Here is a 57,671-nt window from a genome sequence, read left to right as displayed (position 1 = left end):
CTGTTCACGCTGGCGGGGCTGTATTCAGCCGGCACCTACGCTCAGGACGCCGCCCAGGAATCCGAAGACCCTTTCGGTTACCGGGAGCGGTCTACCATGGACACGATTCCGTTCCAGTCACTGGAAGAGGAGTCGCTGGCCAACACCATCATTGAGGGCGGACTGGAGGCTCCGGCGGCCGGTGTGCCGGTGGCGGAAACCGAAGAGGATTTCTATCTGGACCCGCTGGCGCTGCAGCCATCGGACAATCGGACCGATCTGGGGCGTTCGGAGATTCCGGTGGAGATTCGCTTCAGCAACCCGCGGGTGATTCCCGGGCAGGTGAATGGCAATACCTACTCCATCCAGCCATCCCCTGGTCGTACCTACAACACCTACGGCGCCAACGTTACCGCCCGCTGAAGGGCGGTCTGAGCTGGCGGCAGCCCTGACGACAGGAGCGTCGCCGGGCTGAGAGCGTTCAGGCGGCGGCCGTGGCGTCGTCCCGCTTGCCGAGTACGTCCTCGTAGAAGAACGTCAGGGCCTGCTTGGCCTGGTTCAGCCGTGCGCGGGACACTTCGATACGTTCGCCGAGATAGCTCAGGAACTGCTGGCGGTCATCCGCCTCCAGGGCTTCGATGTCTTTGAGGTCGTGAAACAGCACAAAGCGGGTAATCCAGTGCAGGTAGTTCTGCTCAGTCCGCTGGTTGAGCTGGTGCTGGCGGATCGCCAGGGATACGCGACTGAGCAGGCCCGGCTGGGCATGCTCCAACGCTTCGATCAGTTGCATGGTTCGTCTTCCACAAACATTGTTGTTGTTATGATCTCCGCATCGTATGACAAACGTTTGAAGGTGGCAAAAAACCTTCAAACGTTGTCGGGCTGTAGTGGTGGTCGCCCTTTGCTACAGTTTAGCCCTGGTTCTTGAGTGCTTCCAGGCGATCGATATAGCGCTGCATGGCGTCGTCGGCTGACGTGCCCTTGAGCTTGGCCCAGGCGTCGTACTTGGCGCGGCCAACCACATCCAGCATGCCCGGGCGCTTGCCGCTGGCGTCGCCCTCGGTGGCCTGCTTGTAGAGGGCGTAGAAGTCCAGTTTCATTTCGTTGGACGGCTTGAAATCGCCTTCGGCGGTCTGGATGTAGTTGACCGCCTCGTCAAACTTGGCTTTCAGGTCGCTCATATTGGTTTCCTTGTGAGTAGGGAGGTTGTGGGTCTCAGGCTACGCGGCGTCGCGTTTCTTTCCTTCGACGAATGGGTTATTGTCCAGCGCTGAATTATAAGATAGCTGAACCCAAATATGGAGGGAACGCCATGGCGGCCGTCAACCGTCTTGCCTCAATTGTTAACCGGATCAACTCTTTGCCGGCCATCGCCCGTCCCCGGGCGCTGTCCCTGTTCTTTGGCAAGGCGGTGCCTTTCACGGGTACCACGGGCATCCGCATCCTCAGTCTCGACGCCAACCGCTGCGTCATCACTCTGGCCAACAAGCGTCGGGTACAGAACCACATCGGCGGTGTTCATGCTGTGGCCTCGCTGTTGCTGGCGGAGTCGGCCACCGGTTTTCTGGTGGGCATGAACGTGCCGGACGACAAAATACCGGTAATCAAGACGGTCCACGCCGAGTATACCAAGCGAGCGAAAGGCGACATGACCGTAGAGGCCTTTCTGACCGAAGAACAGAAGCAGCGTATCCGCGATGAGGACAAGGGCGAGACCGCCGTTGCTGTGCGTATCCACGACGCTGAGGCCAAGGAGCCGATCGAGGTCGAGATGATCTGGGCCTGGACGCCCAAGCGCCGTTAACGCCCTGGCGGGGTAACAGACAACGCAATCGACACAGGGAGGTGTCATGAACAATCGCAACCCGATCTGGTGGCTGTTGCTGTGGCTGCCGGTCTCGCTTTGGGCCCAGACGCCGCCACCGCTGCAACTAGCGGAGACCTACCAGGCCGGCGCATCGCTGTCGGGCTACTGGGTCAGTGAGAAACTCGACGGTGTTCGCGCCTACTGGGACGGCGAGCGGCTCTGGTCACGCCAGGGCCACCAATACCCGGCGCCGGCCTGGTTTGTGGAGGACTTTCCCGACGTGCCCCTGGACGGTGAGCTGTGGCTGGGCCGGGGCCGCTTCAGTGAGCTGTCCGCCGCCGTCCGGCGTTTCCAGCCGCGGCGACAGGAATGGCAGCGCATCCGCTATATGGTGTTTGACCTGCCGGCCAGCCGGCTCCCCTTCGGTCAGCGCCTGCAACGTTTACGGGCGCTGCTGACGCCTTCTCCCTCGCCCCATGTGGCATTGATCGACCAGCGCCCGGCCACCGACCACGTTGCCCTGATGACCCGTCTCGATGAGGTGATTGCCGCCGGCGGTGAAGGGCTGATGCTGCATCACCGGGACAGTCGCTACCGGGCAGGGCGCAGCCAGGCGTTGCTGAAGGTGAAGCGCCACCGGGATGCCGAGGCGGTAGTGGTGGCGCACCTGCCAGGGCAGGGCAAGTACCAGGGAATGCTGGGTGCCTTGCTGGTGGAGCGCTCGGACGGTCGTCGGTTCCGCCTTGGTACCGGCTTCAGCGATGCCGAGCGGGCAGATCCTCCGGCCATCGGTGCGCTGGTGACCTACAAGTACTTCGGTCTGACGGCCACGGGGTTGCCCCGATTTGCCAGTTATCTGCGGGTGCGTCAGCCGGCGCCAACCGGGGCATCGGGACACTAGTCACGGCAGCTGGGTCAGGGCGTCTTCCAGCGCCAGGCGGATATCGCGGATTTCGTCCGGGTCCTGTCGTTCCAGTACCGCGTCGAACTGGTTCAGCCAGTGCATAATCTGGTCCCGGGTCTCACCCAGGGCCTGGGCATAGGCGCTCTCGAGCCGGGCCCGCAGGGTGCGGTTGGGCATGGTCTGACGGGGATGGATCTTGATCGCCTGGAGCCGTTCATGGGAGCGCGCCCGGTCGGCGTCGCTCAGCCCGTTGGGGCTGCGGTCGATCAGCTTGCTGGTCTGCGCACCGGTGGACTGCACGGTGACATCCACTTCCAGCAGGCCATCAATGTCGTAGCTGAAGCGCACGGTCACTGCCTCCTCACCCGCCGGTGCCTTTGGCACGCTGACCTCCAGCTCACCAATCCGGATATTGTCCGCCACCCGCGGCCGCTCGCCCTGGTAGATATCTATACGGATCTTCGACTGGTTGTCGTGGAGGGTGCGATAGCTGCTTTCCCGGGATGCGGGAATGGTGGTGTTACGCTCGATGATCGGGGACATCAGGCCGCCAAGGTATTGATCATCCACCGACATGGTGGTGCTGATGCCGAGGGTGTAGGGGCAGACATCGGTGAGGATGACCTCCCGCACCGCCGCATCCTGCAGGCGACAGGCGGCCTGGGCAGCGGCACCGAGGGCCACCACGGTGTCCGGGTCAAGGTGGCGGAGCGGCAGCTTGCCGAACAGCTGGGTCACCAGTTGCTGGATTTCCTTGAGCCGGGTGGCGCCGCCCACCAGCACCACGTGGTCGAGGGCGCCCGGGTCCAGTTTGGAGTCCCGCAGGGCCTGCTCAATCGGTTGCCGCAGCCGCTGCAGCAGTGGCGTCCAGGGGCCCTCGCGCTCCGGGAGCTGCCAGCGGTAGTCGCGATCCCGCCAGTGCCAGCGCAGTTCCCCGCGCTGCCCTGGCGGCTGGCACTTCAACTGTTCGGCCTGGGCGGTCAGCCGCGCCAATGCGGCCGGTTCAAGCTCGCTGTCTTTCAGTTCCCAGGTGGCCAGGCAGGCGTCGACGATGGCGCGGGTGAAGTCCTCGCCCCCAAGGTAGTTGTCGCCGGTGGAGGCGCACACTTCGATGATCGGGCCGTCGTACTCCAGCAGGGTGACGTCGAAGGTGCCACCGCCCAGGTCGAAGATCAGTGACAGCCGCTCTTCCTGGTCATGCAGGCCATAGGCCATGGCGGCGGCTGTGGGCTCGTTGATCAGTCGCACCGCCTTGAGTCCGGCAAGCTCGGCGGCGAATGCGGTGTGTTTGCGTTGTTCGTCGCTGAAATAGGCGGGTACCGAGATCACCACCTCCTCGATGGTGTGCCCCAGGTGCTGTTCCGCATCCGCCTTCAGGCTCTTGAGGACCATTGCCGACAGTTCAGTGGGGGAATAGCGGTGGCCGTCTCCCAGCTCGTGCTGGTGGTCACTGCCGAGCAGGCGCTTGAACGCCACGGCGGTGCGATGGGGGTGGGAGATCCGACGGGCGGCCGCGGCCTCGCCGACCAGTAGCGTACCGTCGTCGTCCAGACTCACCGCCGAGGGGGTGGTGGTCTTGCCCAGACTGTTGGGGATCAGTTCGGCCTGACCGTCTTTCCAGACGGCAATCAGGCTGTTGGTGGTGCCCAGGTCGATGCCGATGGCCACGTCCGGGCGGACGGAGGGCTGCTCGCTCATAGTGTCAGGATTCCTGATAGAGGTGGTCCATTTGGGTCAGCCAGGGCTGCTCGTCGCGGGCCAGGGAATGCTTGGGCACGGCCGATCCCTTGAACAGCAGGATGATGATGGCAACCGGCGGTACGGCCACCAGCAGTACCAGATACACTGGCACCGCGAACCCAAGCCGGCGACCGTGTAGGCCGATGTCCCGCAGGCGTCGCGTCATGCCGCTGAGAAACGCAACAAAGCCAGCCATCATAAGCAGTGAGATCAGTGTGGCGTTTGCGTCGGGGTACAGGGCCTGCAGGCCAAGACCCGGCGCCATCACCGTGAGGGTATGCAGGAAAAAGTCCAGCCGGCTCAGTCGGCCGCGAAAGCTGAACGGCCGCCGCCAGGGCTCTGAAGACCAGTCACCGGGCTGCTGCTTCAGGGTGGTCAGGTGGTGTTCCAGCTGACCCAGGATCAGCCCGCACAGCAATCGCACCCGCACCGGCACGGAGTCCTCGGTCTCACCGCGATAGGTCTGTAGCAGAGTGGCGGCATCGTCCTTGTGGGGCCATTGGCTGGGGTGGCTGGAGCTCAGGGCCGCCAGGGTGTTGAGGGCGGCTCCGGTATAGGCGAGCTCGTCCGCCTGCCAGATTTTCAGCGCCTTGAGTTCGGCAATCGGCATGTTCAGGGCATCGCTGAGCAGGGCCTGGCCCCGCAGGTTGACGTTGTCCAGCGCCAGGGTGTGCTGCTTGACCTGCGCTGTCAGGGCTGGCGGTGCCTGGGCCGGTCTCAGTGTCAGCAGGGCGTGGTAATACAGCGGGTCGATGCCATTGGCGGGCTCGGTGCCCAGCAAGGCCGTCATTACCGGGGCCCAGGACGCGTCCGGCAGGCCCGGTTCCAGGTACAGCCCGTTCATCAGGTGTGTGATCATCCTGGGGGTGTTCAGCAGTCGCGCGAAGGCGTCGCGCAAGCCGGCGTCCGTCAGCGGCAGCACCAGTTGTCGGCACAGCTCCTTGACCGCGTCGGCGTTGGGCTCCTGTTGCTGGAACGCCAGCAGTGTGCGGGCCAGCAGTCTGAAAACCGAGTCCTCGGGCTGCTCGGCCACGGTCTGCAGCAGTGGCTGACTGAAAGGCTCCAGCAACCAGGCCGGCTCCATGTCCAGCACCAGCCCGAGTCGCTGGCACGCCATTGCGGCTTCCGGGTCCGTTGGCAGGCTGGCGCGACTGCACCAGTGACGGTCACCGGCGTGGAGACGGCGGCGAATCCAGTCCAGCCGGTCCTCATAGGCTTGTCCCTGCTGATCGTCGTCCACCTCGAGGTTAAGTTCGGCCGCTTCCGCCAGGCGCTGCAGTTCCGGCAGCGGTCGCGTCAGGTCCCGGGCCAGTATCCGTTGCCGTACGCTGACCGGCCGGGTCTGCAGTTCGTGAGCCAGCTCGGGTTGATCGAGCCCTTCCTGCAGCACCCTCTGTGCCGACAGTAACTGCTGGTGCTCGTGCAGCAGCGCCAGGGCCAGGCGGGTTGCCGGGTAGTCGTCCGGCAACTGCGCCTGCAGGCCGCAGAGGTCCAGTTTCGAGGCATCGAACGGTGTATCAAAAGGCGTAACGCCCTGTTGCAGCTGCATCAGCCAGCCATAGAGATGGCTGAGGGTGACCGGGTCGTCGTGCCGGCGGTCGACACTGGGGGGCAGGCCATAACGAAACCCGCTGCACAGGCCGTCTCGAATGCAAAGCCGGGCCATCAGTGCGTCGCTGTCCTCCCGCTCCAGCAGTTGGCGCTGGGCGGCCAGCAATTGCAGCGCATCGCCGGCGTCCACCGGGTCGTTCAGGTCCGGGCGCAGCAGCAGAGTCCACAGTGGCAGCCATTCCGGCTGCTGGTGCTGGAACAGCTGGAACAGCCAGCTGCGCAGATCCGGTGCCGCGCCGGCACTCAGGTGCGGGGTCATGACCGCCAGGGCGGCCCCGGTCTGGCCGCTGTGGGCGAGCAGCGAGGCCAGCAGCCAGTCCCGGTCCAGTTCGGTGGCCAGGTCTGCGCACTGGTGCAGGGTTCTGGCGGTGGCCAGCCAGGCGTCGGGGACCGGCAGCTGGCAGGCCTGATAGCACCGTAGCAACAGCCACAGCGCCCGTGGACAGGGAGGTAGCGGATGCACGGCTGGCAGATAGAGCAACTGGCGCAGGCTGTTGACGTCGCCGTGCCGCAGGCCGTGGGCGAGGGCGGCAAACAACCGGATGGCGCCTTCCTGGGCGTGGCTGGGCCAGGCCGACAGCACCTCCAGATTGAACGGGTCGTCCTGGTCCAGGGCGGTGAGGAAACGGTCTACCTCGAGGGCTTCCTGGGGCTCGTAACGATTGACCAGCTGTGGCCACTGGAAGCGGTCCCGTAGTGCCCGCAATACCGCCTTGGGCAGATAGCCCCGCTGGCTGGCCCAATCCAGGGTCGGCGCTGGTAACAGGGTAATGGCCGCCAGCGGCAGTTCGTCCAGTTGTGCCAGATGGGTCTGGTAGCTGGTAATGTGGAAACGGCTCTCCGCCGCCGCGGACAGGGTGTTGAGGTGGTCGAACCAGGCCTGTGCGGCCTGCAGTGCCTCATCGGCTGCGTCCTGAGCCGGTGCTTCGTCGGTGGCGGTTTCCGATTCGGCTTCAGTCTCAGGCTCGGGTTGGGGCTCAGTGGCGAGCGCGAGGGCCTCCTCATAAGCCTGGCGCAGTCGCTTGAACCCTTCCGGATCTGTCTCTGGCGGGTGCTCCGGCAGACGCTGACGGTAGGCCCGGCGGATTGTCCGAGTATCGTTTGTGGGCTCGAGCCCCAGCTGGCTCCAGGGGCTGTCGCTCATGTCAGCATCTCCGGCAGGCTGTCGGGACGTTCGCTGTGGGGCAGCTCCAGGTCCCAGGGCAGGCTGTTGGCAGGGTTGGTAAAGGCGGTGTTCAGCTCCCGGAACAGTGGCTCGAGCCACTCCTGGGCGGCATTACCGAGCAACAGCTCCGCGACCTCGTCGGCGCTGTCGCAGTTCAGGGTCCGCCACAGCAGCCGGCCGCAGAGAAAGCCTGCAAGGTATTGATCCCAGGACTGGTACCAGTAGCGGGCGCGAAGGGCCAGCTGCAGATGCAGGTGCAGCATTTCCGCTTCATCAAGGTAGCTGAGGAAGTAACCGCTGCGCAGCAGGAAGCCCATGCGGGCCAGATCCCAGGCGCGGATGCCGCCCTGACCGGTCAGCACCGCGGTACGGTCAACGAATGTCTCCAGCAGGTGCTGCGGTTCCGGGTCGGGACAGGCCCGCGCCTGGGCGCGTTCGGAGGGAGTCTGCTGGGGCCAGCGCCAGTAGTCCGTGGGAATGCTGGTGGCGTGGCCGTCGTCGGTCATTTGCGCCACGGTGCTGAGCAGGTCGTCACGGTTGCTGATGCCCCAGGAATCCTCCAGGGCGAGGAACTCCGGGGTCTTGTGGTCGGGCCACATGGCCGGCTCGAGGTAGCTGGCCTCGGCATCGACATTGATGGCCACCATGGGGCTGCTCAGTCCGAACAGCCACTGGCGTTGCTCTTCGGTCAGCGCGAAGTCTGTCATGACGGGCTTTCTTCCTTGAATGCGAGTCACCAACGGGCAACTCCAAAAGCCCCCAAGTCTAAAAAATTGTCGCGCTATTTAACAGATGTATCGGCGTCCGGATCGGTCAGGAAGCGACTGGCAAAGGCGCTGAGCTCGTCGGCGACGCACTGGCGAATGGCCGCCCGGTCGCTGGCGGGCAGGCCGTAGCGTTCGGCGAGCTGGACGAAGTCGTCATCGTGCAGGGTGACGGTGAGCCGTGGTCGGATACGTTTCTTGCGGTAGGGCAGCTGCAGCACCTTGCGCACCATCGCCGAGGTGTTGAGGTCCTGCATGGCCGACGCAACGCGGAAGGCGCGCTGGATGTCGCTGGACAGGTCAAACGCCAGTTGCGTGGCCTGTATGGCCCGGGTTTCCTCTGGCCAGTCCTTGGGTTTGTTCATGCTCTCTCCAACAGGCAACAGCCCGGTGACGGCGAACCGTGACCGGGCTGTGACAGGCCTGTATCAATTACGGGGTATTGCCGCTGCTGCTCGCCTTCAGGCGTGCCAGGACGTCGTTGACGGAGTCCTGTTCGCCATCAATGCCGGCGGCCTTGAGCCTTTCGTCCAGATCGGCGCCACTAAGTTCCTTCTCCAGTGTGACGGAGGCGTTCTGGCGGTCTTCCTCCCGGGCCTGGCGTTCGCGGATGCGTTCCAGGGTGGCCTTGGCGGTGCTCAGGGAAGACTGGTTGCTGTTGATGTTGGTATCGATCTGGGCGGTGGTGCGCAGTACCCGCTCATTGGTCTTCACGACTTGCAGTTCGCGGCGGAACTCGGCCAGCTGCTTCTCGGACTGCTGCATCCGCTCCTTGAGATCGCTGATGCGAACCAGCAGGGTTTCCCGGGCAGCGGTCAGTTCCGCGCGCCGGCCTTCATGGCCGACAATCCGCTCTGCAACCTCGTGGGCCAGGGTTTCCTCGCCGGCACCCAGGGCCTTGCGGGCGTCCTGTTCGCGACGTTCGATGGCGCTGGTTTCCTCGCCGATCTGGCGGGCTAGGGAGGCGGCTTCCGCCATCAGAGCGGCCAGTTCCTTCTTGGCCTCGGCCAGTTCGTGCTCCGAGTCCCGCAGCTCCTGTTCCAGAATCCGGCTGCCCTGGTTGTCGATGATGGCTTCGCCAAGCTCATTGGCGCTTCCGCGCATGGCGGTCAGCAATTTCTTCAACACGGCTTTCATGTCATCGTCCCCTGATCATTCCAGAAAGTCTTCAAACGTCTGTAACAGGTCGATCGCATTATCGGCGAGGGTGACCAGTTCCTGCATGACCTCGGTAAGGCTGGAGGTCGGGCTGAGGGCGCCGTACACCACATAATGGTTGTCGACCTTGCCCAGGGCGCTCAGCGGCATGGGCACGCTGATGCGCAGCATGCTCTCATGAAGGTCCGCCAGGGCCGACGGACGGATCTCGTTCTGCTCAAACAGATACACCAGACACAGAATCTGGGTATCGGTGATCGTAAGGTACACCGGTGTCTCCTCGGCGCCGGAGACCACGATCTGCAGCACCGGGTCGTCGCCCGTCACCGGCATGACATTAAATGTCCGGCCAGCGTGGGTGGCGTCTCCCAGGGAAAGAATGAGGGATTGTGTGTCCACAGTAAGCTCCTTTTCGAGTGGCTCGTCCCGTGGCCCGGCGTCGGCAAAGGCGCTACTCCGTGCAGAACCGTCGGTTACGAGTGACATGTTATGTCATCCGGAATCAGTCTATAACGGACAATAAAGAATTTGCAATAAATCGAAAGGGTGCGGTATAAGTTGACCACCGCGTGACAGAATATGTCGCATACTACCCAGCAGCCAGTCGCGCTGCCCAGTATAGTCCAGGCCAGGGAGAGTGGAGTTCATGGAAGCCTTCATTGCCGTCACATTCTCGTTTCCCACCGTGCTGTTCACGGTGCTGTTGGCCGTGGCGGTGATCTACTGGCTGATTTCCCTGGTGGGTCTGGTGGATCTGGATGGCGGCGACGCCGACGTGGATCTCGATGCTTCCTCTGACATGGGCGGGCTGATGGTGACCCTGGGTCTGCAGGGGGTGCCGTTACCACTGGTGCTGACGCTGTTGTTTCTCGGTGCCTGGCTCACCGCCTATTTCGCAGATCTCATGCTGGGATCCCTGTTCGGTGCCGGCTGGGGCCATATCCTCTTTGGCCTTGTGGTGATTCCACTGGCCCTGGTGGCCGGTCTGCTGGCCACTGCGGTGCTGGTGCGGCCACTGCGGCCACTGTTCCGTCGTGCCTACAAGCGCCCCCTGGAAAAGCAGATCATCGGCGCCGGTTGCGTCGTGCTGTCGTTCAATGCCAGTAAGGGACAGGGGCGGGCGGAAGTCCACCGGGACGGCGCCCACCTGATCCTGAAGATTCGCAGTGATGCCTCCCTGGCCCGGCGCGACCGCGCGGTGCTGGTGGAGTATCTGCCGGAGCACCAGGCGTACTGGGTGGTGACCGAGGCAGAGTTCCTGGCCGGAAGCTCCGGCTAGCCCCGTAAACCCGTTTCCCGATTTATCCCTCAACCAACGCAGGAGAGACAATAAATGGACTTGTCGTGGATTATGCCGGTCCTCGTCACCATCGGTGTACTGGTGGTGTCGATCCTGGCCATTCTGACGCTGTTCAAGGCGTTCTATCGCAAGATCGACCAGGGTCAGGCGCTGATCGTCAATGACATGTCGGCGACGCCGAAGGTCTACTTCACCGGGGCCATGGTGCTGCCGGTGATCCATCGCGCCGAAACCATGAAGATTTCGGTCATTACCCTGGAGCTGAACCGCACAGGGAAGGATGGTTTGATCTGTAAGGACAACCTGCGTGCGGACATCACCGTGGCGTTCTACCTGCGGGTGAACGAAACCGCAGAGGATGTGCTGCGGGTGGCGAAGTCGGTTGGTGTGGGCCGGGCCTCGGACCGGGAAGCGGTCAATCAGCTGTTCAACGCCAAGTTCAGTGAAGCCCTCAAGACCGTGGGCAAGAAGCTGGAGTTCATGCAGCTGTTTGAGGAGCGTCAGCGCTTTCGCGATGCCATCGTCGAAACCATCGGTGAGGACCTGAACGGCTACATCCTCGAAGACGTGGCGATTGACTACCTGGAGCAGACCCCGAAGAGCTCCCTCGATCCCCACAACATCCTCGATTCCGAGGGTATTCGCCGGATCACCGAGATCACCGCTCTCCACAACGTTGAAACCAACCGGCTGGAACGGGACCAGGAGCTGGAAATCCAGCGCAAGAACGTGTCCGCGCGGGAAGCTGCGCTGGAACTGGAGCGCACCCAGGCCGATGCCGAAGCCCGTCAGCAGCGTGAGATCGAAACCCTGCAGGCCCGTGAAACGTCGGAAACCGAGCAGGTTCGCCAGCAGGAGCGTGCCAAGGCCGAGTCGGCCCGGATCAAGACCGACGAGGAAGTCCAGATCGCCGAGGAGAACAAGCAGCGGCAGGTGGAAATGGCCACCAAGGCCCGCGAGCGTGCGGTCCAGATTGAGGACGTCCGCATCCAGCAGGCCCGGGAGCTGGAGGATGTAAACCGTCAGCGCGCGGTGGAAGTGGAGCGCATCGGCATGGAGAAGGCGCTGGAAGAGGAACGCAAGGAGATTGCGGTCATTACCAGCGAGCGCATCGCCGTGGAGCGCGGTGTGGCGGAAGAGGAAGAAAACATCAAGGACGTCCGCAACCGCTCCGAGGCGGAGCGGCTGAAAGTCCAGACCGTGGTCGCGGCCGAAGCGGAAGCGGAAGAGAGCAAGGTCAAGGAGCTGAAATCCGCCGAGGCGGCGTTCGAGCGCTCCAAGCTGGAAGCCGAGGAAGTGGTGGTCCGCTCCCAGGCGGATCTGGATGCGGCCGAGAAGAAATCGGCGGCGGAAGAGAAACTGGCCCGTGGTCGTCAGGCTCAGGCTGCTGCCGACGGTCTGGCCAAGGCCCAGGTGCAGGAAGCCCAGGCCAACGCCCAGCGCGCCGAAGGCTTGGTGGCGGCGGAAGTGCGCACCGCCCAGGCCAAGGCCGACGAGGATGCCGGTCTGGCGGAAGTGCGGGTGCTCGAGCAGCGGCTTGAAACCGAGGCCGAAGGCGAAGAGAAGCTGGGTCTGGCCAAGGCTAAGTCCCGCGAAGCCATGGCCAAGGCAGAAGCCAATGGTCTGGTGGAGAAACTCAAGGCCTACGACAACATGTCCGAAGAGGCCCGTCACTTCGAGCAGTTCCGCATGAACCTGGAAGTGCACGAGAAAGAAACCATGGCCACCATCGAAGCCCAGCGCATCGGCATGCTGGAGAATGGCAAGGTGATGTCGGCCGCGCTGAAAGATGCCAAGTTCGAGATGATCGGCGGCGATGGCGATATTTTCGAGAAGTTCGCTACCGGTTTGGGCTATGGCAAGACCGTCCAGGGTGTTCTGGACAAATCCCCCGCGTTGCAGGCCGCCCTGGCCGGCATCAGCGAGCGGGCACTGAAGAAGCCGTCGGCGGACTCCACCGAGAACGCCTGATGGCACCTGGGGCCGGCTGCCAGTGCGCGCCGGCCCCACAGCCCCTGCCCATTTCCCGATTTCGCTAGCCAGGAAGATCGCCATGTCGACGGATCGCAGTCAACTTGAGGACATCGTCCGGGAAGGCTCTGCCTTCGAAACCATCCAGCGGCGCCTGAAAGACCAGGGCCAGCAACTCCGGGCCGATGTCGAGGCCCTCAACGCCGCCCGTGCCGAGGTGTTCGGCAGTGCCGGCATGAGCGTGCTGGGCCGGGGGCGGGTACGCACCGAGAGCAACTCGGTGGCCCGGGATGTGGTCCGCATCGGTGATCGCCTGCTGTTCGGTTTCAACGTTCAGCTGGGTCTGCGCAAGGCGCTGGCACTGGAGGATGTGTTCAGCCTCTACCATCTGCAGGACTCGGACGACGGCTTTGAGGTCACCGAAGCCTCGGTGGCAGACAGCTTCCTGGCGGATGACCGTTTCCGCACCGACTTTCGTGAGCTGCAGCAGTACTACAGCCATGCCACCCTGGCCCAGCTGGTGATCCTCAACGGCATGCTGCTGATGGCCTTTCGAATTGGCGAGAAGCTCAGTGACCGGCGGGTGTTCCGCTGGGAGCTGACGGCCACCGGAGAGGTCAATCGCTACATCGACAACCGCGGTGAACGTGACCTGGTGTTCCCGGACCGCTTCAGTTTCGAATGGCAGACCGCCGGCCGCGACAGCCAGGTCCAGGGCCGGGCGCCGCATCTGAACATTGCTGACACCCTGTTCATCGACAACCTGCGCGGCGACATCACCTTCAAGATCGAGAACAACACCAACACCGGCGAGGGCATTTTTGCTGACCCGGTGGTGTCCGACTCCCAGTCCCTCGACGACGCCACCTTTGAATACGCCGACCTGCAGCAGGTTATTCTGGTGCGCATCCTGCCGTACGGCGAGGACGCCTGGCGCTATTACCTGTACAACCGCAGCACCCGCCAGGTGGAACGCATCGATGCCCTCGGTGGCTCGGTGGTGCAGTTGCCGGAGAACCACGGCCTGATCTTCCCGTCGGGCTACTACCTGGCCAGTGGCGAACTCAAGACCTTTGACGTGCCGGCGGCGGATTTGCGCTTCAAGCGCATGATCCGTTCCCCCAACGGCGAGGACGTGCTCTACGTGTTCTACGGCGAGGACGGCGGCCAGGTGGTGCTGTACCGCTACAACCTGATTCGCAAGCAGGCTGACACGCCGATGATCGGCCACGGCTTCGCGCTGTTCGAAAATGGCCACCTGGCCATCTTCAACGCTGACCAGGAGCCCACCCTGGTACATCCGCTGCAGGTGTGGACCACACCGTTCATGTCAGAGTGCTACCACGCCCGCGACAGCGTCAATAACGATTCCCTGCTGGGCCGCATCGGCAACCCGGAACTGGTGCGGGGCATTGCCGAACTCAACACCGTTGTTGGCCTGGTGGAGCGGCCTCAGGTGTCGGAGCAGCATTTCACCTCGCTGATCCGTACCACCGACCGGGTGTTGGATCAGTTCTACTGGATCAGTGAGATCGCCGATTCCGAAGACGTGCCTGCCAGCCCGCTGGCGCAACGGCTGGGAGAAGTCCGCAAGACCGCTGAGCTGATGCTGGACGAATACGAGAAGGTCCAGAGCATCCGTGCCCAGACCGCAACGGCGGTGCAGGACACCGCTCGGGAGCAGGGTGCCCTGCTGCGGGATCTCAAACCCGACAGCTGGAAAACGCCGGATGTGTTTGTCGCCCACCTGAAGAAATTGCGGGATCACCGCGGCAAGGTCCGCACCCTGCGGGACCGCCGCTACATCGACGAGGCCGAGATCGGCGAACTGGAAGCGGAGCTGGACCAGGCCGAGGAACGGCTGACCGACCGCACCTTCAAGTTTCTGGCCACCCCGGCGGCATTGGACGGCTACCGCCAGACCCTGGCGGAACTGGCCACCCGCTGCGAAGAGGCAGAGTCCCGTGATCAGCTGGCAGAGTGTGTCGAGCAGTATCGCGAGCTGACCGCGGGCCTGGACATGATCCAGGGCATGCTGGCGTCGTTGTCGGGCGACAACGCCAGCCTGGAGACCCAGATCACCGAGAACATTTCCGGCATCTACGCCACCATCAACCAGCAACGTTCGGAGGCGGAGATCCGTCTCAAGGCCCGTGGCAGCGAGGAGGCCAAGGCCCAGTTTGCTGCCCGCATGCGGCTGTTCGAGCAGAGCCTGGCCAACGGTGTCGGTGCACTCACCGAGCCGGATGCCTGCGATGGCCTGATGACGCGGATGCTGGACCAGTTGCAGGAGCTGGAGAGCCAGTTCGGCGAGTACGACGAATTCCTTACCGCCATTCTGGAGCAGCGGGAGACCGCGCACGAGAGCATCGAGGCTCGCCGCCAGCAGTTACAGGATCAGCGCCAGCGTCGTATCAACACCCTCACCGACGCCGCCAGCCGCATTCTCAAGAACGTCAACCGGCGCACCGAGCGCTTCGAGAGCCAGGAAGAGCTGCACGCCTTCTTCGCTTCCGACGCCATGGTGGCGAAGGTCCGCAGTATGGCGGAGGAGCTGCGGGACCTCGGCGCCAACATGGAGGCGGACGACTGCGAAGGTCGCCTGCGCTCGGAACGGGACGCCGCACTGCGCAGCGTCCGCGATCGCGCTGACATCTATGAAGACGGTGGTCAGGTGATTCGTCTGGGGCCGCGCCACCGCTTTTCGGTCAACCATCAGGAAGTGGACCTGACGCTGGTACCCCGGGACGGCAAGGTCATGCTGCACCTTACCGGCACCCAGTATTACGAACCCATCGATGAGCCGGAACTGGATGCGCTGAAAGCCTACTGGGATGTCAGCCAGCCTTCGGAATCGGAGCAGGTCTACCGCGGCGAGTATCTGGCCTACCTGGTGATGGAAGAGCTGGCGGGGGCCGGACAGACCCCGGTCAACGTCGCCGACCGGGAGGAGCTGATCGACTACATCCGCCGCTTCGCTTCGCCCCGCTACCGGGAGGGCTACGAGAAGGGCATTCATGACCATGACGCCGCGCTGATTGTCAGCACCCTGTGGCCCGCCACCCAGAGTGCCGGTCTGCTGCGCTTCAGTCCCCAGGCCCGGGCGCTGGCGATGCTGTTCTGGGCCCGCCGGTCGCAGGACGAGGCACAGGCCCGGACGCTGCGGTCCCGCTGTCTGTCAGCCGGCATACTCAGCCGCATGATGCATTCCCGGGAGCTGATCGCGACCCTGGTGGAGGAGATTGAGCCGGCGCTGGCGGCCTTTGTCAGTGACCACCAACTCCCGGGGGAGGCCAGTGTTATCCGCAACGCTGCCGACTACCTGATACTGCAGCTGGCGGAGGAAAGCGGTGGCTTTGAGGTCACCCAGTATGCCGCCACCCTGGTGGATGGTTTCGTCAGCGAAATGAAGCGGGAAGGTCACTTCAGCCAGTTTGAAGAGGCGCTGACGGTGGTCAGCGACCAGCCCGGCGCCCGCTGGCGCATTACCGCCCACTGGCTGCAGGCCTGGGCCACCAAGGCCGGTCACCAGCAGGACAGCCACTACCTGCCCGAGGCCATTGCCATTCTCAACGCCGGCAAGCGCGTCAGCACCCAGCCCCGGAACGTCGAACTGGCGTTTGATGTGGACGGCCTGCTGGGACAGCACCCCCGCATTGTCGACCGTGGCTTCCGCTTGCAGCTGGATGAGTTCAGCCAGCGTGTGCGCCGTCACCAGGAGGAGGTAATTCCGGCCTGGACCCGGCTGCAGGACGTGCGCCAGCAGGTGCTGGCGAAATGGCGCAACCGCCTGCGGCTGGAGGAATTCCGGCCCAAGCCGCTGTCGTCCTTCGTGCGCAACAAACTGATCAGTGAGAGCTACCTGCCGCTGATCGGTGACAACCTGGCCAAGCAGATGGGCACGGTGGGGGAGAACCGTCGTACCGACCTGATGGGCCTGCTGATGATGATCTCGCCGCCGGGTTACGGTAAAACCACGCTGATGGAATACGTCGCCAGTCGCCTGGGGCTGATCTTCATGAAGATCAATTGCCCCAGTCTGGGCCACGATGTGATCTCGCTGGACCCGGAAAAGGCGCCCCATTCCACCGCCGAGGCCGAGCTGATCAAGCTCAACCTGGCACTGGAGATGGGCAACAACGTGATGCTGTATCTGGATGATATCCAGCACACCCATCCCGAGTTCCTGCAGAAGTTCATCTCCCTGTGTGACGGCAGTCGTCGCATCGAAGGGGTCTGGCGCGGGCGCACCAAAACCTACGACCTGCGCGGCAAGCGTTTCTGCGTGGTGATGGCCGGTAACCCCTACACCGAGAGTGGCGAGACCTTCCAGATCCCCGACATGCTGGCCAACCGGGCGGACATCTACAACCTGGGGGACGTGCTCAGCGGCATGGAAGAGGTGTTCGAGCTGTCCTACATCGAGAACAGCCTCAGCTCCAACTCGGTGCTGGCGCCGCTGGCCACCCGCGGTATGGACGATTTCTACCGCTTTGCCGACATCGCGGGTGGCCGGGATGTGCCCAGCTCGGAGTTTGACCACGACTACAGCGGTGCGGAACGGGAAGAGATTGTGGCGTTGCTGAAGAAGATGATCCAGGTGCGCAATGTGGTGCTGCAGGTCAACCAGGCCTACATCGCCTCCAGCGCCCAGGCCGAGGCTTACCGCACTGAACCGACGTTCAAGCTGCAGGGCAGTTACCGCAACATGAACAAGCTGGCGGAGAAACTGTCACCGGTGATGACCGACGACGAACTCGATGCCCTGATCGACGACCACTACCTCGGCGAGGCCCAGCTGCTGACCCAGGGGGCGGAGGAGAACCTGCTCAAGCTCAAGCAGATGCGCGGGACCCTGAGCCCGCAGGAAGCCGAGCGGTGGCAGGCTATTTGCACCGAATTCCGTCGCCATCAGCAGGCCGGGGGCGATGAGGAAACCGGCGTCAAGGTGGTGCGTCAGCTCGGGCTGATTGTTGAAGCGCTGGGACAGCTGCGGCAGCTGGTGCCCGAGGACAACCCGGCCGATACCGGCCCCGATCCTGCGGTGGCGAGCCTGGAGGCGCTCAGCCAGGTGGCGGATTCCTTCCGCAGCGGGCTGCAGGACCTGAAGGTGGAGCCGGCGGTGACCGTCAATGTGGCCAGTCCGGCTGGCCTCGGCGAAGCGCTGCAGGCCTTCGCCGACATCTTCGAACAGTCGGTGGTGCCGCTGGTGCAGACCATGGAGGGCAAGCTGGGTCTGGACCTGAAAACCCAGACCGAGATGAGCCGGGTGCTGAAAGCAGTGGAGGCCCTGCAGGGAACCCTCAGTTCCACCTCGGACTCGGTTGACTAGCCTCTCTAAAACAACTGTCGCTCCAGATTGGCTAGGCCCTGGGGCGGCGGTCCCCTTCCAGGAAGTTGGCCACAAACACCGCCTTGCCGAAGGTCTGGAACGACCACTTCATGGTGTCGGCCAGCACCGCCATAACGGTGTCATAGTCGCCGAACACCTGGGTGCTCATGCGGTTGGCATGGACTTCCAGGCCGCTGGCCTCAAGGCGGGCGATGACGTCCTTGATGGGGGGCTTGTAGTCGTCGTTCAGGGGGTAGTAGCTCAGTTGCACGGACAGATACACGGTCTGGCTCCTTTGGTGATACGTTAAACGTAAGGACCATGGTACGTGAGGACTACCGTGGCACGTAAAACGTGTGGATTACGGTGGCACGTTAAGCGTGAGGACTTCGGTGGCATTAAGCCGAGGCTCCGTGGCCCCATGATGACTGAATTTTGACCTGGGTCAAAGGCGTCCGGGGGTGTCCCCGAATGACCCCGCTCTGGCCCACGGGCCCGACAGGGAGCGTCATACACTCGCAGCATTGATCGCAATTGCTGAGGTATGACAGATGAACCAAAAACAACATTCTTCCCGCAAATCTTCTCCCGTCCAGCGCACCGGCGTGGTCATCGTCGGCGCCGGTTTCGGCGGCCTGTGCATGGCCATCAAACTGATGGAGGCCGGCGTCGAAGACCTGGTGATCCTGGAGAAGGCCGATGAGGTTGGCGGCACCTGGCGCGACAACACCTACCCGGGCTGTGCCTGTGACGTCCAGTCTCACCTGTATTCCTACTCCTTCCATGGCAAACCGGACTGGAGCAAGCGTTACGCACCCTGGCAGGAGATCCAGCAGTACATCCTCGACACCACCGAGGCCTACGGCCTGCGGGACAAGGTCCGTTTCGGCCAGGAGGTCATCGCCGCCCACTACCAGGAGGACACCGCCCGCTGGCAGATCACCACCGAACGCGGCGACCGGTTTGACTGTCAGTACTGGGTGTTGGCCTCCGGGCCGTTGCATGTGCCCCAGTACCCGGCCATTCCGGGACTGGACCGGTTCCAGGGCGAACAGTTCCACTCCGCCCGCTGGAACCATGATTACGACCTGCGGGGCAAACGGGTGGTGTCCATCGGGACCGGCGGCAGTGCCATTCAGTATTGCCCGGAGATCGCGCCGGAAGTGGAGAAACTGACGGTCCTGCAGCGTACCCCGGCCTGGGTGATCCCCCGCGACGAGCGCCGCTACTTCGGGCTGGAGAAGGCGCTGTTCCGGCGCTACCCGTTGCTGCGCAAGCTACACCGGGCCCGCCTGTACTGGAGCAACGAAGCGCGGGTCTGGCCAATCTTCCATCCTTCGCTGGCCAAGGGGCTGCAACAGCTTGCCAAGCTGTCGATCCGGCTGCAGGTCAAAGACCGGGATACTGCCCGTGCGCTGACCCCAGACTACACCGTTGGCTGTAAGCGGGTGCTGATCTCCAATGCCTGGTACCCGATGTTCAACCGGGACAACGTCGAGTTGGTCACTGAGGGGGTTCGTGAAGTGCGCGCCAACAGCGTGGTAACGGCGGACGGTCGGGAGCACCCGGCGGACTGCCTGATCTTCGGCACCGGGTTTCAGGTCGATCCCCGGCTCTACATGAAGGGCTTCGAACTCAGCGGTGCCGGTGGTCACACCCTGGCCGAGGACTGGCAGGCCGGTGTCGAGGGTTACATGGGCACCATGGTCCACGGTTACCCCAACATGTTCCAGCTGGTGGGGCCGAATGCCGGTTTGGGGCACAACTCCATCATCTTCATGATCGAATGCCAGGCGGACTACATCGTCAATCTGATGAACACCGTCACGGCCCGTGGCGCCGACTACGTGGATGTAACCGAGGGCGCCCAGTGCAACTTCAACGACGAGGTTGCCCGAGGTCTGGAAGGCACGGTATGGACGTCCGGTTGCAGCAGCTGGTACCAGCAGGCCGATGGCAGGAACTTCGCGCTGTGGCCGTTCTCAACCTGGCGCTACTGGTTGCGCACACGGTTCCTGGCGTTGGGGGATTTCCAGTTCGGACGCTGTGCCGGGTCGCTGGCGGAGCAGCCGGAGCCGGTGGCCGATCAGGCGGTGTGAGCGCGGTTGAAGGCAGGGAAAACGCCGCCTGGTGACACCCCAGGCGGCAGCGTAGGGTTTTACTGGACGTTCTCCAGATCGCCGAAGGTATCGGCGAACAGCGCGGAGGACAGGTAACGCTCAGCCGAGTCCGGCAGCACCACGACAATGCTCTTGCCCTGGAACTCCGCCCGCTCCGCGAGCCTCACCGCGGCCACAACCGCCGCCCCGCAGGAGATGCCGCAGAGGATGCCTTCTTCTTTCATCAGTCTGTGGGCCATGGCCATGGCGTCGTCATTGCTGACGGTTTCCACCAGATCCACCAGGTCCATGTCCAGGTTCTTGGGCACGAAGCCGGCCCCAATACCCTGGATCTTATGGGGGGCGGGCTTGGGCGCTTCGCCGGCACGGGTCTGGGTGATGATCGGGGAATCGCTGGGCTCCACCGCCACGGTGGTGATGGCTTTGCCCCGGGTGCCTTTGATGTAGCGGGACACACCGGTCAAGGTGCCGCCGGTACCGACGCCGGCAACAAACACGTCGACGGCGCCGTCGGTGTCGTTCCAGATCTCCGGCCCGGTGGTTTCCTCGTGAATCGCCGGGTTGGCCGGATTCTCGAACTGCTGCGGCAGGAAGTACTTGTCCGGGTCGGCGGCGGCCATTTCCTCAGCCTTGGCGATGGCGCCGGGCATGCCCTTGGCGGGCTCGGTCAGTACCAGCTCAGCACCCAGGGCCTTCAATACCTTGCGGCGTTCCAGGCTCATGGAGGCCGGCATGGTCAGCACCAGCGGGTAGCCCCGGGCCGCGGCGACGAACGCCAGGGCGATGCCGGTGTTGCCGCTGGTGGGCTCAATGATGGTCATGCCCGGTTTGAGCACGCCGCGCTTCTCGGCGTCCCAGATCATGGCAGCGCCGATACGGCATTTCACCGAATAGGCGGGATTGCGACCCTCGATCTTGGCCCAGATGGTGGCGCCATTGGCAACCCGGTTGAGTTTGACCAGGGGGGTGTTGCCGATGGACAGCGAGTTGTCGTCGTAGATCCGTGCCATGGTGGTTTCCTCCGTTGTTGGTGGTTGAGCGCCGGTATCGCGGCGGCGACTGCGGTGCCCTGCTGAGCGGCCGGGCCGCCGGAACAGGAAAGAGAATCATTGGGACTGTAGCGCGAAATGCCCGTCAGGCACAGTCTCCGTCGTCCAGCCAGTTCAGGTGGCAGACCGAGGCGGGAATGCCCTGGCGTGTGAAGAACTCCAGCCACTGGCGTTGATGGTCCTGAAGCCGGTCTCCCGGCCCTTTGACTTCCACCAGCTGATAACACTGCTGGCGCCGGTCCAGACAGATCAGATCGGGCAGGCCCCGGCGATGCTCCTTCAGGTCGCTGAGCAGGTGGGTAAACAGGGCATGGAGATGGCCGGCGGGAATACAGGCGAAGGCCGCATCGAGCAGTGCTTCTGACAGCGTGGGCCAGTGGACGAAGGGGTTGCGGGTGCCGGCTTTGCGGTGCCAGGTCTGGCGGATACGGTGTTGGTAACTGTCGTCCGCCAGCCCGGCGAGACAGCGCTCGAATTCGGACTGACGGCGACGGACAAAGTCCGGGTGGTTAAGGTCCGCCGGGGCCATCTGGAACGGGTGGAAAAAGGCCCCGGGCACGGGCAGGAAAATGGCATCCCAGCACAATAGCCCGAACAGCGCGGTGAACAGCCGGTTTTCGGTGTGATGGACGGTGACGTCGGGCCCCGCCAGGTGCCCGGCAACCGCGGCTTCAACCGAGCCGTCGCTGATTGGCAGGGCCAGCGACCACTGCTGCAGTTCGGGGCGGGCCGGTGCCACGGGTGCCGCCCGGGACAGTTTGCGGGCCAGGCGCTGGGCCAGACGCTGCATACCCCGACGTTCGCTGTCGGTGCGAGGTGCTGCGAGGGCGTCGGTGGCCAGGTTCCAGGCGCTCTCCAGAGCCTGCTGGCGTTCCAGCAGCCGTCCCAGGCGCAGGCGGGCCTCGCGGTGGCCGCTGTCGGCCAGGGCGGTCAACGCCAGTTCCGGATCGCCCTGGCGTTCGGCAAGAATGCCCAGTTCATACAGCAGGCTGTGGTAGCGGGCCATCAGCCAGGGATTGTCGTGGTCGCAGGCTGGCAACTGGGGCCACACCTCGCGGGCCGGGTGTGTCTCCAGCAACTCCCGGCATTGTTGCAGAGTGAGGTAGTCGTCCAGATGCTGCCGCTGGGTGACGGCGCGCAGGGCGGGGGTCAGTGGCACCGGTTCGTAGCGGTAGTGGCCCAGTTCCACCACCACGAAGTCCGACCAGTCCTGATAGAGGTTGCCGAAGAACAGCAGGCGCAGGCGATCAAACAGCTCCGGTGTGGTCAGCGCCACCGTGTCCGGCAGTCCCCAGTGGTTGGCCCTGGCGGCATGGGGCAAGCGTTCGGTCAGGGTATCCACCAGCACCTGTTTGCCCACGGTCCGGGGCAGGCCGTCGGCTTCCGGCCGCCCCAGCCAGCGCTGCCGTAACTCGGCCAGGGTCTGCAGGCGGGCAGCGTCAGGCAGGAACAGTTCGGGATCACGCAGAAGCCAGTCGTCACCGGTCAGTTCCTGAATCAGGTCGTCGATGGTGGCCTCCAGTTCCGGGTAGGCCAGGCGGTCGGTGCGGAAGCAGTGGCCACGACGCATTACCAGTCTCACCAACAGGGCGCGGGCGGCGGTGCTGAGGTCGGCAAGACGGTCCAGGCGCCGGCGTTCGTCGGCGGTGAGCAGGTCATCGTGATGCTCGCGAACCCAGGCCACCAGGGTGTCGAAGTTGTGCAGGTAATACAGTGGATCGGCCAGGTCCGCCGGGGCGGGGGGCTGCTCGTGATCGGGATTGCTCGGAGTCACTGGCACCTCCGGCGCCGTTGCGCCGTGAAACCGTTGTTAAGCTGATACCGTATGGCTTCAGAACAACACCGTTGACGATGTGGGGATACCATCATGATAACGCGCTTACCTGCCAGATCTGCCCTGGCCGCGATGCTGATCCTGGCCAGTACACTGACGGCACCGGTGGCCATGGCCGCAACCTGCCCGGATTGGCTTGATCACGACCTGCGACGGCTGCACTCGCAGGACACGGTGAATCTGTGCGAAGTCGCCGGCAGCAAGCCCATGCTGGTGGTTAATACCGCCAGTCACTGCGGCTTCACCTCCCAGTTTCGGGGCCTGGAGGCACTGTACCAGAAATACCGTTCCCGGGGGCTGGCGGTGGTGGGCTTTGCCAGCAATGACTTCCGCCAGGCGGCGAAGAGTGAGGAGGAAGCGGCGCGGATCTGCTACGTCAATTTTGGTGTCAGCTTCACCATGGTGGCGCCCAGCGCGGTCACCGGTGCCGATGCCAATCCGGTGTTCCAGGCCATCAATCGCCAGAGCCAGCCGCCGGGCTGGAACTTCCACAAGTACCTGCTGGATGCCAGCGGCAACGTGGTGGCGCGCTTCCCCAGTACCGTGACGCCCGATGACCCGGAGCTGAGCGAGGCGATTGATAATCTGCTGGCGGAGGCTCCTTAACGCCACTTGTCGAGGCAGCCGTTGCGGAAGCGGTAGCGGCCGGTTTCCTCGCCCTTGCGGCGGTAAACCCACCACTGGCCGGCCCGCTGGGCGGGATCACCAAGGATGTAGCGAACCTGGTCCTCGCTCATGCCGGCACGCACCCGCGACTGCACCCGCAGGCGTCGCAGTTCGGTGGATTGCAGGTAGCCAACCGGACACCCCGGGGCCTGTTGGCGGCGACTGGTCTCGGGCGGCTGGTAGAACTCCACGTCGGTACCGGTGTCGAGGCGGCCGCCGGTGGTGACCGGATCGACGGCGACGGTTTCGGTGTTGTCACCGCAGGGGCGGTCGGCGAACACCGTATGGCCGTTCTGGCTGCAGCGATAGATGGCGGCCTGGCTCAGGCCGGAGAGGGTCATGGCCAACAGGCCGACGGCCAGTGGCTTGTAGCTGGTGAGAGGCATGGCTGGTTTGCTCCTGCCCGATCCCTGGGCATGGGTCTGTGGCCACACCGTATGTAGCGGTGTGGGTCGACTCGGCGCTTCCTGCGCCGCCGGGGGCGAGCCCCGCTGGAGTCAGTGTAACCGGGTGGTCGGGGCTATTCCACCCGCCGCCGGGCGTGATCACTGAAGTCCGGCCGCTGGGCACGGTGGCCGGGGTCGGTCATGCAGGTGGAACTGAGGATGAACTCGGCGCTGGCGCGGTTGCAGGCCACCGGAATGTTCCACAGCGCGGCGATGCGCAGCAGGGCCTTGATGTCCGGATCATGGGGCTGGGGTTCCAGCGGGTCCCAGAAAAACACCAGCAGGTCGATTTCGCCCTCGGCGATCTTGGCGCCAATCTGCTGGTCGCCGCCCAGCGGGCCGCTCAGCAGGGTGTGGATGTCGTCCCGCCCCAATCGCTCCTGAAGCAGCCGGCCGGTGGTGCCGGTGGCGTAGAGCGCCAGCGGTGCCAGCCGCTGCTGGTTGCTGGAGACCCAGTCCACCAGTTCCCGTTTCTTGTTGTCGTGGGCGACGAGAGCGACAGATTTGACGGCCATGTGCGTTATAGTCTCCTGATTCAGTTCAGATCCCTGGCGGCAGTGTTCCACATCCCGCCCGGGGAGGAAACAGGAGACCGCCCATGACCCAGCCCAAATCCCCCGACTGGCCCCGTATCGCAGCCGCGGTATGGCGTCGCCATCGTCAGGGCCTCAGGCCGATCCGCCGGCTGGACCCGATCCAGTGGCACCAACTGACCGGCATCGAACGACAGCAGCAGGCCCTGGCCCGCAACACCGAGCGTTTTCTGGCCGGCCAGCCCAGCAACAACGCGCTGCTGTGGGGTGCCCGCGGGACTGGCAAGTCGTCGCTGATCAAGGCACTGCTGAACCGCTATCGCGACCAGGGTCTGCGGATGGTGGAAGTGGACAAGGACGATCTGGTGTTCCTGCCCGAAATTGTCGATGACCTCTGCGAGCAGCCGTTCCGGTTCGTGATCTTCTGTGACGACCTTTCCTTCGAGACCGGTGAGTCCGGCTACAAGGCGCTCAAGAGCGTGCTGGAAGGGTCGTTGGAGTTGCCGCCGGAGAATGTGCGGGTCTATGCCACCTCCAACCGCCGTCACCTGATGCCGGAATACATGGCCGATAACCTCAACAGCCAGGTCCACAACGGCGAACTGCACCCGTCGGAAGCGATCGAAGAGCAGGTCTCGCTGGCGGACCGTTTCGGCCTCCAGCTGTCGTTCTATGCCTTTGCCCAGGACGTCTATCTGCAGGCAGTGGATGCCCTGTTCCCGGCGGTGGCTGACCGGGACGCCCTGCACCGGGAGGCCATTCGCTTTGCCACCAGCCGCGGTGTCCGCAATGGTCGCACCGCCCAGCAGTTCTACCGCCAGTTTGGTGGCGAAACAGCGGACGGTAGTGAGCCGGCCTGAATGGCGGCTACTCCCGCCGGGCCAGCTTGATGAAGTGGTGGTGGATAAAGCGGATGCCGAGGAACACTGCCAGCAGAATCACCGGAATGGCGATGCCCAGCACCAGTGACTTGTTGAAACTGAAGCCGCTGGCGGCGGCGGTGTCCAGGGCCATCTTCAGCAGGCTGATCAGGTAGTAGCTGATGGCCACCACCGAGAAACCTTCCACCGTGTGCTGCATCATCAGCTGAATCTTCGAGCGCCGGTCCATGGAGGCGAGCAGCTGCTGGTTCTGGCTCTGGATCGCCAGCTCGACCCGGGTGCGCATCATGTCCGAGGCACGGTCGACACGGCGTGACAGGTCTTCCAGACGGTCGCCAACGCTTTCGCAGGTCTTCACCGCCGGGGTCAGCCGCCGGGTCATGAACTCGGTGATGGTGAGGTGGCCGGACAGCTCGTCTTCCCGCAGCTCCTCCAGCCGTGTCAGCACCAGGCGGTGATAGGCCCGGGTGGCGGAGAAACGGAAGGTGGACTGGGCGCGGAACGCTTCGATACGAGCGGCGATGTCGGTAAGTTCGGCGAGGATGGCCCTCTCGTCAATCGAGCGGTTGTCTGCCAGAGCCTGGGTTATCTCCGCCAGTTGCTGGTCCATCTCGTTCAGCCTCGGGGTGATGGTGCGGGCCTGGGGCAGGGCCAGCAGGGACATCAGCCGGTAGGTTTCGATTTCCATCAAGCGGTGGGTCAGACGCCCGAGCTGGCTGTTGGAGAGGCTCTGGTTGAGCACCATGAAGCGGCCGAAGCCGTCGCTGTGGAGCTTGAAGCTGCCCCACACCCGGGCCTTGCCTTCCTGGGGACTGCTGCCTACCAGACGTTTGCCCTCAAACCACGGCCGTACCAGCCCGAGATCGTTGTTGGGGCTGCTGTTGACGGTCTGCAGGTCAAGGTGGAACGCCGCCACCACGGTGCCGCTCAGGCGTTCCAGCCAGCCTTTTGGCAGCAGCGATGCACCGGTGTGTTCAAAGGGCCGGTGGTGGGGGCCGGGGGCCAGGTTGATGAAGGTGTAGGAGGCGAACTCCATATGGGTTTCCCGCCGCACCCGCAGGTGGCCAAAGGTGGCCTCGAAGCAGCTGACCTCCGCCGTGGGGGCCGGCTCGCCCAGCAGCACGTGCAGCTCCTGGAGGTGACGAAACTGGGCGTCGCGCTGGTCGTCATCGGTCAGCAGGGCAATGTGAGTCACCGCCGCCGGGCAGGGCAGCACCTGGAATGGCCGCGAGTGCAGCTCGTCGTAGAGTTCTCCCCGCAGGGGATGGAAATTGAGCGTCTGGGGCTGGGAAGTCACGGGGGAGATTCCTTGTTGCTGCGCCGGCTGGATTGACGCCGGACCCGTGCCCTGACCATAGGCGATTACCGCCCCGGGCAGTAGACGACCAGGGTCTTACGACTTTCCGGCAAGGATCGGGACACTAGGACAATCCGCGGGGGCTGGCAAGGGCTGGATTGACGGTCAGGCGTGTCCCGCCTGCGATGGCCTGGGCAACAGGATGCTGAACTCGACGCCGTCATCGGCATTGCTGGCCCGGGCTTCGCCCTGGTGGTGTTCGGCGATCAGTCGCACGATCAGCAGGCCCTGGCCGAGGTGGCCCTCGCCCTTGCTGTCCCGCAGCGACACGAACGGGTTGAAAATCTCGCTGGCCAGCGCGTCCGGCAGGGCGGAGCCCTGGTTGTACACCGCCAGCCGCCAGTGGCCGGGATCGGCGCTCAGGCGGATTTCGATCAGCCCGGCGGTGGGGGTGAAGTCGCGGGCATTGTCCACCAGTTTGTCCAGCAACTGCACCAGCAACTCCGGCGAGCCGTGGAACTGGCAGCCCTGGTCCGGGCCCTGGTACTGGATGCGATGGCCGGGGGACAGCGCCTGGTAGGCATGGGTGGCCTGGGTCGCCACTTCGGCAAGGTCGAAGGGCTCGTGTTCGGCGTGGTCAAAGCTCTGTTCCAGCCGCGCCGCTTCGCTCATGCCCTGGAGGATCTGGCTCAGGCGTTCGGTGGCCTGGCGCACCCGGTCCAGATAGGCCTGCTGGTCTGCCGTCGGACTGGTGTGGGCGAGGTTGTCCAGGGACGAGCGGACAATGGCCACCGGGGTTTTCAACTCGTGGGTGAGGCGGCGGGAAAAGCTCTCCAGGTAGTCGGTGTAGCCCTGCAACTTGTCCATCAACAGACGGAACTGGTGACCCAATTCCGACACTTCGTCGCGGCCCCGTACCGGGGGCAGGGCGGCTATGATCCGGCCGTCCTGGTCGACGCTGCTGCTGACCGCCCGCTGCAACCGTGTGATGCGCCAGGACAGCCAGCTGGAATAGCCCAACAGCACCAGCATCAACGCGATCACCAGCAAGGTACTGCGGGCGATCACCGTTCCCAGGGCGCTGCCGGACAGCGTCAGCAACTGATCCAGCGACTGCACCAGCACCAGCCGGCGGCCATCCGCCAGCGGCTGGCTGACCAGCAGTGCCGGGCCATCGCCATTGTCGATCAGCCCCTGTTCCGGCAATTGTTCGATGGGTTGTCGGTCCGCCAGCAGCGGCCAGCGCGCCGGGCTGGGCTGGTAGAAACGCACCAGCCCCCGCAGGCCATTGAGGCTGATGCGCTCAACGATCTGCAGTGGGCTGAGGCTGTCGAAGTCCGGGGAATCCGGCGCTGCCGGTCGTTCGCTCCAGGCCACCCGCCAACCCGCCGGGTCGAGGATGGCGGCCTGCTGGCCGGGGGCCAGGCCCCGGGTCAGCGCCTGTTCCAGCAGTGGCGCGCGGGTGACCAGCCGTGGCAGCGTGGTCAGGCCGGGGCCATGGCTGGGCGGTACGCCGGCCTGATCCGGCTGGATGATGGCAAAACTGAAGCGCTCACCGGGCTCTGGCCGGGGCAGTTGCAGTTCCAGTTGGTAGCCGTTGCCATGGGCCTGCCAGAAGCCGCGGATGCGGTAGTCGGGGCGGGGATCGTCCTGAGGCTGCCAGCCCACCACAGGCCCGGGTGCCGGGGTGCGGATCAGGCGCTCCACCCGCTCGCCGGAGCGGGTCCACACCAGGCGCAGGTGATCGTGGGGCTGATGCGGCTGCCCCGGATCGAAGTAACGGGGCTGGGGCCGGCGGGCCTTGACCAGTAGATACAGGTGGTCCCGGTCCACCGCCAGTTGCCAGCCCAGTGGGGTATTGGGGTCGTCCAGCGGGCCGTCGTCGAATTCCTCGTCATAGCCGGGCCAGTCGTCACCAAAACCGTCCAGATTGGGGGCGTGGCTGAGGGTGTGGGCAAACAGCGCCGGGGTGCCGTGGAACACCGCCGGCTGGCGTTGCAGCAGCGGATTGGTCTGTACCGCCATGCGTTGGGCCTGCTCCAGCAGCTGGCCCTGGGCCTGCTGGCGCAGGGCGCCGTCAAGTTCCAGCACGAACTGCAGCCCCAGCCAGGGAATCAGCAGGGTCAGCAGGCTGGCAATCAGTAACTGGCGTTTCAGACTCAAGCGTCAGACCTCGTGGGCATTCCAGCGGTAGCCCATGCCGTAGGCGGTCTGGATGCCATCGAAGTCGGCGTCCACCTGCTGGAACTTCCGACGGATGCGCTTGATGTGGGAAGTCACGGTGTTGTCGTCCAGCACCGTGCTGGCGGCGGACATCAACTGGTCGCGGTCGCGGACATGGCCCGGGTGGCGGGCCAGGGAGTGCAGCATCCAGAATTCGGTGACCGTCAGTTCCACCGGCAACTGGTTCCAGGTCACGGTCATCCGATCCACATTGAGGCTCAGACGACCACGCTTGATCACCTCATCAGGCTGTTTCAGCGCCTCGGCCCAGGCGTCGGCGCGCCGCAACAGAGCGGTGATGCGGGCCAGCAGGTGATCCAGGCTCATGTCCTTGGTGACGTAGTCGTCCGCACCCAGGCGCAGACCGTGTACCGAATCGATGTCGCTGTCACGGGCGGTGAGGAAGATGATCGGCAGGGTGGCGGAGCGCTGGCGCAGCTCCTGGCACAGGGCAAAGCCGCCGTCGGGTTCGTCCCCCAGACCCACATCGATGATGGCCAGCTCCGGCAGTTGGGCGCTCAGGGCCAGCAGCGCAGCGGGCCGGTCGCCGTGGGTGGTGACCCGGTAGCCGCGGCGCTCGAGGGCATCGCGATAGTTCTCGCGGATGGCGGGTTCGTCTTCAATCAGGCAGATGTGTCGCTTCATGTCCGTGCGTCGTGTGGGGATGAGTGGTCCTTGGGTGCCTGCTATTAAATCACGGTCGCCCGCGGGCTCAAGGGCATCCCGCCAGCTTGCCACAATTCATCACTTTTCCCCATCGGGCTGCCCCGATTGCGCCACCGGATCGCCGGCTCGGCGGTGTGAAATGAGGTCATCTCATCCATCACGCAAGGAAAGGTACCATGCTACTCGCGGTCAGCATTCCTCCCGCCCGGGTTCCGGCCCGTCCCGCCAAGCCACTGCAGCCCCGTCGTCGGCGTCTGCCACGCTGGAGCGAAGGCGTCGGCCTGTGGTTGTCGATGGCGCTGTTGCTGTTTGTCCAGCCGCTGTTCGCCGACGCCTCGGAAGCCCCGGGCACTGGCGCATTCCACTTCATTGATGGCCAGGGCCAGTGGCAACAGCCAGCCACCCTGCTGACCACCGACTACCAGGTGACCGTCAGCGGGCTGATTGCCGACACCCGGCTGGTGCAGAAGTTCGCCAACACCAGCCAGCAGTGGCAGGAGGGGGTGTTCGTGTTCCCGCTGCCGGAGGACGCCAGCGTCTACGGCCTCACCATGATCGCCGGTGAGCGGGTGATCGAAGGCGAGATCCATACCCGCCAGGAGGCCAAACGCCAGTACCAGCAAGCCCGGGACGAAGGGCGCCAGGCCGCGACCGTGGAACAGCAGCGGCCCAACCTGTTCACCACCCGGCTAGCCAACATTCCCCCCGGTGAGGCGGTGTCAGTGGAACTGCGTTACCAGCAGGCGGTGCGCTATCAGTCCGGTGAGTTTGAACTGCGCCTGCCCACCACGCTGACACCCCGCTACATGCCGGGCAAACCGCTGACCGAGCAGTCCACCCAGTGGCAACAGGGCTGGGCCACCGCTACCACCGAGGTACCGGATGCCGACCAGATCAGCCCGTTCACCGTCAGCCAGAACGATGTTCCGGCCGGCAGCCACCAGGCCAGTGTGCGACTGACCCTCAACGCCGGTCTGCCGATCGGCAACGTCACCAGCCCCAGTCATGGCCTAAACAGCACCTGGAACGGTGACCAGGTGGTGGTGGCGCCGACCCAGGGCGCGATTGCAATGGACCGCGACCTGGTGGTGCGCTGGACGCCGGTGCGTGGCCAGGCACCGGCCGCCGCCCTGTTCCGCGAACACTGGCAGGGTGAAGAGTACCTGCTGGCGATGCTGGTGCCGGGGCAGCAACAGGCCCGGAGCCTACCCCGGGAACTGGTGTTCGTGATTGATACCTCCGGCTCGATGGCCGGTGAATCGATTCGTCAGGCCAAGGCCTCGTTGCTGCGAGGGCTGGATACCCTGCAGCCGGAAGACCGCTTCAACGTGATCCAGTTCAACAGTCAAACCCAGGCCCTGCACATGGCGTCAGTACCGGCGTCGGCCACCAACCTGGCGCGGGCACGGCGCTACGTTCAGGACCTGCATGCCGACGGCGGCACCGAAATGGCACCGGCGCTGGACGCCGCGCTGCTTGCCGACGCCGACGATGAAGACCGCAGCGGCTATGTTCGGCAGGTGGTGTTCATGACCGACGGTGCGGTGGGTAACGAAGCGGCCCTGTTCAGCCAGATTCAGCGCCAGCTGGGGCGTAGCCGGTTGTTCACGGTGGCGATTGGATCGGCGCCCAACATGCACTTCATGCGTGAGGCCGCCCGCTTTGGCCGCGGGACCTACACCGCCATCAGTGACCTGGCGGACGTCTCTGGACCGCTGGACACACTGTTTGCCAAGATGCAGGCGCCGGTGATGACCGACATTGCCAGCCAGTGGCCGGATGGGGTGTCGGAGCAGGAGGCGCTCCCCCAGCGACCGGGCGACCTGTTTCTGGGTGAACCGCTGATCCAGGTGGTGCGGGCATCTGACGGCGAAGGCCTGGAAGGCACTCTGGAGGCGTCCGGCCGGCTGCCGGATGGTACCCGCTGGCAGCAGTCGCTCGATCTTGTGCAAGCAGCGCCGGGGCAGGGCCTGCACCGCTACTGGGCGGCGGAGAAGATCGACAGCCTGATGGACCAGTCGCTGTCCGGGCAGGTGGGTTCTGAAATTCGTGACCAGGTCACCGAGCTGGCACTGGCCCATCGCCTGGTGACCCGTTTCACCAGCTTTGTGGCGGTGGACCGTACCCCGGTCCGTCCAATGAACCAGGCTCTGGCCAAGGATCAGGTGCCGACCCTGCTACCGGATGGCAGCCAGCCGGGGATGATACGTTACCCCCAGACCGCCACCTGGTCTCCGCTGCTGTTGACGTCGGGGCTGCTGGGACTGGTGCTCAGTGGGCTGGCGGGGCTGTTCCGGCGCCGCCGGGCGGGAGTCCGGTCATGAGCGGGCGCTGGTTGACGGTGGTGGCGCTGGCGTCGCTGATGCTGGTGGTGGCGGGGTTGTGGATTCCCGCCAAGGCAATGCTGGCCCAGGAGCTGCTGGAAATGGCCTGGTCGGAAAGCCGGGCCCGGCAGACCGACGCCAAACCCTGGCCCTGGGCCGACACCTGGCCGGTGGCCCGCCTGGCGCTGCCGGACGAGGATCTGTCCTGGATCGTGTTGGACGGTGTCCATGGCGAAAGCCTCGCCTTTGGCCCTGGCCTGGTGCGCACCGGTGATCACGGACCGGTGATGATCGCCGGCCATCGTGATACCCATTTTCGGGCGCTGGAGGCGATGGCTGCCGGTACCCGGCTGCAACTGCAGCAGCGGGACGGCCAGTGGCAGGATTACCAGGTGGCGTCGATCCGTATCGTCGACAGTCGTCAGGAGGGGGTGGATCTCAATGCCCTGGGTCCGGACGGCCTGTTGCTGGTGACCTGCTACCCCTTCGACAGCCTCAATACCAACGGCCCGCTGCGGTACGTGGTCGAGGCCCAGCGGGTCACTACCGCAGTGCCGGAGGTGGCCTCGGTGGCACACGCTGTAACGGACAGCTGAGCACTTTTGGCGTACACTTGTTCGCCCTGTGGACCCCGTCCCGGCCCGACCATTGCCCTGGTCCGGTCGCGACGGGGTTTGTGTTTGGTTATCAAGTGGACAACGTGCAATGGGTGTGGTGCGAAAATTTCTGGCCTGGTTGATGGTGCCGGTGGTGTGTCTGTTGGGATTGGCGATTTGCCTGGCCCGGCCCTTCAATCCGGAGAATAACCGCGTCCTTGGCCGCTGGCTGGCCCGTCTTGGCCGGCGGATTCTGGGGCTGAAGCGTCCCCTGGATGGCTGGCAGCACATGCCCCACGACCGTCCCACCGTGATCATCGCCAATCACCAGCACAACGATGACCTGTTCGTACTGGGGGATTTGCTGCCACCGCGGGCGGTTACGGTGGGCAAGTCCGCCCTGGTCTGGGCACCGTTCTTTGGCCAGGTGTTCTGGCTGGGGGGCAATGTGCTGATCAATCGCGCCAAGTCCCATAAAGCGGTGGCGGCGATGCAGGCCACCAGCGAAGCCATCACCCGCGAGCACAAGAGCCTGTGGATCTTCCCCGAAGGCACCCGCAGTCACGGTGCCGAGCTGGGTCGTTTCAAGAAAGGCGCCTTTCACGCCGCGGTCGCTGCCGGCGCCCCCATCACCATGGTCTGTGCCCAGCCCTATCACGGTCGCACCGAAGGCGCGCTGGGGCGCTACCAGTCGGTTGCTGTCCGTATTCTGCCGCCGGTGGAAACCACCGGCCTCACCAACGCCGACATTCCCGAGCTGATGGAACGCTGCCGTCACCAGATGGCGGAGGTTATCGCCGAGTTGGCGAGCCACTGACCCTTAACCGTTCGTCATTGCGGAACTGCTTGAAGCAGCGTGAAAATCGCGGCAGTCTTGAAGCCCATGGAGACGACTCGGGAGGTCGCGGATGATGAATCTGATCCTGTTTCTGATTATTGGTGGCGTCGCCGGCTGGCTGGCCGGGCTGATCATGAAAGGCCGTGGTTTCGGCGTGCTGGCGAATGTGGGGATCGGCATCGTCGGTTCGTTCGTGGGCGGCATTGTGTTCCGGCTGCTGGGGCTGGCGTCCCAGGGGGCGGTGGGTGAGCTGGTCACCGCGACGGTAGGGGCGGTGCTGCTGCTGTTCCTGGTGGGCAAACTGAAGAAGGGTTGACGATGATTCTACCGGTGTCGGCGGTCTTCGCCTGTGTCTGCACCATTCTGCTGGTGTTGTTGTCCGTGCGGGTGGCGATGTTCCGGCTGCGTCACAAGAAAGGCGTCGGTGTGACCGACAATCGGGATTTCGAAGCGGCGGTACGGGCCCAGGCCAACCTGACCGAGTACGCCCCCATTGCGTTGATCCTGCTGGCCATCGGCGAGCTCAACGGGGTCATGGTGGAGTGGATCTACGCTCTGGGGATGGCGTTCGTGTTGGGGCGCTTCCTGCACGCCTGGGGCATGATCCAGGGTCGCGGTGGTGCCCACCCGGCGCGACTGGGCGGTATCCTGCTGACCTGGCTGGCACTGCTGGCGATGGTGGTGGCGGTGATGCTGAACGTCTTTCAGGCCAATTACTGATCACTGGCCGCAGTTCCCTTCAAGCACAGCCGATGGCACCGGGGCGGCCGGTGCCATCGCCGCCATTTCTCACTGGGCCTTGGCAAGGCGCTCGTTGTGGTACTCCAGCTCCAACCGGCGGTTGGCGGAGTGGTCGTCAGGCCGGGCCAGTGGCCGACTGCTGCCCCAGGCGCTGATCTGCACCTGAGCTTCCCGGACTCCCTCCTCTTTCAACAGCTTGGCCACCGCGTTGGCGCGCAATCGTGACAGGAAGGTGTTGTAGTCAGCGGCACCGAAACTGTCGGTATGGCCGTGAATTCGCACCGTCACCTCCGGATGGGCCCGCAGATAGGCGGCGTGCTGGCGCAGGATCGCTTCGTCCTCGTCACTGAGCTGGTGCTTGTCGAAACCGTAGTGGAAGCGCAGGCGGTGGGGCTTGCGTGGGCCTTCTTCAACGGCATCGGCGGCGAGGGTGGCGGCCGCATCCAGGTGGGCGGATTGGGCAAGCAGTTCCGGGTTGTCCAGTACGAGCACTGTCATCTCTGTTTCCTCTGTCGGGTGGTCCGCCGATTGTTGTTGTTTGTTATCACTATTGGCGTTCGCGGCTGATGCGGCAATTGGAGAATGGTCGAGTATTGGCGCGGGATCGGCTGGCTCGACCTGAACGGCGGTGGGTGCCTTGGCGACGGTCTCGATCTGTGGCTCATGGCTGCTGCACCCGATCAGGCTGGTGGCCAGCAGCACCCCGCAGGCACTGCGCCAGCCCACCTTCCCCAGTAGCGAGCCTGCCAGCCGGGGTGATTGAACGCGATGGATATGACGGTTGTGTGACATGGTGTGTTCTCCTGAGGCGAATGGACGGTTGTGCCGGCTCGTTGCGCTGAGGTGCACAACCTCGGCTGTCAGGAGGTATTTCAACGCGAAATGCTGTCGTTGCTGTGGTACAAAAGCGGACGCACCCCGACCGAACTGTGATGAATTGTGACCGCCCATGCTGATTGTCCCCGCCGAAAACACCATTAACTGGAAACGTCCGCCCCTGGCCACCCTCGGCCTGATGCTGGCCTGCCTGCTGATTTTCCTGTTCTACCAGGGCAAGGACCCGCGCCTGCAGCAGGCCGCGCTGGAGCACTACCTGGAGGCGGACCTGCTGACCCTGGAAGCGCCTGTGTACGAGACCTACCTGGAGCGCCAGATCGGAATGGCCGGGGAATCCGACCGGGTGCATGAGCTGCAGGCGTTCCAACAAGCGCTGGTGGACGGAGAGGATCAGTGGGTGGCAGCGACGCTGCTGTTTAACCCGCCGTTCCACCAATACATGGAAGACAACCTCGATATTCTGCTGGCCAGTGCCGACCGGCGATACTGGCAGCAACACCACGACCAGATCCAGAGCGACTACCTGGACCGCCTCAGCGCCAACGAGTTGGGCCTCAAGCCTGCCGAGCTGACACCGTCCACCCTGATTGCCTACCAGTTCCTGCACGGCGGCTGGGGGCATCTGATCGGTAACATGGTGTTCCTGTTCCTGCTCGGGTTTACCGTCGAGAAAGCCCTCGGCGTGGGTCGCTATCTGTTGTCCTATCTGGTGTGCGGGGTACTGTCAGGGCTGGTGTACACGGTTTTCTCCCTCGGCAGCACGGTGCCGCTGGTGGGGGCTTCCGGCTCCATCTCCGGGCTGATGGGGATGTATGTGGCGATCTATGGCCTGCAACGCATCCGCTTTTTCTATTTTCTCGGTGTGTACTTCAACTATTTCCGGGCGCCTGCGCTGGCGCTGTTGCCGGTCTGGTTGGGCAAGGAGATTTACGACTACTGGTTCGCCGGTGCCACCGGGGTGGCTTACATGGCTCACGCCGGCGGGTTGGTGGCGGGCGCTGGCATCATCCTGCTGTTGGGCAAGAGCTGGCTGCAGGTGCGGGAGTCGTTCTACGAGCCGGAGCAGGAGGAAATCGACGACCGCTTTACCCAAGGGTACGGCCAGGCCATGGCGACCCTGGCGCGGATGGAGTTCGACCAGGCCCGGTTGCAGTTTGAGGCGCTGTGGCAGCGCTACCCGGAACGCATCGTGTTGCTGGAGCACCTGTACCAGCTTGCCAAGTTGCGTCCGGATCAGGAAGCCTATCGTGATCGCACCCGCGAACTGATGGGGCAGTTGCTGACCCAGAAGCAGCCCGAGCGCATGGTGGAGGTGTGGCAGGAATTCCTCGGCAAGGGCGAGAGCCACCACCCGCTGGCGGCGGAGGACCACAACCGCATCCTGTTCGCCTGCCTGCGGGCCGATGACCTGAAACAGGCCGAGAAGGCCTTCGAGCGGCTGCGCCACTGCAGCGGCGAAGGCGTGCTGGTGGAAGAGGCCTGCCGGCTGCTGGCGGATGAATTCGACAAGCGCCAGATGGCGCCCCGGGCCAACCATTACCGCCAGATCCTGACGGCCCTGCCGCCGGCCTGAGCCGGCTCCTTAGCCGTCGACGGTAAAGCTCGCTTTCGGGCCTTTCAGGGGCTCGCGGCGGGCGGCCTGTTCCAAGTAGCTGTCCAGCCCAGCGGCCTGGGGGTGATCCCCACACTGTTTTTTGACGAATCCCAGGAAGGCGCTGGCCTTTTCCCACTGCTTGAGGCCGTTGGCCAGTACCTGCGCGGCGAGGATGTAGGCTGTGGCCAGCTGGTCACTGTCCGGGAAGCGCTTGTGGAAATCCAGCAGCTGCTTGAGCGCGCGGCGGTAGCTGCCGTGCTGGTACAGACTGCGGCTGCAGCGGACCGCGAGCACCGGGTCGTCGATGCGAAAGCCGGGCTCGACCCGCTCCAGGGCGTCCAGCATGTCGACCAGGCCGGCGCCGTCGTTGCGGTCGGCGAGCCAGCCCAGCAGGCGGCCGTGGTAGCGGTACAGCTCCGCGTCGTCCTGACGGGCACAGAGCAGCCGGTAGAACTGTTCCAGGCGCTTGGGGTCCTGGGGGTTGCGCTTGAGGGCCTCTTTGAGATTGCCCTGGACCCGGTCGTAACGGCCGTCCTTGAGGTCCATGTCGATGTCGGCATCCAGCCGCTGGCTGCGGTCGCGGTGGTTGTCGGCACTCTGATCCTGGTCGTCCTGCAGGTCGCTGGCGAACCCCAGTTCCTCCTGGTACTGGAACAGCAGGTAGCCCAGCATATGGAACAGGATCAGGGTAAAGGTACTGTTAAGAAAACCGGACAGCGGCATCGCCAGCCAGGGCGCGAAATGGGTTACGGCAAAGTCCTGGGCCGCGCCCGACGCCAGGGTCAGCAGGATCAGGTAGCCGTACAGCAGGAAGTAGGGCCAGCCGATGCGGGAAATCAGCGCCGCCAGGTTGAGCGGGTTGACCGCCGCTCCCACCGACTGTTCCATGGCCAGCACCATGATGCTGGCGGGAATGGCGAGCACCACCAGGGCCAGGGCGAACAGTCCCAGAATCGGGCCCGCCAGCATGCCGGCGGCGGCCACCAGGCCCCCGAACAGCACAAACACCAGCAACTGGAGGAACACGATGCCAAAACCGTCACCGGTGAAGGCCACCGCCAGTGGTGGCGGTTTCATGTGGCCCTCGGCGGTGTGGTTGATCACCGTGTAGGTGTACTTCAGAAGCGCCACGAACAGCACCAGGCTGACAATTAGCCCCACCAGGCTGGCGGACAGCATCAGCGGCACCAGCGTGCAGATGGCGATCACCAGCAGGGGATCGAAGTGGAAGGGGTAGCGGAAAAAGGCCCCCAGCCGGTTCCAGAACGGCTCCACCGCGGTGGCCGCGCCCAGGTAACGCATGCTGCGATTGCAGCGGGGACACAGCCCATGCTGTTTCTTGCTGTCGGCATCGGGCATGCAGCGGTTACAGTAGTGGATCTGGCAGTCGCCGCAGTGCCACTTGGCGGGGGCGCCGGGATGGTAATGGCAGTCGTGTTTCACGGTACGGGTGCGCGTCCTGTCGTCAAAAGGGGTAGGTTCCGCTCGCCATGATCGCAGAAGCGCGGGTTGTGCTCCACTGCCAGACCCACAAAATCCGGCCCGAGGTGACCATGGGCTGTCAGGAGGAAGGTTGAAGAACTCAAACGACGTTGCACTCCAGGCCGTGACGGCCACCGATCAGGCCGCCGGTAACGCCCCCCAAGGCTACGACTGGCGTGGCATTGCCCGGCTGGCGTTACGGCATCGGGGCCGGCTGGTGCGGGCTAACCTGCTGGCGATTCTGGCCACCATGGTGAGTGTTCCCATTCCGCTGCTGTTGCCGGTGTTGGTGGACGAGGTGCTGCTGGAGGAGAGCGGGCCGGTGCTGCCGGCCATGGATACCCTGCTGCCGACAGCATGGCAGCAGCCCGTGGCCTACATCGCAATGATGGTGGTGGCGGCGTTGCTGCTGCGGCTACTGGCGCTGAGTTTCAACGTGCTGCAGTCGCGGGAGTTCTCCAAGATCTCCAAGGATGTGGTGTTCCGTATCCGCTCCCAGTTGCTGGGGCGGCTGCAACGGGTGTCGATGGCAGAGTACGAGACCCTGGGCTCGGGGGCGGTCAGCAGTCATTTCGTTACCGATCTGGACACCGTCGACAAGTTCCTCGGTACCACCATCAGCCGCTTCCTGGTGGCCAGCCTGACGGTGGTGGCCACCGCCACCATCCTGCTGTGGGTACACTGGCAACTGGCGCTGCTGATCCTGCTGTTCAACCCGCTGGTGATCTTCGCCACCATGCGCATCGGCAAGCGGGTCAAGGAACTGAAGCGGGAGGAGAACCAGGCCTATGAGGTGTTCCAGGGGGCACTCACGGAAACCCTCGATGCCATCCACCAGTTGCGGGCGGCCAACCGCGAGCCCCATTACCTGCGCCAGCTGGTGGGCCGGGCCCGCACCGTACGGGACCACGCCATCCAGTTCGAATGGCGCAGCGACGCCGCCGCCCGGGCCAGCTTTGCCCTGTTCCAGTTTGGCGTCGACGTATTCCGCGCCGCGGCGATGGTGACGGTGCTGCTGAGTGATCTCAGCATCGGCATGATGTTCGCGATCTTTGGCTATCTCTGGTTCATGCTCACGCCGGTGCAGGAAATCCTCAACATGCAGTACGCCTTCTACGCCGCCAATGCCGCCCTGGGCCGCATCAACCGGCTGCTGGCACTGAAACAGGAACCCCGCTACCCGGCGCTGGAAAACCCTTTCCGTGATCGTCACACCGTCAGCCTGACGTTGCGGGATGTGCACTTCCACTACGGCGACGGTGAACCGGTCCTGCGGGGCATCGATCTGCATCTGGCGCGGGGGGAAAAGGTGGCGGTGGTCGGCGCCAGTGGCGGCGGCAAGTCGACCCTGGTGCAGGTGATCCTGGGTATGTACACCCCCGATCGCGGCGAGGTGCTGATCGATGGTGTGCCGGTTCAGCGGGTCGGACTGGACTGCCTGCGGGAGCACGTGGCCACAGTGCTGCAGCATCCGGCCCTGTTCAACGACAGCATCCGCCAGAACCTGACGCTGGGGCGGGAGCGACCGGATGAAGCGCTGTGGCAGGCGCTGGAGATCGCCCAGCTTGCCGACACCGTAGCAGCGATGCCGGAGCAGCTGGACACCCTGGTGGGGCGCCAGGGCGTGCGCCTGTCCGGTGGCCAGCGCCAGCGTTTGGCCATAGCCCGCATGGTGTTGTCGGACCCGTCCATTGTGATCCTCGATGAGGCGACCTCGGCACTGGATGCGGAAACCGAGTTCCAGCTTCATCAGGCGCTGTCGGCTTTCCTCAGCCAGCGCACCACGCTGATCATCGCCCACCGGCTCAGCGCGGTGAAGCAGGCGGACCGGGCTTATGTGTTTGAGGATGGCCAGATCATCGAAGAGGGTCATCACGACGAACTGATCGCCCGCCAGGGCCTGTATGCCCAGCTGTACGGTGATCGTCAGCACTGAACACCGGGTTTTCTGCCATCCCTCCTGACCCCGGTCAGTGCCAGCGCGCCAAGCCTGACTATACTGACCGGGACATCCCTTTCCTTGCCGTATTCCAGGAGCCCGCCAAGCCGTTATGAGTATTCGCCTGAAATTGATCGTTGGTATGGGCGCCGCGCTGCTGATCAGCGCCGCGACCCTGATCGCACTGAACATCTGGCAGATGAACGGTGTGCTGGACCGCTATTTGTTGCGCTCGGCGCTGCCGTCCAGCGTTGAAGCCATCGCCAACTCGGTGGAACGGGACATGCAACCGGCCATCACCGCTTCCCAGATGATCGCCGACAATGCCTTCCTGCACGATTGGATTCGCCAGGGCGAGGCCGCCACCCAGCTGGACCCGGTCAGCCGTTTTCTGGAGCGGGTTCGCCAGCGTGTTGGTGCGGACTCGGCGCACTTTGTCTCCGCGGCCAGCAACCGCTACTACACCCAGGATGGCATCGAACGCACCGTTCGTCGGGGCCAGGATGACTGGTTCTACGGCTTCCTCAACAGTGGCCGGGATCTGGCGCTGGCGCTGGATGTGGACAAGGCCAGTGGCAAGCCCACCCTGTTCATCAACGTTCGCATGGCGGACCGGGGGGAAGCGCTGGCGGTCACCGGAATTGGGATTGGCCTGCAGCGCATGGCCGAGCGAATCCGCGAGTTCCGTTTTGGCGACTCCGGCATTGTCTACCTGGTGTCGGCGTCAGGACAGGTCAACATCCATCCGCAACTGGCCCGCACCGGTGGCCAGTTGAAAAACATGATGCCGGCAGCGGCCGCCGCCGAGATCACCGGCCAGGACCGTTACACCCTGGTGGAGTTCCAGCGTGACGGTGACGATTTCATTGCCGCCAGTCAGCCCCTGAACCTGGGGGACTGGCGGGTTGTGGTGGAAGTGCCATCGGCAGAAATCTATGGTGCCCTGGCTGAGGCCACCACCCTGGCACTGGTGGCCGGGGGCTTGGTGGCTGCGGTGTTCCTGGGGCTGGTGGCGCTGGTGGCTACCAAGATGACCCAGCCGTTGACCCGGGTCACCCGGGCGCTCAAGGACATCGGCAAGGGCGGGGGTGATCTTACCCAGCGCCTTGACGTGGACAGCGAGGACGAGCTGGGGGAACTGGCCGAAGGTTTCAACAGTTTTGTCGGTTCCCAGCACGAGATGATCCTGGCGTTGCTGGAGACCGCCCACCGGTTGCAGGCGTTTGTCGAGCAGATTTCCGAGGTGATCGCCGCCAACAGCACCCGGGCCGGAGAGCAGAGCCGGCTGACCGAGTCGGTGGCGACAGCGGTCTATGAGATGGAAACCACGGTGCAGGAGATTGCCCGTAACGCCAACGATACCGCCGCCCAACTGGAGGCCATGGGCCAGCATGCCGGCGCCATCCGCAGTGACATGGCCAGTTCGGTGGCCCAGGTCAGCGGAATGGCCGGGGACATCCGCGATTCCGCCACCGCCATCCAGCAGCTCGCCACCGAGGTGGAGGACATTGGGCGGGTGATCGACGTCATCAATGACATTTCCGACCAGACCAACCTGTTGGCACTGAACGCCGCCATCGAAGCGGCCCGCGCCGGAGAGCACGGTCGTGGTTTCTCGGTGGTGGCCGATGAGGTGCGTGGTCTGGCCCAGAAAACCCAGAGTTCAACCCAGGAGATCCGCGCCATCATTGAGCGCCTGCAGAGCGGCTCCAGTCGCGCGGTGTCGGCGATGGCGGCGGGGGAGCAGGCCACTGGCGAGACGGTGGCCACCTCCGAGCGCATGGGCGAGGCCCTGGACCAGATTGGCGACAGCGTCGAACAGATCGTGGGCATGAGCCAGCAGGTGGCGGCGGCAACCGAGGAACAGAGTTCGGTTACCGCAGAGATCAGCCGCAACGTCCAGAATATCTCCGAGCTGAGCGGCCGTTCCAGCGACGACATGGCAGCCTGTCACCGGGAAGTGGACGATCTGCGCCGATTGGCGGATGAGCTGGCGGCGAAGATGCAGGCCTTCAAGCTCTAAGGGTTAGTCAGAAGTACCCTGGACTCATCGGCGCTGCGGCGCGTCGCGACGCCGGCCCATTCAGCGCGGCTATGGTGGCTATAAGCCCGGTGACTTTGACCTGGCGCGCGGCCGTCCCAATAGTAGGAACATGGTTGAACCCGACCCCGACCAGATACGGAGGATGTGCACCATGGCAACGCAAGCGAGCAATCCCGACAGTCTGCAGACCCTGAGCCAGCTGGACGTGGCTGGCCAGACTTACCATTACCACAGCCTGCCCAAGGCGGCCCGTGCCCTGCCGGGCCTGGAGCGACTGCCGTTCTCACTGAAAGTGCTGCTGGAGAACCTGTTGCGGCATGAGGATGGCGATACCGTCACCCGCCAGCATCTGGAGGCCATGGCGCAGTGGCTGGACAGCCGTCACTCCGACACCGAAATCCAGTACCGGCCGGCGCGGGTGCTGATGCAGGATTTCACCGGCGTGCCTGGCGTCGTCGACCTGGCGGCGATGCGTGAGGCGGTGGCTGCGGCGGGCAAGGACCCTGCGCTGGTCAATCCGCTATCGCCTGTGGATCTGGTCATCGACCACTCGGTGATGGTGGACAAGTTCGGTGACGCCTCGGCCTTTCGTGACAACGTCACCATCGAAATGGAACGCAACCGCGAGCGTTATGAGTTCCTGCGCTGGGGCCAGCAGGCGTTCGACAACTTCCGGGTGGTACCGCCGGGCACCGGCATCTGCCATCAGGTTAATCTGGAATACCTCGGCAAGACGGTCTGGACCCGCGATATCGACGGCAAGACCTACGCCTTCCCTGACACCCTGGTGGGCACCGATTCCCACACCACCATGATCAATGGTCTCGGCATCCTGGGCTGGGGCGTGGGCGGCATCGAAGCGGAAGCGGCGATGCTGGGACAGCCGGTGTCGATGCTGATTCCGGAAGTGGTTGGGTTCAAGATCACCGGCAAACTGCGGGAAGGCATCACCGCCACCGACCTGGTGCTGACGGTCACCGAAATGCTCCGCAACCACGGCGTGGTGGGCAAGTTCGTCGAGTTCTATGGCGATGGCCTCAAGGACATGCCAGTGGCTGATCGAGCCACCATAGCCAATATGGCCCCGGAGTACGGCGCCACCTGTGGCTTTTTCCCGGTGGACGAGCAGACCCTGGCGTACCTGCGGCTGACCGGTCGTGAAGCCCACCAGATCGAGCTGGTGGAGGCCTACGCCAAAGCCCAGGGGTTGTGGCGGGAACCCGGCCAGGAGCCGGCCTACACCACCACCCTGGCACTCGACATGGGCGAGGTGGAAGCCAGCCTGGCCGGTCCCAAGCGGCCTCAGGACCGGGTGGCGCTGAGCCAGATGAAGTCGGCCTTTGAACTGCTGATGGAGACCAACGAAGGTCCGGCGGCGGAGTCCGACAGCCGCCTGCAATCGGAAGGCGGCCAGACCGCGGTCGGGGTGGAGAAAAGCTATCGTCACGCCGCCAGCCAGCCTTTCCAGCTCAACGGCGAGGAGCTGCACCTGGACCCAGGCGCGGTGGTCATCGCCGCCATCACCTCCTGTACCAACACCTCCAACCCCAGTGTGATGATGGCCGCAGGCCTGCTGGCCGAGAAGGCCGTGGCCCGGGGGCTGCAAACCAAGCCCTGGGTCAAGACCTCGCTGGCGCCCGGCTCCAAGGTGGTGACCGACTACCTGCGGGTCGGCGGTTATCAAGAGGTTCTCGACCAGTTGGGCTTCAACCTGGTGGGCTATGGTTGCACCACCTGCATCGGCAACTCCGGGCCGTTGCCCGATCCCATCGAACAGGCCATCGACAAGGGCAACCTGACGGTGGCCTCGGTACTGTCGGGCAACCGCAACTTTGAGGGCCGGGTGCACCCGCTGGTAAAGACCAACTGGTTGGCATCACCGCCCTTGGTGGTGGCGTTTGCCCTGGCCGGCAATGTCCGGGTGGACCTGTCCCGCGATCCGCTGGGCGTGGATCGGGATGGCAAGCCGGTGTACCTCAGGGAGCTGTGGCCGAGCCAGGATGAGATCGCCGAGGCGGTGGCAAAAGTGGAAACCGAGATGTTCCACAAAGAGTACGGCGAGGTGTTTGAAGGCGACGACACCTGGCGCTCGATCCAGGTGCCCGATGCCAAGGTCTATGAGTGGACCGAAGCGTCCACCTACATCCAGCATCCGCCCTTTTTCGAAGGCATGGGGGCGGAGCCGGAACCGGTGGATGATATCCACGACGCCCGCATTCTGGCGCTGCTGGGGGATTCGGTGACCACCGATCACATTTCGCCGGCAGGGGCGATCAAGGCCGACAGCCCGGCCGGACGGTATCTGCAGGATAAGGGCGTCCAACCCCGCGACTTCAACTCCTACGGCTCCCGGCGGGGCAACCACGAAATCATGATGCGGGGCACCTTCGCCAATGTCCGCATCCGCAACGAAATGCTGGACGATGTGGAAGGTGGCTTCACCCGCCACATCCCCAGTGGCAAGCAGATGGCGATCTACGACGCCGCCATGACCTACGCCGATGACCATACGCCGCTGGTGGTGATCGCCGGCAAGGAGTACGGCACCGGCTCCAGCCGTGACTGGGCCGCCAAGGGCACCCGCCTGCTGGGGGTCCGGGCGGTGGTGGCGGAATCGTTCGAGCGAATCCACCGTTCCAACCTGATTGGCATGGGGGTGATGCCGCTGCAGTTCACCGAGGGCGTCAGCCGTCAGTCGCTGAAACTGACCGGCGAGGAAACCATCACCATCACCGGTATGGCCGGGAATCCGGAGCCGGCCGCCAGCCTGACCATGACGGTAACGTACCCGGATGGTCGCGAAGAACGCTGCCAGCTGCTGTCGCGGATTGATACCGCCAACGAGGCGACCTACTTCCGCCACGGCGGCATCCTGCATTATGTGATCCGGGAGATGATTTCGGCGGATTGAGCCTTAAGTGCGGTCGTCACCACCCGGCAGGCACGCTATAGTTTGGCCAGAGACCGGCCCGATCCAGCGGAGTGGATCGGGCAGCGTTTGCCAACTCAAGACCAGTGGTTAAGGGGATTTGATGCCGAGTGGCGGGTACCAGGACGTCGTCAACAAACTGGAGGCGCTGAAGGCCCAGTTCGTCGCCCGGGTGGTGGTGGAACTGGACGACAATGTGGCCAAACTGCACGCGGTGGAGGGCAATGCCGCCGGCATCCGGACCCTCAAGCAGGGGTATGAATGGCTGCATCGGCTGGCCGGCTCGGCGGGCACCTTTGGTTTCCAGGCCCTGGGCAGTCAGGCCCGCAAGCTGGAGGAGACCCTCAAGCAGGTGGTGGAGATGGATTCGGACGACCTGTCCGGATTGCTCGCCACGGTGCTGGATGAGGATTTCTACCAGCGCCTGGACAGCCTGCCGGACCTGCTCAAGGCCGACGCCGGCGATTGCGCCATTCCGCTGTTGCAGCGGGCGGTGGCCGAGCCGGAGGACGGCGCCCTGCAGCGGGTGGACCTGATTAGCGCCAACGACGAAGTACGTCGGGAGCTTGAACAGGGGCTGTCACGCTATGGCTACCGGGTGGCGGTGTTTGACAGTCCGGATGGCTACCGCCGTGATCATGCCAGTACCGGCGAGAATCTGGCGGCGTTGGTGGCCGACGCGGATCTGCTGGACGCGGTGCATGGGGTGGTGGCGGAACTGGAACGCCACAGCGACCTGCCGCTGGTTTTTGTGGCCCATGACGAATCCTTTGATGTCCGCTACCGGGTGGCGGATGCCGGCGCCGGCGGTTTCTTCACCGTGCCGGTGGATATTCCCGCGCTGGCGGATCGCATCCAGCAGCTCAATGAGGAGCGCGAAGAGCGCCAGGGCGGCAAGGTGCTGATCGTCGATGACGACGACCAGCTGGTGGAGCACTACCGGCTGGTACTGGAGGCCGGCGGCCTGGAAGTGGTGACCGTCACCCACCCCCCCGACGTCATCCGCCGGTTGTCGGAGTACCGACCCGACATCGTGCTGATGGATATCCACATGGGGGACTATTCCGGCATCAACCTGGCGCGGATGATCCGCTTCCAGCCGGAGTGGCTGGGGCTGCCCATCATCTATCTGTCCAGCGAGCAGGACCGGGACGAGCAGATTTCCGCCATCGCCGAAGGGGCGGACGACTTTATCGAGAAGCCGATTCGTGACCACCGCCTGGTGAAGGAGGTCAAGGCCCGCTGTGTTCGTGCCCGCCAGCTCTCCAAACTGGCGTCTCTGGACAGCCTCACGGGCCTGCTTAAACACTCCCTAGTGAAGCAGGAGCTGGCGAAGGAGTTTGATCGCTGTCGCCGCTATGGCCTGGCGGCCCAGGTGGCCATGCTCGATCTGGACCATTTCAAGCGGGTTAACGACAGCCATGGTCACGCCGTCGGCGATGTGGTGATCCGCGCCCTTGCCAACCTGTTGCGTCACCGGCTGCGTAAGACCGACATTATTGGCCGTTACGGTGGCGAAGAGTTTGTGGTGATCCTGCCGGACTGCAGTGCCGAGGTGGCGGAGGAAATCCTCCAGGACGTCTGTGGCCAGTTCGCCGGTCTGGTGTTTGCCGGTGATGGCGAGGAATTTCAGGTGACTCTCAGCGCCGGCGTGGCCAGCCTGCGGAACTTTGCCTCCGCCGAGGCCGCGCTCAACGCCGCTGACGAAGCGCTCTACCAGCGCAAGCGAGCCGGTCGCAATGGGGTGACGCTGTATCAGTCCCAGGACCCCAACCACCGTGATGACCAGGAGACCGGAGCCTGATGAATACCCTGATCCTCGAGGATGACCTGTTGATGGCGGAGCTGCTGGAAACCATCCTGGCGGGGATCTACCCGCGGCTGTCTGCCGACATCGTGACCTCGGTGGCAGAGGCAGGCAACAAGTGGCTGCCCGGTCGCTACCAGTTGGTGATCTGCGACTGGAACCTGCCGGACGGCTCCGGGCTGGAGCTGGTGCGACAGATCCGTAAGGACGATCGCGAAGTGGCGGTGCTGATGATTTCCGGCCGCAGTGACCGCGAATCGGTACTGGCAGCGGCTCATCATGGTATCAGCGGGTTTGTCTCCAAACCCTTCAGCGTGGAGATGGTCCGGGACCGGCTGAAAACCATCCTGCCCCCCGAGCAGGACGACGATGGCGATCACGGTGACCTGGAAGCCATGCTCAAGGCCGCCTGCGAGGTCCACTTTCAGCTGCCCACGACCCTGGCGCCGGCGGACGTTCTGGACCTGATGGATCGAGCCGAGCCCCTGGATGCCAACCAACTGGCGGAGCGCTGGCGGGATGAAACCGGTCTCACCACCCGGTTGCTGGATGTGGCTAATCGCAACTCTTTTCGACGGTCCGGCGAGCCGGTGTCGACCTTGTCGGAGGCGATCCGGCTGGTGGGTACGCGAATGTCCCTGGACATTGCCCTGGGGCTGGCGCTGGACAATACCCATGCTCTCAGCGACGCCGGCTTGCGGGAACGTGCTGAAGCCTTTCAGCATCAGAGCGAAGACGTTGCCCACTACGCCCAGTCAATGTTTCGCCAGCTGCGACTACCAGCGAACGAAGCCTTTACCGCAGGCCTGTTGAGCCGGGCCGGCGAGCTGGTGGTGCTTAGTGTGTTGCAGCAGTATCTGGCCGGTGGCGGCAGCCTAACCGATGAGCGGATTGACCAGGCCCTGAAGGACTGGTCCCAGCCTTGTGGCAATCGCCTCAAGGTGCAGTGGCGGCTGCCACTGGAGTTGAGGGAGCTGATTGGCGCGATCTATTTCCTGCCCCGGGGCGGCGCCAAACAGGACCGGATTGCCATGCGTGCCGCGGCCCTGGTTGCCCAGGGCCGGGTGGCGGAACCGGAATGTCAGCGTCTACTGCGTTTCGCTGGCCTGGACCCGAGTGATTTCGCCGATACCGCCGACCACGAGCCTGGGCCGGAGTGAGATAGTCGGTGAGGACTGCCACGAGACGACCACGAACAGGCGGGAAGGAGAAGGTGATTGAGAGCGCCAGAGATACCTGAAAACGAGACTGAACGGTTGCGTTCCCTCGGTGCCACCGGGCTGCTGGATTCCCCTGCCGAGGAACGTTTTGATCGCCTGACCCGGGTGGCACAACGGCTGTTTGGTGTGGAAATCGCGTTGGTCTCCCTGGTAGATGCCGACCGTCAATGGTTCAAATCCCGCCAGGGGCTGGATGCTCTGGAGACACCACGCAGTGTGTCGTTCTGCGGCCACGCCATTCTCAACGAGGACATCCTGGTGGTGGAGAACGCCGCGCACGATTCCCGCTTTCACGACAATCCGTTGGTGTGCGGCAGCCCCAACATCCGCTTCTACGCCGGCGCGCCGTTGCACTCCGCCGATGGCTTTCGGCTCGGTACCCTGTGCATCATCGACAGCCAGCCCCGGACCCTGTCCGCTCATGATCGTCGTTTATTACGGGATTTGGCCGACAGCATCGAGGCGGAGATTGGCCAGAGTCAGCAAAAAAGCTACTACCGTACCCTGGAGGCGCTCTCGGCCATTCACAACGACACCCGACGTGATCCCATCGACTGCCTTCGGGAGGGGCTGCGGCTGGGGTGTGATTACCTGAAGCTACCATTTGGCATCATCAGCCAGATCGAGGGTGATCGATACACGGTGTTGGCTCATGCCTCTCCCCCGGACACGCTCCACGATGGCCAGGCCTTTGATCTTAATGATACGTATTGCAGTCTGACCCTTGATGCCAGCGAAACCCTGGCCATTGAAAATATGGGGCAATCCCAGTACGCCAGTCACCCCTGTTACCGGGAGTTCGGCCTCGAGAGCTATCTTGGCACAGCGCTGGTGGTGGCTGGCCAGCCATACGGTACCCTGAACTTCTCTTCACCCTCGCCACGGGAACCCACGGGCTTCAACCACTACGACTTTCGCTTCATGGAACTGCTCAGTGGCTGGACAACAGCGGTGCTGGAGCGCTGGCAGGTGGATCAGACCCTTTCCCGGTTGCGGGCTATCGAACTGGCGGTGGCACGAGCGCAGGCCAGCTTCATTAACCGGCCGGACAATCCTCAGGCGTTTACTGAGCTGTTGGACGAGATTTTACGTTTCACTGACAGTGCTTTTGGCTTTATTGGTGAAATACTAAAAAGCCCCGAGGGGCAGCCATACCTAAAGACCGACACCATTACCAACATTGCCTGGGATGAAGCCTCGCGGGCCTTCTATCGTGACAACATCAACGAGGGGCTGGAGTTCCACAACCTCGACACTCTGTTCGGCCAGGTCATGACCACCGGCCAGCCGGTGCTGGCCAACGACCTGCCTAATGATTCCCGCGGCAGCGGCGTGCCCCACGGTCATCCGCCCATCCATACCTTTATGGGGTTGCCGATCTATCATGGCAGTCAGTTGGTGGGAATGTTGGGGCTGGCGAATCGGGAACAGGGCTACGACCGGACCCTGGAGCGGGAGCTGGGTCCGCTGTTGCGGACCATTGGGCAGTTGCGGGAGGCGACCCGGGTCCAGCGCAGTCAGCGAGAGAGCGAGCGTCGGCTGGAAATGGTGATTGGGGCCACCGACACGGGTATCTGGGAGTGGAACGTCCAGACCGATGCCCTGACCCTGAACGAACGCTGGGCCGAGATTATTGGCTATCGGCTGGAGGAACTGAGTCCACTGAGCGTGGAGACCTGGCGCCGGTTGCTCCATGAGGACGATCTTGAAAAGGCGGAAATCAAGTTGCGTCGTCACTTTGCCGGTGCTTCGGATTACTACGACGCGACCTTCCGCATGCGCCACCAGGATGGCCATTGGGTCTGGGTCCACGCCCGGGGTCGGGTCATGGCCCACGATATCCACGGTGATCCGCTGATCATGGCCGGTACCCACACAGACATCTCGGCCCAGAAAGCGGCGGAGCTGCGGCTCAAGGAGAGTGAGGCCCGGTTGCGGGCGCTGTTCGAACTGTCGCCGGTGGGTATCGCTCTCAACGATTTCGACACTGGTCAGTTCATCCAGGTCAACGATGCGCTGTTGGCATCTGCAGGCTACGGCCGGCTGGAGTTCCTGTCGCTGAGCTACTGGGATGTCACACCAAAGGACTATGCCGACCAGGAAGCGGTGCAACTGGAACGCTTGGAAAACAGAGGGCACTACGGCCCCTACGAGAAAGAATTTGTACACCGCAATGGCCACCGGTACCCCGTCATGCTGCATGGAACTCTGCTGACAGATGCTTCCGGTCGCAAACTGATCTGGTCGATAGTGGAGGACATAACAGAGCGTAAGCGGCTGACGCAGATGCAACGGGAGTTTGTGTCAACCGTCAGCCACGAACTGCGTACTCCGTTAACGGCGATCACCGCTGCCCTGTCGATGGTGGGCAAGGGCGTCGCAGGCGCCTTGCCGGAGAAAGCCCAGGACATGGTGAGCCTGGCGTTGCGCAACAGCGAGCGGTTGAGCGAGTTGATCAACGACATCCTGGATATGGAGAAACTGGCGGCCGGCAAGATGCCGTTCGAACTGGAACGTTGTGATCTGCTGCCCTTATTGAAACAGGTGCTGGACGATACCCGCAGTTACGCTGATCGCTTTCAGGTCCAGTGCCTGCTGGAAGCGGCGGACACTCGTCTGCAGGTCCGGGCGGACCCCCGTCGTCTCATTCAGGTGATGACCAACCTGCTGTCCAATGCCATCAAGTTCTCCCATACCGATGGCGCGGTTCGGGTGTTGGTAGAGCCTTCGGGCGAACGGGTGCGGGTGCGGGTTGAGGATCGGGGCCGGGGTGTGCCGGCGGCCTTCCGCGACAGGCTGTTCAGCGCTTTTGCCCAGGCCGACAGTTCTGACTCGCGGCAGTCCGGAGGCACCGGGCTGGGGCTGGTGATCAGCCAGCAACTGATGGAGGGCATGCACGGCGATATTGGATTTGAGGACACCCCTGGTGGCGGGGCGACGTTCTACATTGAGCTGCCGCTGCTGGGATCGGAGCGCGATCCGGGGGCGGACACATTGAGGGATGAGGAGTCAGACCATGGCTGAGTTGAAGCGCATCATGTACGTGGAAGATGAACCGGACATTCGTGCCGTGGCGGAACTGGCCCTGGTCTCGGTGGGCGGGTTTGAGGTGATGCTGTGCGAATCGGGCGAGGATGCGCTGGCGCGGGTGGACGGCTTTCAGCCCGACCTGATCCTGCTGGATGTGATGATGCCGCGGCTCGACGGCCCGGAAACATTGCAGGCGCTGCGCCAGAAACCTGGCCTGGCCGAGGTGCCGGTGGCGTTCATGACCGCCAAGGTCCAGTCATCGGAGGTGGAGTCCTACAAGGCTCTGGGGGCCATTGATGTGATCGCCAAACCGTTCGATCCCATGACCCTGTCTGACAAGGTCCAGGGCATCTGGGACCAGCATGTCGGTTAGCCGCTGGGCGCGTACCGGCATGGCGGCTGGCCGGCCTTGCCAAACGCCGGCAGATGGCCGACACTTTCGGCCCGTTTTCACTCACTGACAACCGCAAGGCGAGGCGTACCATGTCCAGCGACCAGTCCCGGGACGAACTCAAGGCCAAACTCAATCTGGAAACCTCCCGCATTGGCTGGCATGACCTGCAGACCTACTACGCCCGCGGCCACGTGGTGCGGGTCGGCGCCGACCTCGACCTGCTGGATGTCGCCGCCGAGCTGGTGGCCGACAATAAGACCCAATTCGATGCCTGGATGGCCGCCGGCCAGGTCGGTGACGTGCCGCCGGCCATGGCCCAGGCCTGGTATGACCGCAATGCCGAACTCTGGGCGGTGGTGATTGCGCCCTGGGTTCTGGTCCAGGACCGCAGCAGCCAACCGCTGCACTGACCTCCAGTCCCCCATTTCACCGGCCCGCCAAGGGCCCTGCCTGTCTCTGGCCCGGTATCGGGCCTCCACGCCTGTAGTGAGAGAGTTATGCTGGATGCGCTGATCATTCTTGCGCCCCTGTTTTTGGGGTTTGCCCTGGCCCTGGACAATCGTACGGTGATGACGGTGATCCATTACGCTGTGGAGGGGCTGGTGTATTTCATCCTGGCGTTGCTGGGTCTGGGCCTGGGACAAATGGATGGCCTGTGGCAGCAGCTGGCAACCATGCTGGGGCAGGTGGCGATTCTGGTGGTTGCCCTGGGCCTCGCCAACCTGGCGGCGCTGTGGCTGTGGCAGCGTTGGCAGCCGATGACGGTGGTGGCGGCTGAGGGGGCGACGGAAACGTCCTACCGACGGCTGTTTCTGGCGGCGCTGAAACCGCTCTCGGCGGTGTTGGTCGGGGTGGCCGCCGGTGCCTGGCTGCTGCCGGCATTGCCCTGGGTCGAGGACCTGGCGACCTGGTCACTGATGCTGCTGTTGCTGCTGATCGGTGTGCAACTGCGCAACGCTGGCCTGTCCCTGCGTAAGCTGTTGATGAACCGCCAGGGTCTGGGAATTGCGCTGGCGGTGGTGATCAGCTCCCTGCTGATCGGGTTGCTGCTCGGCCCCCTGCTGTCGATACCCTGGCACGATGCCCTGGCGCTGGCCTCCGGTTTTGGCTGGTACTCGCTGTCGGGGATCGTGGTGGGTGACGCTCTGGGCCCGGCCTGGGGTGGGGTAGCGTTCCTCAACGACGTCTTACGGGAGATCATCGCCCTGGCGCTGATTCCGCTGGTGATTGGTCGACACCCGGCCCTGGCCATCGGCTATGGCGGCGCCACCGCCATGGACTTCACCCTGCCCATCATCCGCAGCAGCGGTGGTCTGGCCTGCGTTCCGGTGGCGATTGCCTCCGGCTTTATTTTGTCCTTCCTGTCGCCAATACTGATGGGGTTGTTCCTGTCACTGGGGTGACCCGTGGAATGTTGCAGTCCCTGAATTTCAAGCATTTGTACTATTTCTGGGTCATTGCCCGGGAAGGGTCGCTGGCGCGGGCGGCGCAACTGCTCAACCTGGCGCCGCAGACCCTCAGCAGCCAGCTGACCGCGCTGGAGAGCTCGCTCGACAGCCTGCTGTTCCGGCGTGAAAACCGCCGCCTGGTGCTGACCGACCTGGGGCAGATGGTGTACCGCTACGCCGATGACATGTTCCGCATTGCCGACGAGCTCAAGACCGTGCTCGATACCCGGCCGGACGAGCGTGCCTTGGGGCTGACGGTGGGGGTCGCGGCGTCGATCCACAAACTGATTGCCTACCAGCTGCTGGAACCGGCACTGACCCTGACACGGCCGGTGCGGCTGAGCTGTCGCAGTGGCCGTCCGTCCCAGTTGCTGCAGGATTTGAAGGCCGGACAGCTGGATGTGGTGCTGACGGATCGCGAGCCCGACGCCGGCATGGACGATCACTGTTACGTGCACCCGCTGGGGCAGACCTCCATTACCCTGTTCGCAACACCGGATCTGGCCGCCACCCTGCAGACCGGCTTTCCCCACAGCCTGCAGGGCCAGGCTTTCCTTGCCAATGCGGTGAAGGCGCCCTACGTGCGCCAGTTGATGCAGTGGTTTGATGAGCAGGGCATCCGTCTGGACATCCGTGCCGAGATCGACGACAGCGCGCTGATCAAGGTGTTTGGCCATCAGGGCTACGGCGTGTTCGCTGCGCCCACGGTGATTGCGGACGAGGTCTGCCGTCAGTACCAGGTAGCGGCGGTGGGTGAGGTGGCAGAGGTACGGGATCAGTTGTACGCTGTAAGTCGCAGTCGTCGCAACAGTCACCCGGCGGTGGCGGCGATCTGTGGGCAGTCGTTGGCGTCCTGAGGGGCGGGTTGATCAGAGACTGTTAATCGTTCGAAAAAAGCTGATTGAAGTAACGAAGCAATCTGCTTTTCTCTGTTCCAGTATCCGGTAATGATGATCCTGTCGACCCACGATGAGGAGAGGCATCATGAAAACCATTCACAAGTATGCACTCAAGGTGAGCCGCGAACTGAACCGCTTGACCCTGCGTGAGGGCTTCCAGGTGGTACGCTGTGAGTACGTGGTCCCGGAAAAAACCGTCTATCTCTGGGTGGAGGAACCGCTCAAGGTGGATATCCCCGAGCGCCAGTACGAGTTCCGTGTTGCCTTCTCCGGCGAGCCGGTGCCCGATCACTACGTCTACCGCGGAACCGCCCTGGACCCGTTCGGTCCGGAAGCCTTCCACGTCTTCGAAGCGCCGGCGCAACAGCGTGAACAGCCGTACCGTGAACCATCCTTCCGCCCCGTGATCGCCGCCTGAATGAGCGACGACGCTGCCAGGGATGACAAAGACCGGGCCCCGGAAAAGGGCCCGGAAGCGACCCTGCTGGACCGGTTCGACCCGGCCCTGCTGAAAGGGCTCAATGCCATTATCAGGATTGCCGTGCGGCTGCTGGCGATCCTGATGGTGCTGGTGATTCTGATGGGTGTGGTGGACGTGGGCTGGACGCTGTACCAGAAGCTGGTCACGCCACCGGTCTACATCCTCACCATCTCCGACATGCTGGCCACCTTTGGCGCTTTCATGGCGGTGCTGATCGCCATCGAGATTTTCATCAACATCACCATCTACCTGCGTGACAACGTCATCCACGTCAAGATCGTGATTGCGACGGCGTTGATGGCCATCGCCCGGAAGGTGATCATCCTCGATCTGGACACCGTCGACGCCTCTTACCTGTGGGGCATCGCGCTGATCGTGCTGACCATGAGCATCGCCTACCTGATCGTCCAGAAAGCCAGTGACTCAGACGAAGTGCACTGATGTGCTCCTCCGGCTAGCCAGGCGGGGAGGAACTTTTCAGGCGGGAAGAAACTTTTTTGACGGGAAGCTGCTTCATTAGAGCGCAAGAAACTTCTTCAAGTTGATCTGGTAGTCTTCCGGGTCAACCGCCCGCACGATACGGTCCTGGCAGCCCGGACTCGCCAGATCCAGGGTTTCCACAGTGATCGGCATGCGGAATTTGGTGTGGTACATCACTCGCACCACCGGCAGGCGCTGGTCGTCGTCGTTGCTCTCCACCACCACGCCGAGCCGGCCACTCTCCAGCAGCACCAGTGAGCCCACCGGGTAGAGCCCGATGCAGCGGATGAATTGTTGTACCAACGCCGAGTCCAGGTGAGGGCCACTCCACTCCAGCAGTTTCTTCAGACCCTGGGTGGGCGTCATGCCCTTGTGGTAGACCCGATCGGCGGTGATGGCGTCGTACACGTCGGAGATCGCCACCATGCGACCGTAGACAGAAATTTCATCGCCCCGCAGGCCTTCCGGGTAGCCGGTGCCGTCCATCTTTTCGTGATGCTGGGCGGCCGTGAGGATGGTCAGTTCGCCAATGCCCTCGGTGGCCAGCAGGATGTCGCGGGAATGGCGGGCGTGGGCTTTCATTTCCTCAAATTCTGCGGCGCTCAGGCGCCCGGGCTTGTGGAGAATCTCCTCTGGGGTGAGGATCTTGCCGATGTCATGGAGCAGGGCGCCGATGATGGTCTGGTGCTGGACGTCGGCGGAACACCCCATGGCCTTGCCGAACAGCGACATCAGCACACTCAGGTTGACCGAGTGTTCCATCAGGTAGTTGTCCTTGTCGCGGATGCGACCGAGGCAGGACAGCGCGTTATGGTTACGGAACACCGATTCCTGAAGTTCTGTGGCCAGCTCGTTGAACGGAGTAATGTTGATGGCGTGGCCCAGCTTGACGTCCCGCAGTACATTGCCCACCAGGTTCTGGGCTTCACCATGAATCTGCTGGGCGATCACCATTTCATCCGCCAGTGGCCGTACCCTTTTCGGCAGCGGCTTGAGGGCACCGACGTCGTCCAGCAGCGCAGCATTGCGGGCGTCCACCTCACGGGCCGGCTCGCTGTCCTGGGTGTCCTTGCCCCTGGCGGTATCGATGTAGACGAATTCCACCCCCATCTGGCGAATCTTGGCGATGGTGGTCTCGTTACGCAGGAAACCGCGGCGATTGCGGGTGTTGTGGGGGATCCAGTCGTTGTTGAGGTCGGTGATGTACATCCCCACCTCCAACGCGGTTACTGGCACTCGTTTGATCATGCACCCTCTCCTGCCTTGATCATGAACCCGTTACCAATGCGTAACCGGCCTCAACCTTCACTATAAATCCAATGGCGGGCGGATCAAGCGCTGGCGCCTGCGAGACGATGGAAGGTCCTCAAGCTGTTGTGGTAGGTGGTTCGCACCACCTCGTCAACGGGGATTTCCTTGACCTCGGACACCTTCTCGGCCACAAAGGGTAGGTAGCATGGCGCATTTTCGCGGCCTCGGTAGGGCACCGGAGTGAGGAACGGCGCGTCGGTTTCCAGCAGGATCTGCCCGATCGGCGTCATGCGGATAATGTCACGGACGTTCTCCGCCTTGTTGAAGGTGGCGATGCCGTTGAATCCCAGACACCAGCCCTGGTCGATGGCGTAACGGGCCAGTCCCGGGCCGGAGGTGAAGCTGTGGATGACACCGCGGCGGGTCAGGGAGGCCTCGAAGTCCTGCAGGATCTCGATGGTGTCGTCATCCGCTTCGCGACTGTGGATGACCACCGGCTGATCCAGGTCGCAGGCAATCTGGAGCTGACGCCGGAACACCTCACGCTGTACCGCCCGATCGGCGTTGTCGTAGAAGTAGTCGAGACCGATTTCGCCCACCGCGACGATCTTGTCGTCGGCGCCGTGCTGGCGAATCTCCGCTTCCACTGCGTCGGTGTATTGCTCGGCGTCGTGGGGATGAATGCCCTGAGTGCCGTAGAGCCAGGGCGCGACCTGGCTCAGTTCCCGCACCCGGGCCAGGTTGTCGGGGGAAACAGCGATGGTCACGACCCGCTCGATGTTGACCCGGCGGGCCTCGGCCAGGATGTCATCCAGTGGCTGGTCCTTGAGGTAGTCCAGGTGACAGTGGGTTTCAATGATCGGGTGCTCGAACACCGGAATGTCGCGTTTCTTTCGGCTCATGAATCACTCGCGGGCTGCAGTTGGCGTTTGCGGCCCAGTTTACCATTTGACTTCCGGCCACCCCAGCCGGCCGGATGAGGAGCATTACCATGACGGATACGCCGTTCAGCCGCCAGTTTCACCTGGACCCGGCCCGGGTCCAGCTCAAGGACTATCCCACAGACATCGACAACTCGTTCGAGCTGCCCTGTCTGGAGACCAGCCTTGATCTGATCGGAGAGCATCAGCGCCGGTTGTGGGCCAACGGCAAGCATGCCCTGCTGCTGGTACTCCACGGTACCGACGCCTCCGGCAAGGACAGCCTGATCCGCACCCTGGCCACCTACGCCGATCCGGCCGGTTTCCACGCCTGGTCGTTCAGTCGCCCCGATGCCCTGGAAGCGCGCCACGATTTTCTCTGGCGTACGGTGCCCATGCTGCCGGCACTGGGCCAGATGGTGGCCTTCAACCGCAGCTACCACGAGGCGGTGATGGCGGAGCGGTTGTGGCCGGTGCGGGCGCCGGAGCACTACAACTGGCCGGCCCGCTATGACGCCATCCGCAGCTTCGAATCCCACCTGGTGCAGGAAGGCACCACCATCGTCAAAATCTGGCTGCACCTGTCCGACGAGGAACACCGCCACCGTCTGCTGAAGCGTCTGGACAAGCCCCGCAAGCGCTGGAAGTTCGAGTCGTCGGACATCGATGCCTGGCGCCGTCGCCACGAGTACCGCGCGGTGGCGGGGGAAGCCATGGCGGCGACCCATACCACCGCTGCGCCCTGGCACATCATCCCCGCCAACCGCAAACCGGTGGCGCGGGCATTGGTGGCGCGCATTGTGGCGGAGCAGTTGCAGGGCCTGGCGCCGGAGTACCCCAGCCATGATCCGGCGCTGCTGGCGCAATACGCTGAGGCGCTGAAAGCCAAGGACTAGTGTCCCGTCTGGTTAATTCGTTGACTTACTGAGCCACTGACAACCCGAAGAGCTAGGCGTGCTGGTGACGGTTTG

The 57,671-nt window shown here is 63.8% G+C and carries 48 protein-coding genes (1 of these 48 running past the window's edge); 28 read left to right on the top strand and 20 right to left on the bottom strand.

Annotated features, from left to right (window positions below; all coding sequences use genetic code 11):
• Window positions 1-402, top strand: partial view of a hypothetical protein gene (locus tag MLD24_RS18800; RefSeq protein WP_227172727.1) — the 3' portion only. It extends 24 nt beyond the left edge of the window; 402 of the gene's 426 nt are visible here — the last part of the coding sequence; its start codon lies beyond the left edge, outside the window; it ends in the stop codon at window positions 400-402.
• Between the two features lie 58 nt (window positions 403-460).
• Here MLD24_RS18800 and MLD24_RS18795 read toward each other — a convergent pair whose 3' ends face one another.
• Both MLD24_RS18795 and MLD24_RS18790 read right to left on the bottom strand, forming a co-directional pair.
• Window positions 461-769: a site-specific integrase gene (locus tag MLD24_RS18795; RefSeq protein WP_227172726.1), complete on the bottom strand. Its 309-nt coding sequence runs from the start codon at window positions 767-769 to the stop codon at window positions 461-463.
• Window positions 770-890: 121 nt separating this feature from the next.
• Complete coding sequence (locus tag MLD24_RS18790; protein ID WP_227172725.1) at window positions 891-1,160, bottom strand: acyl-CoA-binding protein; 270 nt, start codon at window positions 1,158-1,160, stop codon at window positions 891-893.
• A 131-nt stretch (window positions 1,161-1,291) separates the two neighbouring features.
• Between MLD24_RS18790 and MLD24_RS18785 the strand changes: the two genes are divergently transcribed.
• Window positions 1,292-1,783, top strand: coding sequence for a DUF4442 domain-containing protein (locus MLD24_RS18785; protein ID WP_227172724.1), 492 nt, complete (start codon window positions 1,292-1,294; stop codon window positions 1,781-1,783).
• A 46-nt stretch (window positions 1,784-1,829) separates the two neighbouring features.
• Complete coding sequence (locus MLD24_RS18780; protein ID WP_248168630.1) at window positions 1,830-2,687, top strand: DNA ligase; 858 nt, start codon at window positions 1,830-1,832, stop codon at window positions 2,685-2,687.
• Here the strand turns inward: MLD24_RS18780 and MLD24_RS18775 are convergent, their stop codons facing one another.
• From MLD24_RS18775 to MLD24_RS18750, 6 genes are all read right to left on the bottom strand, one after another.
• Window positions 2,688-4,388 (bottom strand): Hsp70 family protein, encoded by a 1,701-nt coding sequence (locus tag MLD24_RS18775; protein WP_248168629.1) that lies wholly within the window; start codon window positions 4,386-4,388, stop codon window positions 2,688-2,690.
• A 4-nt stretch (window positions 4,389-4,392) separates the two neighbouring features.
• Entirely contained in the window at window positions 4,393-7,185 is a 2,793-nt protein-coding gene (locus tag MLD24_RS18770) for a DUF805 domain-containing protein (protein ID WP_248168628.1), read from the bottom strand.
• Complete coding sequence (locus MLD24_RS18765) at window positions 7,182-7,913, bottom strand: DUF1266 domain-containing protein (protein WP_227172720.1); 732 nt, start codon at window positions 7,911-7,913, stop codon at window positions 7,182-7,184. Before MLD24_RS18765 ends, MLD24_RS18770 begins: the two co-directional genes overlap by 4 nt.
• Window positions 7,914-7,987: 74 nt before the next feature.
• Window positions 7,988-8,335 (bottom strand): hypothetical protein, encoded by a 348-nt coding sequence (locus MLD24_RS18760; RefSeq protein ID WP_227172719.1) that lies wholly within the window; start codon window positions 8,333-8,335, stop codon window positions 7,988-7,990.
• Between the two features lie 67 nt (window positions 8,336-8,402).
• Window positions 8,403-9,107: a PspA/IM30 family protein gene (locus MLD24_RS18755; protein WP_248168627.1), complete on the bottom strand. Its 705-nt coding sequence runs from the start codon at window positions 9,105-9,107 to the stop codon at window positions 8,403-8,405.
• 15 nt (window positions 9,108-9,122) lie between these two features.
• Complete coding sequence (locus MLD24_RS18750; protein ID WP_227172717.1) at window positions 9,123-9,527, bottom strand: YjfI family protein; 405 nt, start codon at window positions 9,525-9,527, stop codon at window positions 9,123-9,125.
• A 247-nt stretch (window positions 9,528-9,774) separates the two neighbouring features.
• On the opposite strand from MLD24_RS18750, the gene MLD24_RS18745 reads away from it, so the two are divergent.
• The 3 genes from MLD24_RS18745 (at window position 9,775) to MLD24_RS18735 (ending at window position 17,731) form a co-directional block, all read left to right on the top strand.
• On the top strand, window positions 9,775-10,407 hold the full coding sequence (locus MLD24_RS18745; protein WP_248168626.1) for a hypothetical protein: 633 nt from the start codon (window positions 9,775-9,777) through the stop codon (window positions 10,405-10,407).
• Between the two features lie 54 nt (window positions 10,408-10,461).
• Complete coding sequence (locus MLD24_RS18740) at window positions 10,462-12,399, top strand: flotillin family protein (RefSeq protein ID WP_227172715.1); 1,938 nt, start codon at window positions 10,462-10,464, stop codon at window positions 12,397-12,399.
• Window positions 12,400-12,481: 82 nt separating this feature from the next.
• Window positions 12,482-17,731, top strand: coding sequence for a DNA repair ATPase (locus MLD24_RS18735; RefSeq protein WP_248168625.1), 5,250 nt, complete (start codon window positions 12,482-12,484; stop codon window positions 17,729-17,731).
• A gap of 31 nt (window positions 17,732-17,762) precedes the next feature.
• Here the strand turns inward: MLD24_RS18735 and MLD24_RS18730 are convergent, their stop codons facing one another.
• Window positions 17,763-18,014 (bottom strand): YkoF family thiamine/hydroxymethylpyrimidine-binding protein, encoded by a 252-nt coding sequence (locus tag MLD24_RS18730; protein ID WP_248168624.1) that lies wholly within the window; start codon window positions 18,012-18,014, stop codon window positions 17,763-17,765.
• Window positions 18,015-18,282: 268 nt separating this feature from the next.
• Here MLD24_RS18730 and MLD24_RS18725 point away from each other — a divergent pair, with 268 nt between their 5' ends.
• Window positions 18,283-19,830, top strand: a complete 1,548-nt coding sequence (locus MLD24_RS18725; RefSeq protein WP_248168623.1) for a flavin-containing monooxygenase — start codon at window positions 18,283-18,285, stop codon at window positions 19,828-19,830.
• Between the two features lie 59 nt (window positions 19,831-19,889).
• Here MLD24_RS18725 and cysK read toward each other — a convergent pair whose 3' ends face one another.
• Both cysK and MLD24_RS18715 read right to left on the bottom strand, forming a co-directional pair.
• Complete coding sequence (cysK, locus tag MLD24_RS18720) at window positions 19,890-20,861, bottom strand: cysteine synthase A (protein WP_248168622.1); 972 nt, start codon at window positions 20,859-20,861, stop codon at window positions 19,890-19,892.
• A 124-nt stretch (window positions 20,862-20,985) separates the two neighbouring features.
• Entirely contained in the window at window positions 20,986-22,674 is a 1,689-nt protein-coding gene (locus MLD24_RS18715) for a VRR-NUC domain-containing protein (RefSeq protein ID WP_248168621.1), read from the bottom strand.
• 132 nt (window positions 22,675-22,806) lie between these two features.
• On the opposite strand from MLD24_RS18715, the gene MLD24_RS18710 reads away from it, so the two are divergent.
• A complete protein-coding gene (locus MLD24_RS18710; RefSeq protein WP_248168639.1) occupies window positions 22,807-23,340 on the top strand; it encodes a glutathione peroxidase in 534 nt (177 codons plus the stop codon).
• Here MLD24_RS18710 and MLD24_RS18705 read toward each other — a convergent pair.
• Together MLD24_RS18705 and MLD24_RS18700 are read right to left on the bottom strand one after the other, a co-directional pair.
• Complete coding sequence (locus MLD24_RS18705; RefSeq protein ID WP_248168620.1) at window positions 23,337-23,786, bottom strand: DUF4124 domain-containing protein; 450 nt, start codon at window positions 23,784-23,786, stop codon at window positions 23,337-23,339. The two genes, MLD24_RS18710 and MLD24_RS18705, sit on opposite strands and share 4 nt — an antisense overlap.
• 134 nt (window positions 23,787-23,920) lie before the next feature.
• Entirely contained in the window at window positions 23,921-24,361 is a 441-nt protein-coding gene (locus MLD24_RS18700) for a methylglyoxal synthase (RefSeq protein ID WP_227172708.1), read from the bottom strand.
• A gap of 83 nt (window positions 24,362-24,444) precedes the next feature.
• Between MLD24_RS18700 and MLD24_RS18695 the strand changes: the two genes are divergently transcribed.
• On the top strand, window positions 24,445-25,239 hold the full coding sequence (locus MLD24_RS18695) for an ATP-binding protein (RefSeq protein ID WP_227172707.1): 795 nt from the start codon (window positions 24,445-24,447) through the stop codon (window positions 25,237-25,239).
• Window positions 25,240-25,246: 7 nt separating this feature from the next.
• On the opposite strand, the gene MLD24_RS18690 is transcribed toward MLD24_RS18695, so the two are convergent.
• From MLD24_RS18690 to pdsR, 3 genes are all read right to left on the bottom strand, one after another.
• On the bottom strand, window positions 25,247-26,557 hold the full coding sequence (locus MLD24_RS18690) for a DUF3422 family protein (RefSeq protein WP_248168619.1): 1,311 nt from the start codon (window positions 26,555-26,557) through the stop codon (window positions 25,247-25,249).
• A gap of 165 nt (window positions 26,558-26,722) precedes the next feature.
• Window positions 26,723-28,720, bottom strand: coding sequence for an ATP-binding protein (locus MLD24_RS18685; RefSeq protein ID WP_248168618.1), 1,998 nt, complete (start codon window positions 28,718-28,720; stop codon window positions 26,723-26,725).
• Window positions 28,721-28,723: 3 nt separating this feature from the next.
• Window positions 28,724-29,425 carry a proteobacterial dedicated sortase system response regulator gene (pdsR, locus tag MLD24_RS18680; RefSeq protein WP_227172704.1) on the bottom strand — a complete coding sequence of 234 codons (702 nt, stop codon included), beginning with the start codon at window positions 29,423-29,425 and terminating at the stop codon, window positions 28,724-28,726.
• A gap of 197 nt (window positions 29,426-29,622) precedes the next feature.
• Here pdsR and MLD24_RS18675 point away from each other — a divergent pair, with 197 nt between their 5' ends.
• The 5 genes from MLD24_RS18675 to MLD24_RS18655 all read left to right on the top strand — a co-directional run bounded on the left by MLD24_RS18675 (window position 29,623) and on the right by MLD24_RS18655 (window position 33,924).
• A complete protein-coding gene (locus MLD24_RS18675; RefSeq protein WP_248168617.1) occupies window positions 29,623-31,770 on the top strand; it encodes a marine proteobacterial sortase target protein in 2,148 nt (715 codons plus the stop codon).
• Complete coding sequence (locus MLD24_RS18670) at window positions 31,767-32,366, top strand: class GN sortase (RefSeq protein ID WP_248168616.1); 600 nt, start codon at window positions 31,767-31,769, stop codon at window positions 32,364-32,366. Before MLD24_RS18675 ends, MLD24_RS18670 begins: the two co-directional genes overlap by 4 nt.
• A gap of 109 nt (window positions 32,367-32,475) precedes the next feature.
• On the top strand, window positions 32,476-33,183 hold the full coding sequence (locus MLD24_RS18665) for a lysophospholipid acyltransferase family protein (protein ID WP_227172701.1): 708 nt from the start codon (window positions 32,476-32,478) through the stop codon (window positions 33,181-33,183).
• A gap of 91 nt (window positions 33,184-33,274) precedes the next feature.
• Window positions 33,275-33,520 (top strand): GlsB/YeaQ/YmgE family stress response membrane protein, encoded by a 246-nt coding sequence (locus MLD24_RS18660; protein ID WP_227172700.1) that lies wholly within the window; start codon window positions 33,275-33,277, stop codon window positions 33,518-33,520.
• Between the two features lie 2 nt (window positions 33,521-33,522).
• Entirely contained in the window at window positions 33,523-33,924 is a 402-nt protein-coding gene (locus MLD24_RS18655; RefSeq protein ID WP_248168615.1) for an MAPEG family protein, read from the top strand.
• Window positions 33,925-33,993: 69 nt separating this feature from the next.
• On the opposite strand, the gene MLD24_RS18650 is transcribed toward MLD24_RS18655, so the two are convergent.
• A complete protein-coding gene (locus tag MLD24_RS18650; RefSeq protein WP_248168614.1) occupies window positions 33,994-34,737 on the bottom strand; it encodes an OmpA family protein in 744 nt (247 codons plus the stop codon).
• A 157-nt stretch (window positions 34,738-34,894) separates the two neighbouring features.
• On the opposite strand from MLD24_RS18650, the gene MLD24_RS18645 reads away from it, so the two are divergent.
• Window positions 34,895-36,355, top strand: coding sequence for a rhomboid family intramembrane serine protease (locus MLD24_RS18645; RefSeq protein WP_248168613.1), 1,461 nt, complete (start codon window positions 34,895-34,897; stop codon window positions 36,353-36,355).
• 9 nt (window positions 36,356-36,364) lie between these two features.
• On the opposite strand, the gene MLD24_RS18640 is transcribed toward MLD24_RS18645, so the two are convergent.
• The gene (locus MLD24_RS18640; RefSeq protein ID WP_248168612.1) at window positions 36,365-37,819 is read right to left on the bottom strand and encodes a hypothetical protein; all 1,455 of its coding nucleotides are present in this window, start codon (window positions 37,817-37,819) and stop codon (window positions 36,365-36,367) included.
• Between the two features lie 163 nt (window positions 37,820-37,982).
• Here MLD24_RS18640 and MLD24_RS18635 point away from each other — a divergent pair, with 163 nt between their 5' ends.
• From MLD24_RS18635 to MLD24_RS18580, 12 genes are all read left to right on the top strand, one after another.
• Window positions 37,983-39,794, top strand: a complete 1,812-nt coding sequence (locus tag MLD24_RS18635; RefSeq protein ID WP_425562361.1) for an ABC transporter ATP-binding protein — start codon at window positions 37,983-37,985, stop codon at window positions 39,792-39,794.
• Window positions 39,795-39,909: 115 nt separating this feature from the next.
• On the top strand, window positions 39,910-41,820 hold the full coding sequence (locus MLD24_RS18630) for a methyl-accepting chemotaxis protein (RefSeq protein WP_248168611.1): 1,911 nt from the start codon (window positions 39,910-39,912) through the stop codon (window positions 41,818-41,820).
• 172 nt (window positions 41,821-41,992) lie between these two features.
• Entirely contained in the window at window positions 41,993-44,752 is a 2,760-nt protein-coding gene (gene acnA, locus MLD24_RS18625) for an aconitate hydratase AcnA (RefSeq protein ID WP_248168610.1), read from the top strand.
• 121 nt (window positions 44,753-44,873) lie between these two features.
• Window positions 44,874-46,574, top strand: coding sequence for a diguanylate cyclase (locus MLD24_RS18620; protein ID WP_248168609.1), 1,701 nt, complete (start codon window positions 44,874-44,876; stop codon window positions 46,572-46,574).
• Window positions 46,574-47,737, top strand: a complete 1,164-nt coding sequence (locus MLD24_RS18615; RefSeq protein ID WP_248168608.1) for an HDOD domain-containing protein — start codon at window positions 46,574-46,576, stop codon at window positions 47,735-47,737. The genes MLD24_RS18620 and MLD24_RS18615 overlap by 1 nt, the downstream gene beginning before the upstream one ends.
• 57 nt (window positions 47,738-47,794) lie before the next feature.
• Window positions 47,795-50,821 carry a GAF domain-containing protein gene (locus MLD24_RS18610; RefSeq protein WP_248168607.1) on the top strand — a complete coding sequence of 1,009 codons (3,027 nt, stop codon included), beginning with the start codon at window positions 47,795-47,797 and terminating at the stop codon, window positions 50,819-50,821.
• A complete protein-coding gene (locus MLD24_RS18605; RefSeq protein ID WP_248168606.1) occupies window positions 50,814-51,200 on the top strand; it encodes a response regulator in 387 nt (128 codons plus the stop codon). The genes MLD24_RS18610 and MLD24_RS18605 overlap by 8 nt, the downstream gene beginning before the upstream one ends.
• Window positions 51,201-51,310: 110 nt before the next feature.
• Window positions 51,311-51,631, top strand: a complete 321-nt coding sequence (locus tag MLD24_RS18600; protein ID WP_227172689.1) for a DUF2288 domain-containing protein — start codon at window positions 51,311-51,313, stop codon at window positions 51,629-51,631.
• Window positions 51,632-51,718: 87 nt separating this feature from the next.
• Window positions 51,719-52,624: a LysO family transporter gene (locus MLD24_RS18595; protein WP_248168605.1), complete on the top strand. Its 906-nt coding sequence runs from the start codon at window positions 51,719-51,721 to the stop codon at window positions 52,622-52,624.
• A gap of 8 nt (window positions 52,625-52,632) precedes the next feature.
• Window positions 52,633-53,526: a transcriptional activator NhaR gene (gene nhaR, locus MLD24_RS18590; RefSeq protein ID WP_248168604.1), complete on the top strand. Its 894-nt coding sequence runs from the start codon at window positions 52,633-52,635 to the stop codon at window positions 53,524-53,526.
• Window positions 53,527-53,653: 127 nt separating this feature from the next.
• Window positions 53,654-53,986, top strand: a complete 333-nt coding sequence (locus MLD24_RS18585) for a DUF7352 domain-containing protein (RefSeq protein WP_227172686.1) — start codon at window positions 53,654-53,656, stop codon at window positions 53,984-53,986.
• On the top strand, window positions 53,987-54,490 hold the full coding sequence (locus tag MLD24_RS18580) for a phosphate-starvation-inducible PsiE family protein (RefSeq protein WP_227172685.1): 504 nt from the start codon (window positions 53,987-53,989) through the stop codon (window positions 54,488-54,490).
• A 75-nt stretch (window positions 54,491-54,565) separates the two neighbouring features.
• Here MLD24_RS18580 and MLD24_RS18575 read toward each other — a convergent pair whose 3' ends face one another.
• Both MLD24_RS18575 and MLD24_RS18570 read right to left on the bottom strand, forming a co-directional pair.
• Window positions 54,566-55,777, bottom strand: coding sequence for an HD-GYP domain-containing protein (locus MLD24_RS18575; protein ID WP_248168603.1), 1,212 nt, complete (start codon window positions 55,775-55,777; stop codon window positions 54,566-54,568).
• Between the two features lie 83 nt (window positions 55,778-55,860).
• Window positions 55,861-56,682 (bottom strand): TatD family hydrolase, encoded by an 822-nt coding sequence (locus MLD24_RS18570; RefSeq protein WP_248168602.1) that lies wholly within the window; start codon window positions 56,680-56,682, stop codon window positions 55,861-55,863.
• Window positions 56,683-56,771: 89 nt separating this feature from the next.
• Here MLD24_RS18570 and MLD24_RS18565 point away from each other — a divergent pair, with 89 nt between their 5' ends.
• On the top strand, window positions 56,772-57,596 hold the full coding sequence (locus MLD24_RS18565) for a polyphosphate kinase 2 family protein (RefSeq protein WP_248168601.1): 825 nt from the start codon (window positions 56,772-56,774) through the stop codon (window positions 57,594-57,596).
• Window positions 57,597-57,671: the final 75 nt, after the last annotated feature.

Origin of the sequence: Marinobacter xestospongiae, from assembly GCF_023156385.1 — a bacterium.
In the GTDB taxonomy this organism is placed as follows: Bacteria; Pseudomonadota; Gammaproteobacteria; order Pseudomonadales; family Oleiphilaceae; genus Marinobacter; species Marinobacter xestospongiae.
This window is presented reverse-complemented; position numbering and strand designations above follow the sequence as displayed.

Bases quoted from the DNA above. Each gene is read 5' to 3' on its own strand.
- MLD24_RS18695 (WP_227172707.1), top strand. From the start codon at position 24,445: ATGACCCAGCCCAAATCCCCCGACTGGCCCCGTATCGCAGCCGCGGTA.
- MLD24_RS18605 (WP_248168606.1), top strand. From the start codon at position 50,814: ATGGCTGAGTTGAAGCGCATCATGTACGTGGAAGATGAACCGGACATT.
- MLD24_RS18630 (WP_248168611.1), top strand. From the start codon at position 39,910: ATGAGTATTCGCCTGAAATTGATCGTTGGTATGGGCGCCGCGCTGCTG.
- acnA (WP_248168610.1), top strand. From the start codon at position 41,993: ATGGCAACGCAAGCGAGCAATCCCGACAGTCTGCAGACCCTGAGCCAG.
- MLD24_RS18650 (WP_248168614.1), bottom strand. From the start codon at position 34,737: ATGTCACACAACCGTCATATCCATCGCGTTCAATCACCCCGGCTGGCA.
- MLD24_RS18655 (WP_248168615.1), top strand. From the start codon at position 33,523: ATGATTCTACCGGTGTCGGCGGTCTTCGCCTGTGTCTGCACCATTCTG.
- MLD24_RS18740 (WP_227172715.1), top strand. From the start codon at position 10,462: ATGGACTTGTCGTGGATTATGCCGGTCCTCGTCACCATCGGTGTACTG.
- MLD24_RS18620 (WP_248168609.1), top strand. From the start codon at position 44,874: ATGCCGAGTGGCGGGTACCAGGACGTCGTCAACAAACTGGAGGCGCTG.
- MLD24_RS18670 (WP_248168616.1), top strand. From the start codon at position 31,767: ATGAGCGGGCGCTGGTTGACGGTGGTGGCGCTGGCGTCGCTGATGCTG.
- MLD24_RS18780 (WP_248168630.1), top strand. From the start codon at position 1,830: ATGAACAATCGCAACCCGATCTGGTGGCTGTTGCTGTGGCTGCCGGTC.
- MLD24_RS18675 (WP_248168617.1), top strand. From the start codon at position 29,623: ATGCTACTCGCGGTCAGCATTCCTCCCGCCCGGGTTCCGGCCCGTCCC.
- MLD24_RS18755 (WP_248168627.1), bottom strand. From the start codon at position 9,107: ATGAAAGCCGTGTTGAAGAAATTGCTGACCGCCATGCGCGGAAGCGCC.
- MLD24_RS18790 (WP_227172725.1), bottom strand. From the start codon at position 1,160: ATGAGCGACCTGAAAGCCAAGTTTGACGAGGCGGTCAACTACATCCAG.
- MLD24_RS18600 (WP_227172689.1), top strand. From the start codon at position 51,311: ATGTCCAGCGACCAGTCCCGGGACGAACTCAAGGCCAAACTCAATCTG.
- cysK (WP_248168622.1), bottom strand. From the start codon at position 20,861: ATGGCACGGATCTACGACGACAACTCGCTGTCCATCGGCAACACCCCC.
- MLD24_RS18595 (WP_248168605.1), top strand. From the start codon at position 51,719: ATGCTGGATGCGCTGATCATTCTTGCGCCCCTGTTTTTGGGGTTTGCC.
- MLD24_RS18795 (WP_227172726.1), bottom strand. From the start codon at position 769: ATGCAACTGATCGAAGCGTTGGAGCATGCCCAGCCGGGCCTGCTCAGT.
- MLD24_RS18745 (WP_248168626.1), top strand. From the start codon at position 9,775: ATGGAAGCCTTCATTGCCGTCACATTCTCGTTTCCCACCGTGCTGTTC.
- MLD24_RS18570 (WP_248168602.1), bottom strand. From the start codon at position 56,682: ATGAGCCGAAAGAAACGCGACATTCCGGTGTTCGAGCACCCGATCATT.
- MLD24_RS18710 (WP_248168639.1), top strand. From the start codon at position 22,807: ATGCTGATCCTGGCCAGTACACTGACGGCACCGGTGGCCATGGCCGCA.
- pdsR (WP_227172704.1), bottom strand. From the start codon at position 29,425: ATGAAGCGACACATCTGCCTGATTGAAGACGAACCCGCCATCCGCGAG.
- MLD24_RS18585 (WP_227172686.1), top strand. From the start codon at position 53,654: ATGAAAACCATTCACAAGTATGCACTCAAGGTGAGCCGCGAACTGAAC.
- MLD24_RS18665 (WP_227172701.1), top strand. From the start codon at position 32,476: ATGGGTGTGGTGCGAAAATTTCTGGCCTGGTTGATGGTGCCGGTGGTG.
- MLD24_RS18770 (WP_248168628.1), bottom strand. From the start codon at position 7,185: ATGAGCGACAGCCCCTGGAGCCAGCTGGGGCTCGAGCCCACAAACGAT.
- MLD24_RS18615 (WP_248168608.1), top strand. From the start codon at position 46,574: ATGAATACCCTGATCCTCGAGGATGACCTGTTGATGGCGGAGCTGCTG.
- MLD24_RS18700 (WP_227172708.1), bottom strand. From the start codon at position 24,361: ATGGCCGTCAAATCTGTCGCTCTCGTCGCCCACGACAACAAGAAACGG.
- MLD24_RS18565 (WP_248168601.1), top strand. From the start codon at position 56,772: ATGACGGATACGCCGTTCAGCCGCCAGTTTCACCTGGACCCGGCCCGG.
- MLD24_RS18580 (WP_227172685.1), top strand. From the start codon at position 53,987: ATGAGCGACGACGCTGCCAGGGATGACAAAGACCGGGCCCCGGAAAAG.
- MLD24_RS18785 (WP_227172724.1), top strand. From the start codon at position 1,292: ATGGCGGCCGTCAACCGTCTTGCCTCAATTGTTAACCGGATCAACTCT.
- nhaR (WP_248168604.1), top strand. From the start codon at position 52,633: ATGTTGCAGTCCCTGAATTTCAAGCATTTGTACTATTTCTGGGTCATT.
- MLD24_RS18575 (WP_248168603.1), bottom strand. From the start codon at position 55,777: ATGATCAAACGAGTGCCAGTAACCGCGTTGGAGGTGGGGATGTACATC.
- MLD24_RS18760 (WP_227172719.1), bottom strand. From the start codon at position 8,335: ATGAACAAACCCAAGGACTGGCCAGAGGAAACCCGGGCCATACAGGCC.
- MLD24_RS18660 (WP_227172700.1), top strand. From the start codon at position 33,275: ATGATGAATCTGATCCTGTTTCTGATTATTGGTGGCGTCGCCGGCTGG.
- MLD24_RS18735 (WP_248168625.1), top strand. From the start codon at position 12,482: ATGTCGACGGATCGCAGTCAACTTGAGGACATCGTCCGGGAAGGCTCT.
- MLD24_RS18645 (WP_248168613.1), top strand. From the start codon at position 34,895: ATGCTGATTGTCCCCGCCGAAAACACCATTAACTGGAAACGTCCGCCC.
- MLD24_RS18705 (WP_248168620.1), bottom strand. From the start codon at position 23,786: ATGCCTCTCACCAGCTACAAGCCACTGGCCGTCGGCCTGTTGGCCATG.
- MLD24_RS18725 (WP_248168623.1), top strand. From the start codon at position 18,283: ATGAACCAAAAACAACATTCTTCCCGCAAATCTTCTCCCGTCCAGCGC.
- MLD24_RS18775 (WP_248168629.1), bottom strand. From the start codon at position 4,388: ATGAGCGAGCAGCCCTCCGTCCGCCCGGACGTGGCCATCGGCATCGAC.
- MLD24_RS18765 (WP_227172720.1), bottom strand. From the start codon at position 7,913: ATGACAGACTTCGCGCTGACCGAAGAGCAACGCCAGTGGCTGTTCGGA.